General features: G+C 37.2%; 41 protein-coding genes, 1 tRNA gene and 1 pseudogene (2 of these 43 running past the window's edge). 21 read left to right on the top strand and 22 right to left on the bottom strand.

Annotation, left to right across the window (positions count from 1 at the left end):
- The 3 genes from ubiB to gyrB all read right to left on the bottom strand — a co-directional run.
- Positions 1 to 1,538, bottom strand: the 5' portion of a protein-coding gene (gene ubiB, locus ACFIMC_RS00910) for a 2-polyprenylphenol 6-hydroxylase (protein WP_375680935.1). It extends 49 nt beyond the left edge of the window; only the first 1,538 of its 1,587 coding nucleotides appear in the window; it begins with the start codon at positions 1,536 to 1,538; its stop codon lies off the left edge, out of view.
- Positions 1,539 to 1,540: 2 nt separating this feature from the next.
- Entirely contained in the window at positions 1,541 to 2,323 is a 783-nt protein-coding gene (ubiE, locus tag ACFIMC_RS00905; protein WP_375612796.1) for a bifunctional demethylmenaquinone methyltransferase/2-methoxy-6-polyprenyl-1,4-benzoquinol methylase UbiE, read from the bottom strand.
- 118 nt (positions 2,324 to 2,441) lie between these two features.
- A complete protein-coding gene (gene gyrB / locus ACFIMC_RS00900; RefSeq protein WP_375652386.1) occupies positions 2,442 to 4,874 on the bottom strand; it encodes a DNA topoisomerase (ATP-hydrolyzing) subunit B in 2,433 nt (810 codons plus the stop codon).
- 1,228 nt (positions 4,875 to 6,102) lie between these two features.
- Here gyrB and ACFIMC_RS00895 point away from each other — a divergent pair.
- Entirely contained in the window at positions 6,103 to 7,008 is a 906-nt protein-coding gene (locus ACFIMC_RS00895; RefSeq protein WP_375612797.1) for a transporter substrate-binding domain-containing protein, read from the top strand.
- Positions 7,009 to 7,019: 11 nt separating this feature from the next.
- Here ACFIMC_RS00895 and ACFIMC_RS00890 read toward each other — a convergent pair whose 3' ends face one another.
- Positions 7,020 to 8,552, bottom strand: a complete 1,533-nt coding sequence (locus ACFIMC_RS00890; protein WP_375612798.1) for a YifB family Mg chelatase-like AAA ATPase — start codon at positions 8,550 to 8,552, stop codon at positions 7,020 to 7,022.
- A 408-nt stretch (positions 8,553 to 8,960) separates the two neighbouring features.
- Between ACFIMC_RS00890 and ACFIMC_RS00885 the strand changes: the two genes are divergently transcribed.
- The 3 genes and pseudogenes from ACFIMC_RS00885 to ACFIMC_RS00875 all read left to right on the top strand — a co-directional run.
- Positions 8,961 to 10,925 carry an autotransporter assembly complex family protein gene (locus tag ACFIMC_RS00885; RefSeq protein WP_375680934.1) on the top strand — a complete coding sequence of 655 codons (1,965 nt, stop codon included), beginning with the start codon at positions 8,961 to 8,963 and terminating at the stop codon, positions 10,923 to 10,925.
- Positions 10,925 to 15,583, top strand: a complete 4,659-nt coding sequence (locus ACFIMC_RS00880) for a translocation/assembly module TamB domain-containing protein (protein ID WP_375680933.1) — start codon at positions 10,925 to 10,927, stop codon at positions 15,581 to 15,583. Before ACFIMC_RS00885 ends, ACFIMC_RS00880 begins: the two co-directional genes overlap by 1 nt.
- Positions 15,584 to 16,023: 440 nt before the next feature.
- Positions 16,024 to 16,301 (top strand): annotated as a pseudogene (locus ACFIMC_RS00875) (integrase arm-type DNA-binding domain-containing protein); the annotation flags it as partial.
- A 722-nt stretch (positions 16,302 to 17,023) separates the two neighbouring features.
- Here ACFIMC_RS00875 and ACFIMC_RS00870 read toward each other — a convergent pair.
- Both ACFIMC_RS00870 and infC read right to left on the bottom strand, forming a co-directional pair.
- A complete protein-coding gene (locus ACFIMC_RS00870) occupies positions 17,024 to 18,790 on the bottom strand; it encodes an ABC transporter ATP-binding protein (protein ID WP_375671724.1) in 1,767 nt (588 codons plus the stop codon).
- Between the two features lie 597 nt (positions 18,791 to 19,387).
- On the bottom strand, positions 19,388 to 19,906 hold the full coding sequence (infC, locus tag ACFIMC_RS00865) for a translation initiation factor IF-3 (RefSeq protein WP_375617486.1): 519 nt from the start codon (positions 19,904 to 19,906) through the stop codon (positions 19,388 to 19,390).
- A 196-nt stretch (positions 19,907 to 20,102) separates the two neighbouring features.
- On the opposite strand from infC, the gene ACFIMC_RS00860 reads away from it, so the two are divergent.
- The 3 genes from ACFIMC_RS00860 (at position 20,103) to dapE (ending at position 23,055) form a co-directional block, all read left to right on the top strand.
- The gene (locus tag ACFIMC_RS00860; RefSeq protein WP_375633669.1) at positions 20,103 to 20,882 is read left to right on the top strand and encodes an alpha/beta hydrolase; all 780 of its coding nucleotides are present in this window, start codon (positions 20,103 to 20,105) and stop codon (positions 20,880 to 20,882) included.
- 31 nt (positions 20,883 to 20,913) lie between these two features.
- Positions 20,914 to 21,660 (top strand): M48 family metallopeptidase, encoded by a 747-nt coding sequence (locus tag ACFIMC_RS00855; RefSeq protein ID WP_375611379.1) that lies wholly within the window; start codon positions 20,914 to 20,916, stop codon positions 21,658 to 21,660.
- A 222-nt stretch (positions 21,661 to 21,882) separates the two neighbouring features.
- Positions 21,883 to 23,055: a succinyl-diaminopimelate desuccinylase gene (gene dapE / locus ACFIMC_RS00850; RefSeq protein ID WP_375676935.1), complete on the top strand. Its 1,173-nt coding sequence runs from the start codon at positions 21,883 to 21,885 to the stop codon at positions 23,053 to 23,055.
- A 1,602-nt stretch (positions 23,056 to 24,657) separates the two neighbouring features.
- Here dapE and hemW read toward each other — a convergent pair.
- Positions 24,658 to 25,857, bottom strand: coding sequence for a radical SAM family heme chaperone HemW (gene hemW, locus ACFIMC_RS00845; RefSeq protein WP_375671726.1), 1,200 nt, complete (start codon positions 25,855 to 25,857; stop codon positions 24,658 to 24,660).
- On the bottom strand, positions 25,854 to 26,501 hold the full coding sequence (gene rdgB / locus ACFIMC_RS00840; RefSeq protein ID WP_375629186.1) for an RdgB/HAM1 family non-canonical purine NTP pyrophosphatase: 648 nt from the start codon (positions 26,499 to 26,501) through the stop codon (positions 25,854 to 25,856). The genes hemW and rdgB overlap by 4 nt, the downstream gene beginning before the upstream one ends.
- 514 nt (positions 26,502 to 27,015) lie before the next feature.
- On the opposite strand from rdgB, the gene hrcA reads away from it, so the two are divergent.
- Both hrcA and grpE read left to right on the top strand, forming a co-directional pair.
- A complete protein-coding gene (gene hrcA, locus ACFIMC_RS00835; protein ID WP_273790224.1) occupies positions 27,016 to 28,086 on the top strand; it encodes a heat-inducible transcriptional repressor HrcA in 1,071 nt (356 codons plus the stop codon).
- A 124-nt stretch (positions 28,087 to 28,210) separates the two neighbouring features.
- Positions 28,211 to 28,873, top strand: coding sequence for a nucleotide exchange factor GrpE (gene grpE / locus ACFIMC_RS00830; RefSeq protein WP_375611384.1), 663 nt, complete (start codon positions 28,211 to 28,213; stop codon positions 28,871 to 28,873).
- Positions 28,874 to 28,979: 106 nt separating this feature from the next.
- Here the strand turns inward: grpE and thpR are convergent, their stop codons facing one another.
- From thpR to ACFIMC_RS00800, 6 genes are all read right to left on the bottom strand, one after another.
- Positions 28,980 to 29,519 (bottom strand): RNA 2',3'-cyclic phosphodiesterase, encoded by a 540-nt coding sequence (gene thpR, locus ACFIMC_RS00825; RefSeq protein WP_375611385.1) that lies wholly within the window; start codon positions 29,517 to 29,519, stop codon positions 28,980 to 28,982.
- 626 nt (positions 29,520 to 30,145) lie between these two features.
- Complete coding sequence (locus tag ACFIMC_RS00820) at positions 30,146 to 30,439, bottom strand: HPr family phosphocarrier protein (protein ID WP_012754483.1); 294 nt, start codon at positions 30,437 to 30,439, stop codon at positions 30,146 to 30,148.
- 17 nt (positions 30,440 to 30,456) lie between these two features.
- Positions 30,457 to 30,855, bottom strand: a complete 399-nt coding sequence (locus ACFIMC_RS00815; protein ID WP_375611386.1) for a PTS sugar transporter subunit IIA — start codon at positions 30,853 to 30,855, stop codon at positions 30,457 to 30,459.
- 136 nt (positions 30,856 to 30,991) lie between these two features.
- A complete protein-coding gene (locus ACFIMC_RS00810) occupies positions 30,992 to 31,456 on the bottom strand; it encodes an HPr kinase/phosphatase C-terminal domain-containing protein (protein ID WP_375612806.1) in 465 nt (154 codons plus the stop codon).
- Between the two features lie 23 nt (positions 31,457 to 31,479).
- Positions 31,480 to 33,264 (bottom strand): stimulus-sensing domain-containing protein, encoded by a 1,785-nt coding sequence (locus ACFIMC_RS00805; protein ID WP_375611388.1) that lies wholly within the window; start codon positions 33,262 to 33,264, stop codon positions 31,480 to 31,482.
- 39 nt (positions 33,265 to 33,303) lie between these two features.
- Entirely contained in the window at positions 33,304 to 34,026 is a 723-nt protein-coding gene (locus ACFIMC_RS00800; protein ID WP_005774392.1) for a response regulator transcription factor, read from the bottom strand.
- Positions 34,027 to 34,412: 386 nt separating this feature from the next.
- Here ACFIMC_RS00800 and lysM point away from each other — a divergent pair, with 386 nt between their 5' ends.
- Entirely contained in the window at positions 34,413 to 34,868 is a 456-nt protein-coding gene (gene lysM / locus ACFIMC_RS00795; RefSeq protein ID WP_375680932.1) for a peptidoglycan-binding protein LysM, read from the top strand.
- A gap of 110 nt (positions 34,869 to 34,978) precedes the next feature.
- Here the strand turns inward: lysM and ACFIMC_RS00790 are convergent, their stop codons facing one another.
- Entirely contained in the window at positions 34,979 to 35,533 is a 555-nt protein-coding gene (locus ACFIMC_RS00790; RefSeq protein WP_375611390.1) for a copper chaperone PCu(A)C, read from the bottom strand.
- A gap of 959 nt (positions 35,534 to 36,492) precedes the next feature.
- Between ACFIMC_RS00790 and dnaK the strand changes: the two genes are divergently transcribed.
- The 5 genes from dnaK (at position 36,493) to lepA (ending at position 46,494) form a co-directional block, all read left to right on the top strand.
- Entirely contained in the window at positions 36,493 to 38,385 is a 1,893-nt protein-coding gene (dnaK, locus tag ACFIMC_RS00785) for a molecular chaperone DnaK (protein ID WP_273790233.1), read from the top strand.
- Between the two features lie 158 nt (positions 38,386 to 38,543).
- Entirely contained in the window at positions 38,544 to 39,686 is a 1,143-nt protein-coding gene (dnaJ, locus tag ACFIMC_RS00780; RefSeq protein ID WP_375611466.1) for a molecular chaperone DnaJ, read from the top strand.
- A gap of 1,708 nt (positions 39,687 to 41,394) precedes the next feature.
- Positions 41,395 to 42,300, top strand: coding sequence for an acetylglutamate kinase (gene argB / locus ACFIMC_RS00775; protein ID WP_273790235.1), 906 nt, complete (start codon positions 41,395 to 41,397; stop codon positions 42,298 to 42,300).
- Positions 42,301 to 42,332: 32 nt separating this feature from the next.
- Positions 42,333 to 43,247, top strand: a complete 915-nt coding sequence (locus ACFIMC_RS00770; protein ID WP_375611392.1) for a DMT family transporter — start codon at positions 42,333 to 42,335, stop codon at positions 43,245 to 43,247.
- 1,441 nt (positions 43,248 to 44,688) lie between these two features.
- Positions 44,689 to 46,494, top strand: coding sequence for a translation elongation factor 4 (gene lepA / locus ACFIMC_RS00765; RefSeq protein WP_375633739.1), 1,806 nt, complete (start codon positions 44,689 to 44,691; stop codon positions 46,492 to 46,494).
- A 165-nt stretch (positions 46,495 to 46,659) separates the two neighbouring features.
- Here lepA and ACFIMC_RS00760 read toward each other — a convergent pair whose 3' ends face one another.
- Positions 46,660 to 46,827, bottom strand: coding sequence for a hypothetical protein (locus ACFIMC_RS00760; protein ID WP_375685619.1), 168 nt, complete (start codon positions 46,825 to 46,827; stop codon positions 46,660 to 46,662).
- A gap of 239 nt (positions 46,828 to 47,066) precedes the next feature.
- Positions 47,067 to 47,915 (bottom strand): 2,3,4,5-tetrahydropyridine-2,6-dicarboxylate N-succinyltransferase, encoded by an 849-nt coding sequence (dapD, locus tag ACFIMC_RS00755; protein ID WP_375633678.1) that lies wholly within the window; start codon positions 47,913 to 47,915, stop codon positions 47,067 to 47,069.
- 106 nt (positions 47,916 to 48,021) lie between these two features.
- Here dapD and ACFIMC_RS00750 point away from each other — a divergent pair, with 106 nt between their 5' ends.
- Positions 48,022 to 48,885 carry an LOG family protein gene (locus ACFIMC_RS00750; RefSeq protein ID WP_375671728.1) on the top strand — a complete coding sequence of 288 codons (864 nt, stop codon included), beginning with the start codon at positions 48,022 to 48,024 and terminating at the stop codon, positions 48,883 to 48,885.
- A 32-nt stretch (positions 48,886 to 48,917) separates the two neighbouring features.
- Here ACFIMC_RS00750 and truA read toward each other — a convergent pair whose 3' ends face one another.
- From truA to def, 3 genes are read right to left on the bottom strand one after another with little or no spacing between them, the layout of a single operon-like run.
- Positions 48,918 to 49,661 carry a tRNA pseudouridine(38-40) synthase TruA gene (truA, locus tag ACFIMC_RS00745; RefSeq protein ID WP_375633680.1) on the bottom strand — a complete coding sequence of 248 codons (744 nt, stop codon included), beginning with the start codon at positions 49,659 to 49,661 and terminating at the stop codon, positions 48,918 to 48,920.
- Between the two features lies 1 nt (position 49,662).
- Positions 49,663 to 50,592 carry a methionyl-tRNA formyltransferase gene (gene fmt, locus ACFIMC_RS00740; RefSeq protein WP_375633681.1) on the bottom strand — a complete coding sequence of 310 codons (930 nt, stop codon included), beginning with the start codon at positions 50,590 to 50,592 and terminating at the stop codon, positions 49,663 to 49,665.
- Positions 50,592 to 51,128 (bottom strand): peptide deformylase, encoded by a 537-nt coding sequence (gene def / locus ACFIMC_RS00735; RefSeq protein ID WP_375620854.1) that lies wholly within the window; start codon positions 51,126 to 51,128, stop codon positions 50,592 to 50,594. The genes fmt and def overlap by 1 nt, the downstream gene beginning before the upstream one ends.
- Before the next feature lie 90 nt (positions 51,129 to 51,218).
- On the opposite strand from def, the gene ACFIMC_RS00730 reads away from it, so the two are divergent.
- Positions 51,219 to 52,400, top strand: coding sequence for a DNA recombination protein RmuC (locus ACFIMC_RS00730; protein ID WP_375612812.1), 1,182 nt, complete (start codon positions 51,219 to 51,221; stop codon positions 52,398 to 52,400).
- Positions 52,401 to 52,511: 111 nt separating this feature from the next.
- On the top strand, positions 52,512 to 53,099 hold the full coding sequence (locus ACFIMC_RS00725; RefSeq protein WP_375612813.1) for a hypothetical protein: 588 nt from the start codon (positions 52,512 to 52,514) through the stop codon (positions 53,097 to 53,099).
- A 1,599-nt stretch (positions 53,100 to 54,698) separates the two neighbouring features.
- Here the strand turns inward: ACFIMC_RS00725 and ACFIMC_RS00720 are convergent.
- Both ACFIMC_RS00720 and ACFIMC_RS00715 read right to left on the bottom strand, forming a co-directional pair.
- Positions 54,699 to 54,774 (bottom strand) — tRNA-Ala (locus ACFIMC_RS00720).
- A 117-nt stretch (positions 54,775 to 54,891) separates the two neighbouring features.
- Entirely contained in the window at positions 54,892 to 55,272 is a 381-nt protein-coding gene (locus ACFIMC_RS00715; RefSeq protein ID WP_375611400.1) for a TIGR02300 family protein, read from the bottom strand.
- Between the two features lie 187 nt (positions 55,273 to 55,459).
- Between ACFIMC_RS00715 and aroA the strand changes: the two genes are divergently transcribed.
- The 3 genes from aroA to rpsA all read left to right on the top strand — a co-directional run.
- On the top strand, positions 55,460 to 56,788 hold the full coding sequence (aroA, locus tag ACFIMC_RS00710; RefSeq protein WP_375636359.1) for a 3-phosphoshikimate 1-carboxyvinyltransferase: 1,329 nt from the start codon (positions 55,460 to 55,462) through the stop codon (positions 56,786 to 56,788).
- A complete protein-coding gene (gene cmk / locus ACFIMC_RS00705) occupies positions 56,785 to 57,432 on the top strand; it encodes a (d)CMP kinase (RefSeq protein WP_375611402.1) in 648 nt (215 codons plus the stop codon). The genes aroA and cmk overlap by 4 nt, the downstream gene beginning before the upstream one ends.
- 131 nt (positions 57,433 to 57,563) lie before the next feature.
- On the top strand, positions 57,564 to 57,671 hold the beginning of the coding sequence (gene rpsA, locus ACFIMC_RS00700) for a 30S ribosomal protein S1 (RefSeq protein WP_026500132.1). The gene runs 1,593 nt beyond the window's last position; the window shows 108 of its 1,701 coding nt (coding positions 1-108); the start codon lies at positions 57,564 to 57,566; the stop codon falls past the right edge of the window.

The raw sequence follows: 57,671 nt of genomic DNA, 5'->3' as shown, positions 1-57,671 counted from the left end.
ATGATAAAAAGACTATAACGACCATAACGGTTTCTATGACTTTGTTCCACAGCAAGTTGTTTGAGGGTAGCAGGAGAAAGATTAAAACCTGTTTTTCTCATTTGATTGAAATCTTCTTCTATCCGTTGGAAATTTTGAACCAATTGTGGTGTTTTGCGTGCCAGCGAAAGGAGAGCTTGTGCTCCTTCACTAAAGTCTTTTACAACGCCTACGGGTCCTAAATTTTTACTAATCCATTCTTTGACAATGGGTTCAGAAGCTTTCCACATATTAAAAGTGGGGTCTAATGTGCGGGCAACACCTTCCACGACAACCATCGTTTTTTGCAGCAATAAAAGTTCAGGTCGCGTTTGCATGTCAAATAATTCAGTGACTTCAAACAATAAAGTGAGCAATTTAGCCATGGAAATGCTTTGTGCTGATTGTCCGTGAATTGGTTCGCCAATAGCGCGGTTGGCTTGCGCAAAGCTTTCGATATTATGGTGTGAAGGAACATAGCCTGCCTCAAAATGGGCACGTGCAACTCGATGGTAATCGCGGGTAATAAAGCCGTAAAGAATTTCAGCAAGGAAATGCTTTTCTTTTTTGCCAAGCCTTCCTGTAATGCCTAGATCAACAGCAACAATACATCCTTTTTCATCTACAAATAAATTACCAGGATGCATATCGGCGTGAAAAAAACCATCACGCAGTGTATGACGAAGAAAAGATTGAATAAGCGTAATAGCAAGCGCCTTCAAATCAAATCCTGCTTCTTTGAGTTTGGAAGTTTCGGATATTCTTATACCATCAATCCATTCCATTGTAAGGACATTACGTCCTGTCCGTTCCCAGTCAATACGTGGAACCCGAAAGCCTGTATCATGTTGAATATTTTCAGCCATTTCAGATATAGCTGCTGCTTCTAGGCGTAAATCCATTTCAAGCCGTGTTGTTTGTGCTAAAGTATCCACCACACAAACAGGACGAAGCCTTCGAGAGGCAGGGATATAGCGCTCTTGTAAATGAGCAATGAGATAGAATCCTCTAAGATCTTTAGAAAAACGTGCTCTGATATTGGGACGAATAACTTTTACAGCACATTTTGTCGTATGGCCAGTTTCATCACTGTATTCAGCTGGATGAACTTGAGCAATAGAAGCGGCGGCAATGGGGGGATAAAAATTTACGAATAAATCATCAATAGAGCGACCAAGAGAACTTTCAATTTGAGCAATAGCGGCAGTGCAAGAAAATGTTTGGACACGATCTTGTAGCTGTGACAAATCTTCCGCAATATCACGCCCAACAATATCAGGTCTTGTGGCAAGAAATTGACCAAGTTTTATGTAAGAGGGTCCAAGCTTATTAATGGCATATGAAATATTTTCAGATCGCTGTTTCTTTTTTGTTTTGCGTCGTGCTAATGCACTCGCTATACGATGACATAGCGCTGGAAATCCTTGAAGATCATCATGAGGAAGAGCACTTAAAACACCTTCACGTGTTAAAACCCATCCTGCACGCATCAATTGAAAGTAAGGGGAAATTTGCACCATTTTTAAATTTTCCAACCTGAATGCAGCGCTGCAATCGCACCGGTGAGATTGCGGTACGATACCCGCGAAAACCCCGCATGCTTGATCATATGGGAAAAATCATCTTGCTTAGGAAATTTGCGGATAGATTCAACCAAATAACGATAAGCATCGCCATCATTTGCGATAAATTGACCCAGCTTAGGGATAGCATGGAAAGACCAAAGATCATAAATTTTATCGAGCCAAGGCATCTCGACATTTGAAAATTCTAAACATAAGAAACGTCCACCGAGCTTTAAAACACGAAAAGCTTCTCTAAGAGCTTGATCAATATGAGGAACATTGCGAATTCCAAAAGCAATCGTGTAAGCGTCAAAGCTTTGATCTTCAAAAGGTAGATTTTCTGCATTGGCTTCAACAAAATCAATCAGAGGGGCAAGACCATTTTTTTGTGCGCGTTTTTTGCCAACGCTGAGCATTGAGCCATTAATATCAAGCACTGTAGCATGGGCTTTTTGGCGTGAAGCATTAAGAATACGAAAAGCAATATCACCTGTACCGCCAGCGACATCAAGAACTTTCCAATGAGAAAGTGCTGGTGGGGAAAGCCAAGCAATCATGGAATTTTTCCACACACGGTGTAGCCCTAAGGATAAGATATCATTCATCTTGTCATAATTTTCAGCAACAGAATGAAACACACCATCCACCATGGATTGTTTTTGTGTTTCATCTACTATTGTAAAACCAAAAGAGTGCTCCATGCCACCCTTGGTTCCTACACGTTCTGTTTCAATTGCCATGTATATGATCTTCCTTATTTTTCTTTTATCGTAAATGAAATAGAGAGGGAATGTTCAACTACGAAAAAACAACGTATAAAACTACGACGTTTACACAGCCAAAAACAGAAGAGTACCTTTAGATATCAAGATTGGCAACGCTTAAGGCATTGTCTTGAATAAAAATACGTCTAGGTTCAACTTCATCACCCATGAGACGAGAAAAGAGTGAATCTGCATCGGTTGCATCATTAATTTTTACTTGTAAAAGAGAACGTGCATTGGGATCAAGCGTTGTTTCCCAAAGTTGTTCAGCATTCATTTCCCCAAGACCTTTATAACGTTGAAGAGTAACACCTTTTTTACCGTTTGTAAAAATGCTCTCTAAAAGGCTCATAGGACCAAAAATACGCTCTGTTTTATCTTTGCGACGTAAAAGAACAGGAGGATGATATATGTCGATAAAATTTTGAGAAATGCGATCAATTTGGCGTGCGTCAGTTGAATTTATAAGTCCCACATCAAGCGTAACAACATCTTTAACACCACGCAAAATACGCTCAAAACATAAACTTCCATCTTCTGTATATCGTCCACTCCAACCTTGTTCCATATCATCAGCAATCAGATTAAGGCGGTGTGCTGTAGTATCTGCTATTTTTTGCGCTTTTTCTTGTGTTGCAAAGACTTCAAGATTAAAAGCGCCAGCAATTGCTGCTTGTTCAACAATATTACGGTCATAACGGGTATGAAGACCATTTAAAAGTTGACGTAATATACGAGCATCTTTAGCGAGTTGATACAAATCAGCCCCTGCACGAACTTCTCCCGTTGAAAGCTCAAGCGTTGTTTCTTCTAATCCAGTATCGATCAAGAATTCTTCAAACGCTGCTTCATTTTTAATATATTGGGAAGATTTTCCACGCGATACTTTATAAAGAGGAGGCTGAGCAATATAAAGATGTCCACGTTCAATTAACTCGGGCATTTGTCTAAAAAAGAAAGTGAGCAGCAGAGTACGAATATGGGCTCCATCAACGTCCGCATCCGTCATGATAATAATCTTATGATAACGTAATTTATCTGGTGAAAATTCATCCTTACCGATAGACGTTCCAAGAGCTGTAATAAGTGTTCCAATCATATCAGATGAGAGCATGCGGTCGAAACGTGCTCGTTCAACATTGAGGATTTTACCACGAAGGGGTAAAATTGCTTGATTTTGACGTGAGCGCCCACTTTTTGCTGAACCGCCAGCCGAATCCCCCTCGACAATAAAGATTTCTGATTTTGCGGGATCTCGTTCTTGGCAATCGGCAAGCTTTCCTGGTAGAGAAGTGATATCAAGTGCCCCTTTTCGTCTTGTGAGTTCACGTGCTTTGCGTGCTGCTTCACGTGCTGTTGCAGCTTCTACCACTTTACTAATGAGAAGTTTTGCTTCATGAGGATGTTCTTCCAGCCATATTGAAAGACCTTCATTGACCAAACTTTCAACAATAGGGCGCACTTCAGAAGAGACTAACTTATCCTTTGTTTGTGAAGAAAATTTTGGATCAGGAACTTTGACAGAAAGAATAGCTGTTAATCCTTCACGGCAGTCATCACCGGTTAAGTTCACTTTTTCTTTTTTAGCAATACCTGAAGATTCAGCATAGCCATTAATTTGGCGTGTAAGGGCACTTCTGAAACCTATCAAATGCGTTCCACCGTCACGCTGAGGGATATTATTGGTAAAACACAAGACCTTCTCATGATAGGAATCATTCCACCACAGGGCAACATCAACGCTCATACCATCCTTTTCACTTGCAATATAAATAGGAGTATCAAGCAGAGCTTTTTTTGATTGATCAATATATTTCACAAACTCTATTAATCCACCTTCATAATGCAATTCAACGGATTTAATATCAGCATGACGCTCGTCAACAAGAAGAATATAAACCCCAGAATTTAGAAAAGCTAATTCCCGTAAACGACGCTCTAAAGTTTCAAAATCAAACTCAACCATAGTAAAGGTTTCAGAGCTTGGTAAAAATCTAATTTCTGTTCCACTTTCTTGATCGCAATCGCCAACAACTTTTAATGGAGCATCAGCTACCCCGTGGGTAAATGATATTTCATGAATTTTACCATTGCGTTTGATTTGCAATTTAAGCCAAACGGATAATGCATTCACAACAGAGACGCCAACACCGTGTAATCCGCCTGAAACTTTATAAGAGTTTTGATCAAACTTTCCACCGGCATGAAGCTGTGTCATAATAACTTCAGCGGCAGAAATACCTTCTGTTGGATGGATATCTGTCGGAATTCCACGTCCATTATCACGAACAGAACAAGAACCATCAGCATGGAGTGTGACGTTTACAAGAGTTGCATGACCGGCTAAAGCTTCATCGATAGCATTGTCTACAACTTCATAGACCATATGGTGTAACCCCGATCCATCATCAGTGTCACCGATATACATACCAGGACGTTTGCGTACAGCATCAAGACCTTTGAGAACTTTGATAGAAGCGGCATCATAGTTATTGCTTTGTGCTGGTGAGGTTATTTCATCACTCATAAGTTAGTCCATTCCTGTGTTCAATTTACAATATTTTATCCGCTTTTTTTAAAGCTCAATGTTCTGATCAGTTATTTATGGAATAACCACATTAAATATTTACCGTATATCAGATCTAGATTCAATATCTGTCGATATATAATGGAGAGAATGATAAAATGATAGTGTACTGCTATGCTGTAAAACACTAGGGCGGTGATATAAGGCGAATAAACACTTATGACTTATACAAAAAGCTGTTTCATAAACGATGCTATTTACTTTGTTTATTTTTGCATATGCGTAATGTTTCAGAATTAGTTATGCATTTTTGTGTTACACTAATAAAGGTCTCACTTGTTTTATCCATAAATCAATTTTTCAATCCTAATTCTACCATATATTTAAAACAAAGGTTGCGAGCTCTCTAAGCAGTTCAAACTTTTGTATGTTAGATTGAGGCGAAAATATTGTGTATATTGGTTTGTGTCATCTTTAAAATGTGAAAAAAGCTTCATTTGAGGAAAATATAAATGCGTAAATGTAAAAACACGTTTCCACGATCATCTTTTATATTCAACTTTACAATTTAAAAAAACGTCTACGGTGATGTTTTTGAATAATGAGGGTAATGACGAATTATCTTACGCTTTTGTTTCTTGCATTCTCGTGAGGTTGCATCGCTTATTCAAAACAAAACGCCATTGTACTGTTTATTCACGCGCTTTTTTAAGGAGCATCTCTCAATGTTCCCAAACTCATTTTACAACGATGTTTGAATAGTATAACGCAAAATACCCTGTGAATACTACAAGATTTATGTCCCCCATCTTTCCCATCGTGACAATAAAGTGCAAATCAGAATCATCATTTTATTTTTCAGCTCTTAAATGTTGATGCAACCTTAATGTTGAGAAAACCCTCGGCATTTGAGGGGTATTTTTACTCTTTTCTTCAATATATCTATATACTTCCTAGGTTGTGATACGCAAGGAAATGGTCTTAATATTTTAAGATACGCAATAAAGTATATACAGCTTATTTCTTATATTAAAAAATTAAATCGCTTTTCTCTAAAATTACTTTTTATATATTCATTTTGGAAAATTAACATCAGAAATCTAAGCATTTTCAATGGTTTCAAAAATAGCAAGAATTTTATTTATTAAACGCCAGATATTTTGGTGAAGTGCGTTAGATAATAGTTAAGAAGTGTTGCATCTTAGTTTTGAAAAATGGGGGAGAGATTTTGAAAATAAAAAAATCTATATATGTGAAACATCTTCAATTGCGTTTACAGTACTTTTTATTCAATAATCCATACAATATTTTTATTCGTATTTTATTTGTAGCGGGGGGGGTTCTATTTTCCTCTTACGCAGAAGCTGAAAGGTTGCCTTCTTTTTTTGATTCGCATGAACATTTGGTACAACCTGATACAACGGATATCTTTCGTTTGCGTTTTGTAACAACTTTTGATTTTCCTCCTTTTAATTTTATTGATCAATCGGGGTATCTTGCAGGTTATAATATCGATTTATTGCGCGCTATTTGCTCAAAATTAAAATTAGAGAAGCTTTGTGAAATAGAAGTGATTCCTTGGAAAGAGCTTGTAGAACATGTTAAAAATGGTGGTGCAGAAGTCATTATTGCGGGTTTAAAAGAAACAAGTAAAACCCAGCAAGATCTTGTTTTTACAAAGTCATATTTGCGCTTTCCAGCGCGATTTGTTGCTTCTCGACGTTTAAATCTCGATGAGCCAATAAGCGATCAATTGATACATTTAACCAGTGGTGTTTTGTCTAAAAGTGTTCACGAAAAACTCTTTCAATATTATTTTCCTAAAGCCAAATGGCAAAGGTTTAAAAAGAGAGAAGAGCTCTATAAAGCATTACAAGAGCGTAAAATTGACCTTATTTTTGATGATGGATTTGCTTTATCATTATGGTTCAAAAAACAAAAATCTGTTGATTGCTGCCATTTTGTTGGGGGGGCATATATGGCGCCACAGTTATTGGGGCAAGGAATGCAGCTTGCTGTTGCAAAAAAGAATGAAAAATTGGTTGATGTACTCAATTATGCGCTGAAATCTCTAGAAGAGGATGGTAAACTTACAGAACTTTATTTGCGTTATTTTCCAATAAGTTTTTATTGATGAGTAGTTTTTTAATTAAGGGCTGTTAATCTTTCTGCGCCTAGTCGATAGGAAATAGCTTCTGCGAGATGATAGCGTGAAAGAGTATCTGATCCGTCAAGATCAGCAATTGTGCGTGCAACTTTGAGAATGCGATGATAAGCGCGTGCGGAGAGGTGCATTTTTTCACTCACATCTCGTAAGAGTATGGTCGCACTTTTATCAGGAATGGCAATCTGTTCTATAATTTTGGCAGGGCAATCGCCATTGGTACGAATATGATCAAACCCCATTGTTGAAAAACGTTTAGCTTGAATGGTACGGCACCGTGCGACGCGTTTGGCAACGTCGCAGCTTTTTTCTGATTGTTCTGGTTGCATAAGGTCCATAGCCGTCAAAGCAGGGACATCAATCCGTAAATCAATTCGGTCAAGCAGAGGACCAGAAATACGGGACTGATAATCGATTTGACAGCGTATCCCTTTAGGGCAAACATGGTCTTTTTCGCCTGCCATACCACAACGGCAAGGATTCATTGCGGCAATAAGTTGGAAGCGAGCAGGATAGCTAATATGGTGATTAGCGCGGGCGATAACTGACTCCCCACTTTCTAAAGGTTGACGAAGAGAATCAAGAACCCGTGGAGAAAATTCAGGCAATTCATCAAGGAATAACACACCATTATGAGCAAGGGAGACCTCTCCCGGTCGTCCTTTAAGCCCTCCACCAATCATTGCGGCCATGGAAGCAGAATGATGTGGGGAACGAAAGGGGCAATGAAGTGAAATGGTATTATGAACCGTTTCTCCTGTAATAGAAGCAATCAGAGAGACATCTAAAAGCTCACGGCTATCAAGAGGTGGCAAAATGGAAGGTAAGCGTTGCGCTAGCATAGATTTTCCAGCACCAGGGGGACCTACAAACAAAAGGTTATGGCGTCCAGCAGCACAAACTTCTAAGGCACGTTTGGCTGTTTTTTGTCCTTTGATTTCGCAAAGATCTGGAAGTTCAGTTTCGATAGTATATTGGCGCGGTTGTGGACGTTTTTGAATTTGGGTTCCTTTGAAATGGTTGACTATAGTGAGCAGAGTCTCTGGGGCAAGAATATTTATTTCTGCATTTGCCCATGCTGCTTCAGGTCCACATTGGAAGGGACAAATCAGTCCTTTATCGAGTGATAAAGCTGTCATGGCAGCTGGTAAAACACCATTAACGGCGGTAAGTGAACCATCCAGTGATAATTCTCCTAAAATGACATAGTCTTGAGCTACTTCGGGAGGGAGGATTCCCATAGCAAGCATTAAGCCTACGGCGATTGGCAAATCATAATGCGATCCCTCTTTAGGCAAATCAGCTGGTGCAAGATTAATCGTAATTCGTTTAGTAGGCATAGAAAGTCCACAAGCGTGGAGGGCTGCTTGTACACGTTCACGGCTTTCTGCAACTGCTTTATCAGCTAATCCAACAATAGCCATTCCTATTTTACCAGACGAAATCATAACCTGTACATCGACAGGGACTGCTTCTAGACCGCGAAAAGCAACAGTTGTAATACGTGCGATCATTTATTTATTTTCCCCCTTTAGACTTGGTAGAGACAATCATATCTATTTATAAAAATCAAGAAGCATCTCTATAGCTTTTTTTATAGAGAGAACTATATACGTGGGCAGTTTTTTAGCATTCCCATGGAAAGTCATTTGTACAAATTTAACCATGATGATATGGGACGCAATAAAACATTTATAATAAGCTAAATAAATATGTTAAGAAAAAAAGAATGAGGCTGTTCGTGTTATACAACAGTGCAAAATTTTATGAAAATATAAGGGGAGGATAACGTTATGTATCGCAGAGTGTTATTTGATGTGATAAAACGTGTAAAATGTGCAAAGTAATTATATTTACCTTTCTTATTTTTATATTATTTAAAGCGTAGTAGATGCAAAGTGTATTATAAGGTATCTGATTTTATGGTATACCAGACAAGAATTTTGTTAAAATCAGGGACTGTGCGCTGTGTATTTATAGGCTTGTGTTTTACTTTTTCTTTTCCACAGCCACTTGCTGCATTTGATTTTTTCGGCATCCCTTTTTTTGGTCAAAAGAAAACAAATTCTTCTTCACATTATACCAAAAGTACAGAGAAATTTTATAAAGTTGATGTTGTTGCACCGCCAGGTGCACCATTAGAAGGTATAAAAATAGTTAAATCTGTTTCTTCTCTTGTTGCTGATAAAGAGAAAGCATCCGCCAGTTCTTCTGGTTTGCTCGCCAAGGCGCGTTCAGATTATCGAGCAATTCTTTCTGCTCTTTATGCTGATGGACGCTATGGTGGTGTTATTAGTATTAAAATTAATGGCTTAGAAGTCGCTGATTTAAGTCCGGTAACTCAACTTCCAGCACAATCGAATATCGTTATTACAATTAATGCTGGTCCACAATATGTTTTTAGTATTGCCAATATTGATAAAGTAGCTCCGTTTGAAAAACGTAAAGCGCATAAAATGCCCACAATTGAAGAATTGGGCTATAAAGTTGGGGCTATTGCTAAATCTGAAACCATTTTGAAAGCAGAAAAATGGGCGATAGAAGGATGGCGGCAACAAGGTTATGCTAAAGCTAAAATTATGAAGAGTGAAGTCGTGGCTGATCATGCTACATTGCGTGTTGAAGGACGGATTGTTGTTGGTCCTGGACAAAAGGCTCATTATGGTCCTTTAAGTGTGCGTAATATAAGTAAGAAACCACGTGTAGATTCAGCTTATATCGCGTGGATGACCGGATTGAAACCAGGGCAGATATACGATTCTGATGCGTTAGCTAAGGCAAATGAACGTCTTGCGCGCCTTGGTGTTTTTCGTGCTATCAATATACGTGAGGCTGATACTAGTAATCTAGATGGTAGTTTACCGCTTGCACTTGTTGTACAAGAACGTAAACCGCGTCGTTTTGGTGTAGGCGGTAGCTATTCAACTTTAGATGGTGCTGGTTTTGAGACTTATTGGATGCATAACAATCTTTTTGGTCATGCAGAGACTCTTAAAATTGAAACAAAAATAAGTGGTGTTGGTAGCAATAAAAAGCAATCATATAATTTTAAAAATTTTGATTATCTTTTCGGTGGTACATTTGTAAAGCCTGGTGTACTCACGCCAGATACAGATTTCAGATCAGAATTAAAAATACAACAAGATGTTTTAGAAAATTATACGACAAAAGCCATCAAAGGAAAATTAGGTATTACGCATATTTTTAATGGTAATCTATCGGGACAGGCTGCTGTAGAAGTTTCAAATGGTTATTCACGTGATATCTATTTTGGGAGCCGTAATTTTACAACAATCGGTTTCCCTAGCGGCTTGATTTACGATAGTCGTAATAATAAGTTTAATGCAACAAAAGGTTTATATGGTGAAGTTTTCATTGAGCCTTTTTATGAGATGCGTTTTAGCAACTTTGTTGCAAAAGTAACAGCAGAAGGTCGTTCTTATTGGGCGTTGGATGAAGGGGATCGTTTTGTTGTTGCTGCGCGGGCAAAGCTTGGTACAATTCTTGGGAATGATACAGCACAAGTACCCGCAAATACGCTTTTTTTTGCTGGTGGTGGGGGCTCTGTTCGTGGTTATGCTTACCGTAATATTGGTATCAAAACAGAAAATGATGGGGTTGTTGGTGGACGGGCGCTTATTGAGGGGTCAGCAGAATTGCGTGTTTCTTTAAATGATAAAATAGGGTTTGTCAGTTTTCTTGATGGAGGTTTAGTAGGGAAAAAGGCGAATTTTGATTTTTCTCAAAAAATTAAATGGGGAGCCGGTATAGGAGGTCGTTATATGACGGGTCTTGGTCCTTTACGCGTTGATTTAGCCTTTCCTTTAAAGAGAGAGAAGGGTGACCCTCGCATTGGTTTTTATGTGGGTATAGGGCAAGCATTTTAATGAAAAAAGGTGTATGTTTATCAGCGTTCTTCTTTGTATTTTTGTTTTTTGGGGTGGGTAGTTTTGTTTTTGCGCAAAGAGGAGACATTCTTCCCTCTAGCGAAATGAAAACAGATGATCGCTCATGGTTTGTTTCTTTAATTGAACGAAAGCTTTCAGCGCCTAATCGTCAAGTTCGTTTACACAATATGCAAGGGACACTGTCTTCTCAAACATCAATTGACACTATTACTGTCAGTGATAAAAAAGGGGTTTGGCTTAAAATTACCAATGCTAAAATGGATTGGAATCGTCTAGCGTTGCTGAGAGGGCGGATGGATATTAACCAGCTTTCGGCAGAACAGGTTACATTTTTACGCAAACCGCAAGGCAATTCTTCTTTTGTTTCTTCCCTTGAGACGGGTAAATTCTCTTTACCAAAATTACCGCTTGCTCTTTCTATCAATACGCTTACAGCTCAACATGTGACATTTGAACAGAATCTTTTTGGTTTTTCTGCTGATATGTCCTTAAAAGGCAATTTCACCTTGGCTGGTGGTAATTTTGATGTCGATATAGCGGCGCATCGTTTAGATGCACCGGGTTCTTTTTCTGTTCTCACTAAGATATCTGATAGTAATCGTACAGCTCAAATTGATATTTCTGCTAACGAACCACAAAATGGTATTTTGGCGAATATTTTTAACATTGAACAACGTCCAGCATTAAGTCTCGTCGTGAAAGGTGATGGTACTTTTGATGATTTGGTTATCAAACTTTCTTTAGAGTCCGATCATCATTCTATTTTAGATGGTAATGTTATTCTTGCAGGTGTTCCAGAAGGACAGAGTTTTTCTACGAAATTAGAGGGAACACTGAGCCCTTTAATACCTGTTCAATATCGTAGTCTCTTCGAATCTGATATAACATTAAAAGCAAAGGCAAGAAGAACAAAAGAAGGTGTGACACACCTTGATCAGATGGTTATTCAGAACAAAGCAATGAATGTTATAGCCAATGCTGAAATAACCGCCGATGGATTCTTGCGACGGCTTTTTGTTGATGGCAAAATGGCTCTTGGTAACGAAAAAGAGTCTGTTCATTTACCTATATCAGAAGTGCCAAAACCTGCGAATACTCTTGCTTTGAACATTGACTATGGTCGCGAAGGTCAACAATCTTGGAATGGGCGGTTGGTTGTAAATCATTTAAGCAATAAAAATATTTATATTCGCGATGCAATTTTTGATATGGGAGGAGTAAGCGAAAATCTTGATAATGCAGCTTCTCGTCATGTTGGTGTTCAGGTTAAAGGGACGCTTCAAGGGGTTAAAAAGATTAAGGGAGCGTTAGTAGAAAATTTAAGCCAAGCGGTTCATGTGCATTTAGATACGGATATTGTTTCGAACAAACCAATTTTGATTCATGATCTGAGTGTTACGGCTCAGGGTTTTTCTTCTTGGTTAAAAGGGACAATGGAGAATTTTGTTTTTAAAGGCGATCTCGGTTTAAAAGCTCAAACATTAACTCCTTTGGAAGTGTTCAGTAAACAATCACTTTCTGGTAGTGCAGATATTAAAGCCAAAGGAACGATCAGTTTATTGAGTGGTATTTTTGATCTACAATTATCAGGAATGGCTGACGATATGAAAATAGGCATGCAGTCTTTTGATCGTTTATTCAAAGGAAATACTACTCTTTCAGGTGGCGCTGCTCGAAATACAATGGGCTTCACTTTACGTCATTTTAATTTGAAAAATCAATATACAAACATAGAGGCTAATGGTTATTTTTCAGATGAAAGCGCTAAAATGGATCTATCTGCTCAAATATCTGATTTGTCCAAATTAGATCCAAAGATAAGCGGTGCGCTTACAATTCAAAGTACGGCGAGAGGGCGCAATAGCCATATAAAACTAAATACACGTGCCCATATTGATGAAGCATTAATTGTAGGGAAGAAACTTCAAAACACAACACTTAATATAGATGCATTTGTAGATAATACAGCACCAGTTACTTCTTTAACGGGGGCGGTAAAAGGTGAAGGGGTTTTTGCTAAAAAAACTTTGCATTTATCGGCCTCTTTTGAAGATTCTCATAAAATTCGAAAACTTGAAAATATCGATATTAGAGGGGGAAGTGCAAAAATAACGGGTGATCTTTCTCAACAACTTGGCGGTTTTTTGAAAGGAGCGCTGCATATTGATGCCGATGATATTTCCGTACTTTCAGCGTTATTTTTGCAGGATGGTAGTGGAAAAGTAAAAGGAGATTTTATTTTTGATGAACAAAATGGCAGACAAAAAACCAATGTGAAGGCGCATGTTAACCATTTGAATTTTTCCAAGAATAAAATAAAAAAATTGGCAATAGATGCTGACATATTCGATCCTTTTGGCATGACTCAGTTTGAAGGAGTTATCAATGCAGAACATATTCAAACACCTTTGGTAATGGTCAATCGTTTAAATGCTCACGCTGATAGGAATAATGGACAAACGGTTTTTACTGTCCAGGCGATGTTGCATGATACTCTCAATGCAAGGCTTTCTGGTCGTTTAATGGTTGAGGAACTTCCAGAAAGTATAAAACGAGAAGTGCAAATTGAAGCTGTGGACTTAAAACAACATACTTTTCATGCAACATTGCCGAAGCCATCTATAATTTCTTTTGATAAAGATGGAATGACAATCAATGAATTAGGAATTGCAATAAATGGAGGCAACATCATTTTAGCAGGAAATATTCAAGATACCCTGAATTTACAACTTACAATGAATGCGCTTCCTGCTGCTTTAGTCAATCTGTGGAAATCCGATCTTGGAGCAGCAGGGAGTGTAACAGGGCAGGTTATGATTCGTGGTCATTTAAAAAAACCTGATATAACTTACGATATAAAAGGTGAGGGACTGACAACCGTTGCTTTTCAAGATAAAAAAATTATGCCTTTTTCTCTTTCTGCTACGGGAAATACTGTAGATCAAAATCTTACTTTGAATGCAAATTTAACAGGAGAAGGAGTACAAGCACAAGCTCAGGGGCGTGTATCTCTAGAGAAAAATGCGCTTGATCTTCATATTAATTTGCAAAATTTATCTGCACGTTTGGCGAATGGTTTTATTGCAGGACAAGCGCTTGATGGGACAGTGATAGGTAAAGTTGATATTGGTGGAACAATGAAGGATCCATCTGCTCATTTTGAGCTTTCTAGTCAAAATTTAACCGCTATGACGCATAAAGGACCGATGTCAATCAATATAAATGCTCGTGGTTCTTATAAAAAATCGACATTTCATATTGAAAATATGATAGCTACTGGAGATAAAGGATTAGATCTTTCCATCCATGGGCCTGTATCTCTTAATGGTTCAGAGGCAAAATTAAACGTTAAAGGGATAATGCCTCTTGATTTTGTTAATCTCTTATTAGCTAAGCGTGGTGCACATATAACGGGTACAGCAAGAATTGATACAGCTCTTAATGGGTCATTATCAAAGCCACAATTGATAGGAAATATTTCTATAGGCGACGGTAGCTTTTTTGATTCACAAACAAATGTAGGATTAAATAATATAACAATTGAAGGCAAATTGAAAGGTGATCATATCCTTATAGAAAAAGCTTCAGCTTCTTCGTTTGAGGGGGGAGGAATTTCTGCTTCAGGTCGTATCTCTAATGGTCTAGAGACAGATTTGATATTTCATCTTGATAATGCCAATTATAATGATGGTTCTATGATTCTGGCAACATTATCAGGTGAGATGACAATGACAGGTCATTTTTTAAATAGTCTTGTTCTTGGTGGTGATATCATCGTTGAAAAAGCTGAAGTTTTTGTTCCTGATCATTTTAAAAGTGCCAAGTTTCTTGATGTTAGAAATAAGAATTTAACTAAATCGATTCAAACAACACTTGAACGTGCTGATGTTAAGAACACGAACAAAAGCAAAAGCCGTATAGTTACACAAGAATCTTCATCTGTCGTGCTATCAAACATGCGTATTACAGCACGCAATCAATTTTTTGTACGCGGAAAAGGCTTAGATGCTGAACTGGGAGGACGCATTAATCTAGCAGGTCCATTGAATGATGTGCATCCAGTTGGTGAATTTAGAATGATTCGTGGACGTTTTGATATCCTGTCGCAACGTCTTAATTTTGATCAAGGACAAGCGAGTTTTAGTGGTAATCTTAATCCTACGGTTTATTTTGTAACCAACAATAACAGTGGTGATATTCGTGTCACTGTAACTGTAAGTGGGACGGTTGATAATCTTGATATTAATTTTTCATCACAACCAAATTTGCCTCAGGATGAGATTTTGGCGCGTTTGATTTTTAATCGCTCTCTTAATGAATTATCACCATTTCAGATTGCTCAACTTGCAGCAGCAGCGGCTGATCTTGCAGGTAGTTCTAATACATCTTTGTTGAATACTTTACGAACTAAAATTGGACTTGATGATCTTGATGTTATCGTTAATGAGAAGGGGAATACAGGCTTACGTATTGGACGCTACATACACAATAATATTTATTTGGGTTTTGAAGCAGGGTCTGATGGAACGACGAAAGGGACAATTAATTTAGATATTTCGCGTCATCTCAAAGCTAAAGGTGCCATAGGAAATGAACAAAATTCTAGTATAGGTCTCTTTTATGAAAGAGATTATTAAAGATTGAATTTTAAAAAAACAATTTCTTTGTTTTTTGTCTCTCATTTCTAAATCTGAGGAAGGAGGCATAGACTAGAAATCCTATAAAAGAAGAAGCTTTTTGTTGAGGCGTGAAGAGATATATCTGAAATATTTGATTTTTGTTATGCTATTCTCTAAAGGGACAAAATCTTCACGAAAGATAGTATGTTATTTTGCTGCTATATATTTATTTTAGAGAAGTACCTTACCTTGTTTTCAAGCCCATATCGTGCTGTTGCCTAAAGAATGGAGTCTGTGCAATATATTGATTTATAAAGATAATTTATTGTTATTCAACTTGAATTAGAACTTTGCATATCGTACGAATCTCTTTCGTATTGAATCAATCAAAACCATTCGGTTTGTATACTACAAGCGGAGAATCCTGTGTGGATAAAACTATTAAGAAATGACTAAAAATGCCTCTTATGAATCATCTCGAGAGCTAAGAGCTGTCGCAACATTAGGAGTTGGCAGAATAGTGTGAATGGTGCCAGCTTGTTACTCCATAAGCGTAAAGATAGGGCAGCTTAATGGATTTATCATTATACAATTCACGGACGTTATCGCGAAATGGGCTTGGGGAAGACTTTGAGAGAGGTTTCTTTAAAACAAGCAGGTGAATTTGCAACACAATGGCATTCTGTTTTTATGTGAAGGACATGATTCCATTAAAGAACGTGATAAACAAAAGCGTTAAGCGGAGAATTCATAAGATATCGATTTTATTGTCAAACGCATTTAAAGCAATATTTTTTAATAATAAAAATTACCTATTATTTTAGATTTTTGTTTATTGTGTCTTGAATGAGATCACTTTTCTTATAACGAATAGCTCCGCGAACAGAGTACTCCAAAATATAACATTATTGTATTGCAAGTTTATGTACTTGTTTTAAAGCAACATTTCTCAGTGTGCGCTTGAGTCTATTTCATAAGATTGCTTGTGAAATGGTATAAAGTACCTCTTATGAATGGTATAAAATCCACACTACCATTATTAATAAAGGTATAAGTATTTACTAAAGCTATAAGCCGGCATTATCATTCTATTTTCCAGCTTCTCATGTTGCTGACAATCTTTTCATTTGAAAGTGTAGAGGTATTTTTATTGCTTATCTTAAGAGTTTTTATGCATATACCAATATCTCTTATAACGTACAACAAGCGCTTTTGATTGATTCATCATAAATATAAAGAAAATTTGCAATAAGCAAATTACATCTTATCTTTTGCATTCAACAAAACAACGAGTAAAGTTTTCATCTAAATCCAAGAATTTTATTTTCAATAAACCATAAATTCTTTACCACTTCTTGATTGAAGTAATGCTTTTTCTTGATAACAAGTCTTTTTTTATAAATGGAGCATTACCTTCTATCCATTTTTTATTTCAAATCTTATTTAAGGATCTAGAAATTAGGGGGTATGTTTTTTGAACTGGATATTATGAAGTTTTTTATAAAACCCATGTTCTTTTGCTAGCAATTCTTTTTGAGTACCTTGTTCAATCAGTTGTCCATTTTGTATGACCACAATTTTATGAGCACGAGCAATCGTTGAAAGGCGATGAGCAATAATGATCGTTGTGCGTCCTTTAGTAAGGTGATGAATAGCTTCATTAATTTGTGCTTCGGTGTGTGAATCGAGCGCACTTGTTGCTTCATCAAGAATCAGAATTTCACTATCGTGAATCATTGCTCTAGCGATAGCGAGTCGTTGTTTTTGCCCCCCTGAAAGATTACAGCCATTATCACCTATCTGTGTATCATAACCATTTGGCAAACTCATAATAAAGTCATGAGCATTTGCTGCTTTTGCTGCTTCGATAATTTCGTCATCACTAGCCCCTTCTTTTCCAAGCCCGATATTATATTTAACAGTTCCTTGAAAGAGAAAAGTATCCTGTCCTACATAGGCCATCAGGTTTCTCAGAGAGCGAAATGTTGTGTAGCGAATGTCTTGATCATTAATCAATATGCGTCCTTTTGTGGGGTCATAGAGGCGCATAATAAGGTTGATAAGGGTTGATTTTCCCGAACCGGATGGTCCCACCAATGCTGTCATTTTTCCGGCTTCTATTTCTAGGTTGATGTCTTTCAATATCATTTTGTTATTAGTGTATGCAAAAGAAACATGTTCGAAACGAATAGTTCCTTGCGTTTTATTCAGATCTTTAGCTTCTTTATGTTCTACAACTGTAAGGGGACAATCGAGTATTTCAAACATCGTACGGATATTGACCAAGCCAGATTCAATTTTAACACGTACATTTGCTAGTCTTTTTGCGGGTTCATAAGCTAAAAGTAAAGCAACAATAAAGGACATAAATTCACCTTGAACACCTGCGCGTTGGGTTGCAAGATAACCGGAAAAACAAATAATACCTGCAATGGCAACACCCGTGAGTGTTTCCATAATTGGATTGGTAATAGCTTCGAGTGTTGCAATACTGTTTGTTTGTTTTTCAACATCACAAATGGCTTTGTCCATCCGTTTTTTCATGACGTCTTCTAGTGAAAAGGCCTTGATGATTCGAATACCAACAGCCGTTTCCTGTACGATTTTGATAATTTCACCAAGTGAAAGGAGCTCTTTTTCCATCAAGCTGCGAACGCGTTTTAAAGCCATTCGAACGCCTAAAAAAGCTAGTGGTCCTACAATTAAAGTAATGGAGATTAACACAAAGTTTTGAATGAACATGACAAGCAACAGACCACTAACGGAAAGCAAATCACGTACAAAAGTTGTGATAATAGTATCAATTATATTACGTACGGCTGTCGCGTTATGAGTTACACGAACAAGAAGATCAGATGAAGTGTTATTATGATAAAAAGAGACTCCTTGTTCCATAAGTCGTGCAAAAATTTTACGCTGTTGTTCAGCAATGATACTATTGCCTGCTTTGTTTAGAAAGTAAGTTTGGAAAAAAGTTGCAACTCCTTTGAGAATAAAGATAAAAGCAATGAAGCTAGAAATCAAAACAATCATAGGAAAATTTTGTGCATCAATAATCTGATTAACAACATCCCGCATAATCCATGCACTGGTTGCTGTGGTACAAGAAATGATGATCATTGAGAAGATAGCCGCACTGTACCAACGCATATGTTTACGAAAATTTTCTCGCAAAAGGCGGATAATAAGATGTTTGTCAAAAGAGGAAATTTGTTTTTTAGCCATGAAGAGCTTCTATATTCTCTCATTATTTTATGCAAGATTGAAACACTCTTAATTAAAAAGCCCCTTAATCTTTTTTACAAAAATAGCTTTTTCTTTCAAGGTTCATCACATCAATTTCACGACGGTGAGAGTGAAGAATGTAGTGCAAAGTTTCTGTGAAAGGTATAACGAAAATTCGTTGTTCATCATTATTTTTAGTTTTCAATAAAAGGTACCGGCAAGTTTCACTATTGTATTTACCAATTTCCATATTGTGATAGTCTTTGGCACTTGAAATAGTTCACAAAAAACATTTCTGCTTTTTTGATAATTTTTATGTATCATCTCCATTTGTGATGTGTAAGCAAACAATTTTGCCGCATTGCATGATACAGAGAGCTTGAAATAAGAAGACCTTACGATGTTTGAGTTTTCTCATTTAATATGCAAAATAATGAATTCTTCTTAAAAATCGATCAAGCATTATTAAACTCTTAAAAGGATTTATACACATTTATAAAACCTTAAAAGCACCACAAAAACTCTATGTGGTGCTTCTAAATAATACTATACACATCATTTTGATGAATTGCATGCGAATATTATTCCAATGCAAAACTATTTAGGTGCTATCACCATCATCATTTGCCGGCCTTCAAGCTTTGGCTCCAATTCGATTTTGGCAATTTCACTTGTATCTTCTTTCACACGCTGAAGAAGCTTTAATCCAAGATCTTGGTGAGCCATCTCACGACCACGAAAACGCAAAGTAATCTTTACTTTATCACCATGATCAATAAAGCGATGAACAGCCTTGAGTTTGACTCCATAATCATGGACATCAACATTTGGGCGCATCTTAATCTCTTTGATTTCGATGACTTTTTGCTTCTTACGTGTTTCAGCAGCTTTTTTTTGGGTTTGATATTTTAATTTTCCCAAATCGATGATTTTACATACAGGTGGCTCCGCATTTGGTACAATTTCAACCAAATCAAGTCCCGCATCTGCAGCCATAGCAAGAGCTTCTTGTATCGAAACAACTCCCTGATGTTGTCCCTCATCATTGATAAGCTGAACATGAGGTACCCGAATATCCTGATTTGAACGTGGTCCGTCTTTTTGGGTAGGTGTCATTTTAAACGGTTTACGAATGGTTTATGCTCCTTAAATTTTGATTCAACTACAGTTAATTTAATATACAATTATGTACCTAAAAACAACTATAATTCGTGTTATTTTCATTATTTGATTTATTACTTTTTGGGATGATTTAGATTATAAAAGTTTTTCTCTTAATTTAAAGAAATTATTTTATGGAGGATAAAGAATCATGGATCAAAATATTCCTTGTCAGTTTTTTTCATTTGAGAACACCGCACTTGCAGTACGCTATCGCAAGGGGCGCCAATCTCCAGGTTTGGTTTGGCTTCCTGGCTATCAATCCGATATGTTAGGAAGTAAGGCAACGTTAGTTGATCAGTTTGCTCAGAAGAATGATTTGTCTTGTTTACGTTTTGATTATTCTGGACATGGAGAATCTGAAGGTGATTTTTTTCAAGGAACAATTTCGCGTTGGGTTAAGGAAAGTTTAGCGACTTTTGAAACCTATTGTGAGGGTCCACAAATTTTGATTGGTTCCTCTATGGGTGGGTGGATTGCGCTAAGGCTTGCTATGATGCTAGCACAGAAAAATAAGAAGCTTGCTGGCATGGTATTGATTGCTCCAGCACCTGATTTTACACAAACATTGGTGGAACCAAAATTAGGCCCAGAAGAATGGAAGATTTTGGAGGAGAAAGGCTATATTGAACGACCTGCAGTTGATGATACAGAGCCAATGCCCTTTACAAAAACATTGATTGAAGATGGGCGCGAAAATTGTGTTATGAAAGGATGCATTGATGTTGGGTGTCCAGTCCATATTCTACAAGGGATGGAAGATGAAGATATTCCCTATCAGCATACATTGACTTTACTTGATCATTTACCTCTCCATGATGTAACATTGACACTTGTTCGTGATGCAGATCATCGCTTTTCTCGTCCACAAGATTTAGATTGCCTTGAAACAGTATTGAGATCTTTTATTAATCAGATTAATGCAAAGTAAGGGGTACATTTATTGATGAAGATAAAAATATATGAGCATTTCTAAACAGCATTTTATTTTTTCTGAGCGCTCTGTACCTGTACGGGTGCGGGAAAATAAGTATGCGCGCCGTCTTACCTTACGTATTGATGCCAGAAGTCAGGAGATTTGTGTAACAACACCACCAGCAATAAATCTCTATGCGGTTGAAAATTTTATTGAAAAGCATCGATCTTGGATTGAGGCACGTCTTGCTCATGTACAAATCTCTCATAAAAATGCTTATCTCAAAGAGGGGGCGACAATTCCCTTATTGGGTGTTTCTCATACCATAAAACATAGAGAGGGACGTGGAGTAACAGAAATCATTACAGCAGATGCGGAGCAAGGGCCTGAAATTATTGTTTATGGTCAATTAGAATATCTTCCAAGACGCATTGCTGACGTTTTAAAAAAACAAGCGGCGCTTATTATAACGCCTTTGGTGGCACATTATGCTCATCAGGTAGAGCGTAAAGTCAAATCCATTTGTTATAAAGATACGAGAAGTCGTTGGGGCTCTTGTTCAATAGATAAGCGTCTTTCTTTTTCTTGGCGCCTTATTATGGCGCCAAAAGAAGTTGTGGAATATGTTGTTGCCCATGAAGTTGCTCATCTTGTTGAAATGAATCATGGGCCAAGATTTTGGGCTCTTTGTGAAGAGCTATGTCCTGATAGTAAAACATATCGTGCTTGGTTGAAAGAAAATGCTCCTAGACTGCATGCAATTAATTTTGATTCATATAATTTAGAGGCGTAAAAAACTTTCAAATGAAGGCAATATTTAACGGAACTTTTTGTTGAGTGTTTTGTTGTGTGTGTGCTTGCTCATGTATAATGAGGAAGCCATTGAAGCTCTCAGCACGATTGTTCTCCCCTGCTTGGTTTGCTGAGTGTCTTCAATGTTTTTACTTTATCTTTTTTGTAATTCAGCGTAATAACCCTAAGTTCCGATGACTTATAAAAAATGGGAAGGTTTTTTATGTCTGTTCTTACAGATCCACTTCAGCTATTACAGGCACTTATTCGTTGTCCTTCTGTTACACCTCATGAAGCAGGGGCGTTATCAACTTTGGAACAATTTTTGAAAAAAATGGGATTTCATGTCGAGCGCCCTATTTTTACGGATAAAAATACAGACAATGTTGAAAATCTTTATGCAAAAATGGGAAGTGAAGGACCCCATCTTATGTTTGCGGGTCATACGGATGTCGTACCGCCAGGTGCATTGGAAGATTGGACTTATCCACCTTTTGAAGCTGTCATAGATCAAGGAAAATTATATGGGCGGGGTGCTGTTGATATGAAGGGTGGAATCGCTTGTTTTATTGCGGCTCTAGCGCGAGTTTTTGAGAAACGACCCATTAAAGGAAGGGTAAGCCTTTTAATTACTGGTGATGAAGAGGGGCCTGCTGTTAATGGTACGGTAAAACTTCTCAAATGGGCAGAAAAAAAAGGTGAAAAATGGACTGCGGCTCTTGTGGGGGAACCAACAAGCGTAAAGACTGTTGGTGATATTATCAAAATTGGTCGCCGCGGATCGATTTCTGGTATTATTACCGTGAAGGGTCGCCAAGGTCATGTTGCTTTTCCAGAGCGGGCTGCTAATCCCTTGCCTTTGGCAAGTAAGCTTATTCAAGCATTGACACAAACTGCTTTAGATAAAGGGACAGAGAATTTTCAACCTAGTAATCTAGAGCTAACAAGCATCGATACCGGTAATTTAACAGTCAATATTATCCCAGCGCAGACAACAGTTCGTTTTAATATACGCTACAATGATCTTTGGACAAAAGAAACACTGGTGGAGGAAATTGAAAAGCGTCTTGCTTTGGTGCAATCAAAAAACAATGGTAACCAATATCCCTCTTATCAGCTTGAATGGATTCCAAGTTTAGGGGATGTTTTTTTAACCAAAAATGATAAACTTATTCAAACTTTATCCAATGCTATTAAAAGTGTAACAGGGAATATACCAGAATGTTCCACTTCAGGTGGTAGTTCGGATGCGCGATTTATTAAGGATTATTGCCCAGTGGTTGAATTCGGCTTACCAGGGCAAACGATGCATATGGTAGATGAGTGTGTGTCCCTTGATGCAGTGGAAACGCTTACTACTATTTATGAGCGTTTTATTATTGATTTTTTTTCATAAAGAAAAGATTGCTGGTTCAAAAATACTTTTATCTTGTTGTGCCATAAGATATTACCATTTAAGGTATGGTGATACGAGTTCCGTAAAACTTAATATATTAAGTGGTTTTAGAGTAAGTGATGAATATTCTTAAGTTGGGATTCTTGTCTGTAGAATCTTTAGTTAATTGAATTACATAATTGGAAAGCCAAAAGAGGACTGCTTGAAGAAGCAGAACTATTTAGACCATATTAGATTGAAAATATTCGTTCTTTAAGGTGTAGAAAGGCAGTGCAATCATATATGGAAAACAATGAATATTATATCATCATTGTGTGATGACAGGTTGATGCCATAAAGACACACAAAAACATGCTGCTATTGTAAAAAGTTCGTACAACATAAATGCGCTCATTCACAGCTCATGTTTTTATATGTTTTCTGCACTCGCATAAAAGGTACTTCTTGTTCCAATTAGACTCTCTTAGAATAAAGCCTATAGGAAAAGCGCTTTAAGTTTGTTTTATTTCATATATTTTGCTCTGCTTTTTTGTCCCCAAGAACTTCCGTTGCAAATCATTACGAGATAGAAGGTGAGCTTATTTAATCAGCTTTAATATTGGTTATGATAAAGGTACACAAAAATTCTTTTGTAGCATCACGTTGACTTCTTTAGCCGAGGATTGTCCTAGTATTATTCTCAATTTTTTAATTAAATAACTTTAAAGGACGCGTATAGACACTTATAAGCATATACGCATACAAGTAAGATCATATGAGATTAACATCGTTTCACTCGCTAACAAAGCAATACCGATTCATATTTAGTATATTTGTCATTTGAGTGCATTATTTGTTTAGTAAAGCTCATGATGTTGCTGTTACCTATAAATTAATACCGATCATACGGCCGCGTATCTCAAATAAATATTGGTTCAGTATTTTTTGCGATAACAGCTTTTACATGCCAGAATAGGATAAAAGCATTGTGTATATCTATTTTTTATAATCTCTGAAACAGACATACAAACATAACCTCATTGAGGGAAAATATAAAAGGTATAAAGGTGAAAATCAGCGTGCTTTTTTTACTTTCTTTTTTATTCGGCTTTACGGTTTTCAAAAGTAACTAGAGTAATATCTTTTTAAATAATCAGAGACTGATGCATGGCTTCATGCTTATTTCTCTGGTTCTTTAAATGGTGCCACGATTTCATAAAGAACAATACATTATCGTATTATGCATTCACATACTTGTTTTAAAGAAATTTTCTCAATGTTTGTCACATTTGTGCTACTACGGTGCTTATGAATATTGTAATATAAAATCTATAATGCCTCCCCATCTTTATGTTTATGAAAAATAAAGTTAGAGCACCATACACTTTCTAGCTCAAAATATTGCAATAGCTTTTAGCACTTAAGAGTGTTCATAAGAGGCCTTTTTACTCCTTTTTTATAGTTTTTATCCACATGCTTCTCCCTTTTTAAGGTGTAAGCAAATGGCGGTAACTAGCTTGCTATAAATAGTTTTGAAATGAGAGAATCTCACGATATTCTAATCTCACCTTTGCTGTGAAAAATGATAATTATGATTAAAATAAGTATGTTGTTATAAAAACTTTAGTTTGCGAGTTGGCTGATGATGTGATCAAGAACAATACGTCCTTTGGTTGTTGCTTTTAAGCGTTGGTTATCCACCATTTCTATCAATTCTTGGTGTTGTAAATCGATCAGTTTTTCCATTGGAATGCGTTTAGGGCTTAAGGTTTCATAGCGTATAAGTTCTAAGCCTTCGCAAAGGCGTAATCCCATAAGGAGCATTTCATTTGCCTGTTGTTCAGTGGTTAAATGTTCCGTTTCAATACAGCCATGTCCTGTTGTTTCTACCAAATTAAGCCACTGTTCGGGATGCTTTTCATTTATTGTGACATAACGTTCGCGGTTTTCAAGGTGTGATGACAATGTTTTTGAACAGAAAGAGGAATGATTCGGTGTATGCTCAATGAAACGTCCATGTGCTCCTGGACCAAAGCCTGCATATTGGTGATAACGCCAATAAAGAAGATTGTGTGCTGATTCGGCACCGGGCATTGCATGGTTTGAGATTTCATAGGCAGGAAGTCCATGTAGTGCCGTTATTTCTTGAGTAAGATGATACAGATCTGCTGCTAGCTCTGATGGGGGAAGGATAAGTCTTCCTGCATCATGAAGCCGTTTAAAGGCGGTTCCTTCTTCGATCGTCAATTGATAAAGAGAAAGATGGTCCGCTGCTAAATCAATTGCTTGTACAAGTTCAGATTTCCATTGTTCAAGGGTTTGTTCGGGACGGGCATAAATGAGATCAAAGGATAAACGTGGAAAAATTTTCCTTGCTAAAGTAATAGCGCAAAGAGCTTGTTCCACATTATGGAGTCGGCCAAGTTTGCGCAATGCTTTATCATTGAGCGCTTGTATCCCTAGAGATAAGCGATTAACACCTGCCGCACGGTATCCACGAAAGCGCTCTGCTTCCACACTGGATGGATTAGCTTCTAATGTAATTTCAACTTTATCATCGACTACCCATTTTTTTGCAAGTGCTTGCAATAGGGCATCGACAGTTTGCGGCTCCATAAGGGAAGGGGTTCCTCCACCAATAAAAATACTTGTAATATGGCGTGGGCCTATTTTGTGGTATTGCGTTTCTATTTCGCGCTTAAAGGCGGTGACAAAACGTGGTTGATCAACACCATGGATGCGAACATGCGAATTAAAGTCACAATAAGGACATTTAGCTACACAAAAGGGCCAATGAATGTAAATGCCAAAAGGTTCATTCATGAGAATGCTAAAAGGTTTTCTGCCAAAAGTTTGAAAGCACGTGCGCGATGTGAAAGAGGGGGAAGATCATTACGTTTCCAGTTGTGTTTTTGTTCTGTTGACATTTCTCCAAAGGTATTTTCACATCCATCTGGTAAAAAAATAGGATCAAAACCAAAGCCTTTGTCTCCTCGTGGAGGCCAAATGAACGTTCCTTCAACGCATCCGCGGAAGTAATCTGCATGAGCATCAGGCCATGCAATGCAAATGACGGATATAAAACGGCATTTCCGTTGACTTTTTTCTCGTGCTCCGACTTTTTGGAGTTCATTTTCTATTTTTTTCATAGCTTTTGGAAAATTACGTGTACCATCGGCTTGAATTGCCCAATCAGCGGTATAAACGCCTGGCGCACCCTCCAATGCATCTACCTCTAAGCCTGAATCATCAGAGAGCGCAGGAAGTCCTGTTTTTTTTGCTGCTGAAAAAGCTTTAATATAAGCATTTTCTTCAAATGTTTTTCCCGTTTCTTTTGGTTCTGGCAAGCCTAGTTCTTTTGCCGATTGTATTATTAAACCGAAAGGCGTAATTAAAGTAGTGATTTCATGCAATTTTCCGGTGTTATGTGTAGCAATGACAAGTTTTTTATCTGCTATGCTTCTCATATAGATTTCTCCAAAAATGAAAGGGGAATTATTTTTGTGCTAAAAACGGTTTAAATGCTCATACACACACACATTCTGCTTAATTTCACATAATATGATTATTTTACACGTTTTATGATATTTTATTCCAATAAAATTTTTTATCTTGCACGAAGATAACCTTGCAAAGATAGGAAAGACATGTCTTTTTTATGATAGCATTTTATGGTAAACTTCCAATTTTCTGCTTGCTCTAAAGGGTGAAATTTTCTATTTACAGCGGTTTTTAATCAATCTAGATTCTCTTGACAAGTCCCTACAGCAGACCACTTTACAGATCAATTCTTAATCTTAAATATTTCTCACACACTCTAACAAAAATATTTCCTGCGTAATTTATCAAGCATCACTCTGAAAGGTAGCATTTTACAGCTCAATAGGATAATATGTTTTTATACTACTTTAGACTATTTGACCAAACCTTGGCAAAACTTATATAAGAGATGAGGATTTTAAAAGTAGTGAAACAATTGTGATGAAGCACAAAACTATTGATAATGAACTAAAATATCTTGATGAACGTTCGCGTGATATTTTTCGCCATATTGTTGAAGCTTATCTTAATGATGGTGAACCTGTAGGATCACGGAATCTTTCGCGGCTTTTACAACAGACATTATCGCCTGCGACGATTCGCAATGTGATGAGTGATCTTGAACATCTCGGTTTGATTTATGCACCACATGTTTCTGCGGGTCGAATGCCGACACAATCAGGTTTACGCTTTTTTGTTGATGCATTTATGGAAGCGGGTGATTTGCCAAACGAAGAGCGAGAAAATATTGAAATGCAAGTCAAAGAGGCTGGTCATGCACAATCGGTTGAACATTTTCTTGTTCAAGCAAGCCGAGTTCTTTCAGATCTTTCACGTGGGGCAGGGCTTGTTTTAGCAACAAAACAAGAAGGAACATTGAAACATATTGAATTTGTGCGCCTTGATAGGGAGCACGCTCTTGCCGTTTTGGTGACTCAACAAGGTGAAGTTGAAAATCGTATTGTTCATTTACCAGAAGGGGTTACCCATGCACAATTGACGGAAGCAACGAATTTTCTCAATGCCCATATTCAAGGGCGTACATTGAGTGAAGCTAAAGGGGAAATTGCCCGCTTATGCGCAGAAACAAGGGCCGCACTTGATGATTTATCACATCATCTTGTTGAAACGGGATTAGCTCTTTGGGGAGGAGAAGATGCTGATCATAAAATACACCTCATTGTTCGCGGGCGTAGCAATTTACTTGAAGATGTGAAAGCAGAAGAAGATTTAGAACGGTTACGCCATTTGTTTGATGATCTTGAAACGCGCGAGAGTATGGCACAGCTTCTCGATTTAACGGATGAAGGTTCTGGGGTTAGAATTTTTATTGGTTCAGAAAATAAGTTATTTTCTCTTTCTGGTTCTTCTTTAGTTGTAGCACCTTATCGTGATTCACAACAAAGAGTCATTGGTGCTTTAGGTGTTATTGGTCCTACACGGCTTAATTATGCAAGGATCGTGCCCATGGTTGATTATACAGCTCAACTTGTGTCACAGTTATTGCGTTAAAACGATGCAAGTAAGTATTTGTACTATAAAAGCTCATTGTATTATATACATTGCTACCCCTTGATTTTTGTCTGTAGAATTTCGATATCGAGAATAACGAATCTTATGAAGGAATAAAATTTTTATGTCTGATGAAAAAAACAAATTTACTGACGCTTCATTTGAAAATTGTGATTTAAAAAATCCAGCTGATCGTAATACACTTAAACAGGCAGCCGATGAATTTTTAAAAACACATAAAACAGAGGAACACGAAGTCGTTGAAACAGAAAGCAATGAGGTTAGTGATCTTTTAGCGTCTTTGCAGGATGAAAATAAAGAACTGAAAGATCAGCTTTTACGTCTTGTTGCAGATATGGAAAATCTTCGACGCCGTACTATGCGAGATGTGGCGGATGCAAGAGCTTATTCCATTGCTAATTTTGCACGGGATATGTTATCGGTTTCTGACAATCTCAATCGTGCTTTGGAAGCTATTCCAGAAGGTGCACGGGAGAGTGATGCTGGTTTGAAATCATTGGCAGAAGGCGTTGAAATGACTGAACGTGCCATGATGGCAGCATTAGAACGTCATGGGGTGCAAAAAATTCATCCAGAGGGGCAAAAATTTGATCCTCACTTTCATCAAGCGATGTTTGAAATTCCCAATGCTGATGTTCCAGATAATACTGTTCAACAAGTGGTTCAGGCAGGTTATATTATCGGGGAAAGGGTACTACGTCCAGCTATAGTGGGTGTAGCTAAAGGAGGAGCAAAAGAAGCTTCTGTTGAAGCTGATTCGGCTTAAAACACATCAATAATAAATCTCCAACATAAAATGCAGTATTCCCTGCAATTACACATATATGAAGTCTTTTCTTAAAGGGTTTTTAAAGGGTGTTATAAACACCCTTTTATCTTTGAAGCGCCCAACTTCCTTTTACAATATAGGGAGCCTTATTTAAGGGAGAGGCCGATAACAATAAAACAAAATGATCAACTTCAAAAGGAGGGACAAAAAAATCATCTTGAAAAGATAGATAAGAAGAAAGATCTTTAAGATTAATATCAAATATTCGTGCAAGAGTGATATGCGGAATAAACAGTCTTTCATCAGGCTTTAACTCTAATTTATTCCGAATATATTGCATCTTTTCATGTAAAAGAGTAAGCTTTTCACAAGGTTCAATGCGAACCACAAGAGAATGAGGAGCATTTTCTGAACCAAAAACTTCAAAACCTTTTATCTGTAGCGTAAAAGAAGGAAGTTCTATAGTGTTAAAGGTATGCATAATTTCATCTGCTAAGGAGCTTTCAACTTCGCCAAAAAAAGATAAGGTGACATGAAAATTTTGCGGGTTGATCCATTGCGCTTTTGGTAAGCCATTTTGCAATGATACGAGGGCTTTTGTTGTTTGTTGAGGAATCTGAAGAGCACTAAATAGACGACCCATGATATTATCTCCTTATAATGAAAGATGCTATCCCAAGCGCAATATAGATAATAAGGGCGGGGCACGTACCACAGAAAACAAGGCAATAGTATAGAAAAAGAATGTCTAAAAAATGCTTACTATAATTATGGTCGTACAAAGCTTATTCGTTTTAAGAAAATGGTTATGATATTGATAAGAATTGCGTTTTCAGGATCTGTATCACAATGATGTGCAATGGAAGATTACTTGTGTATTATAAAGGCTACAAAGTTAGCAGAAAATAAGAAAAGTTGATAGATTTTTGATGTGCGAAATTATTTTGACATTTATCTTTAGCCTAAAATAAAGCATACTTTAATACAAGGTGAAGAGTTCTCTTTTCTGTAAAAATTTAATTATATGATTAAGTCGGGGAATAGCCATAATACGCAAAACTATTCAAATTGGTCAAATAATGTTAGGAAAGGAAGAAAAAAATCGAGCATAACAAAATTACTATAAGCTTTTACATTTATGATAATTATGCCAATCTATAATGGATATGAATATTGGTATAAAAGCGGGAAGAGAAATTAAAATTCAAAATAATGATCGAAAGTTCCTATTTTCTAAGAATTATCATCTTTGTTTATGATGAAAAAGCACTAGTTTTCCTCTCCAAAGTTGTTATTGATGAGCTTTTCAAGAGCATTAAGAGCATCTGTTGCTTCTGGTCCTGAAACACGAATGGTGAGGTTGCAACCGGATGAAGCCGCTAGCATCATAAGTCCCATAATTGATGATCCGCCAACAATTTTCCCGTCCTTTTCAACTTCAACAGTAACATTAAAATTGTCAACAGTTTGTACAAATTTTGCAGAAGCACGTGCATGCAACCCACGTTTATTACAGATATTGAAATGACGACTTATACATGGGAGGGTATCTTTGGAAAACATTGGTATTTTATTATCCGCTATAAAATCATACTTGGTACATTAATATATTTACGCCCTGCTTCTTGTGCTATTCTTAACGCGTCTGATAATGAAATATCAGGACATTTGCGAATAGAAATTAGTTTAATAAGCATGGGCAAATTAACACCCGCAATCATTTCAACGCGTCCTTTTTCAATAGCAGGAATAGCTATATTTGATGGTGTTCCACCGAACACATCTGTTAATATGATGACGCCATGATCCGTATCTGTATCGGTTACTGCGGCTATAATATCACCTCGGCGCTGATCTATATCGTCATCGGGATAAACGCATATTGTTGCGAACTTTTCTTGTACTCCAACAACATGTTCCACGGCATGTAAAAATTCGACAGCCAGCTCACCGTGCGTTACAAGCACGAGTCCAATCATTTACGCAAACTCCTGTTAACTAATAAGACCCAACCATAGTTGGTGGGAAAGACATTGTACAAGGCTTTATCTTGCTGCCAAGAAAAATTTGCAAAAAAAAGGCAAAAATTGTGATTTTTTTATCTTTAGAAAAAAATTAGACAGATTTTTGCCATATTTTTCTAAACAAAAATGCTTCAATAGCTTGACAAATGGCTGTACAATCGGCTTCACGAAGAGAGGGAAGTTTTAAAAGAGGAATGTGCAAATTTTCAAATTGAAAAGTTTTATTTGTGGAAAAACGTTCATATTCCGGACCGAGAAAAATAACACAATCGATAGTTGTGTGCTTTTTGAATTCTATCATATAAAGACCAACGCCACGAATCTCGATGCCGCCCTCTAAATTATCGGGAGTGTATCCGTGAAGCTTTCCATTTTCCGCACGCAACATTGTATAATCATCACTGATAAGCTTCGCTTCACGTTTTGACCACTCAGCGCGGTCAAGCAAAGAAAGGGTGATGGTTGATTTTCCTGATCCCGATGGACCTATAATTAACAGCCCCTTGCCGCCCAGTTGAAGGCAATTTGCGTGGAGTATTTCACATTTTGTTTTCATGCCTTTTACTTTGGATAAAAGATTTATTTAGCAAGCGGAAGCATAATAGTAAAACGTGCACCAGTTTTACACTTCCCAAGTGTAGGATCGATAATATTTTCGGCTGTAATTGTCCCATTATGAGCCTCGATGATTTGCCGACTAATAGAAAGGCCAAGTCCAGAGTTTTGTCCAAAAGCATCTTCATTTGGTCGATCTGTATAAAAACGTTCAAAAATGCGTTCAATATTTTCTGAACGAATACCTGGGCCATTATCTTCAATGGTTAAAATAAGGGTTGAAGCATGACTTTTCATAGTAATGCAAATTTTGCCACGATTCCGAGGAATAAAAGAACGCGCATTTTCAAGAAGATTTGAAATCACTTGTCCTAAACGAAGTTCATGTCCCAATACAAGATAAGCTTTTCCATGAGGACGTGGGACAATATTAAGGCTTATATCAATAGTTTGCGTATTACGATACACTTCCTGAACAGCATGAACAAGACTTTCCAAAAGCGGTGTCATATCAACAATCTCTGCGGTTTCTCGTGCAAGCTCTGCATCGAGTCGCGATGCATCAGAAATATCTGTAATCAACCGATCAAGGCGGCGCACATCATGTTGAATAATTTCCAGCAATTTTTCTTGTGCTTCTTCATTTTTAGCCAGAGGGAGCGTTTCAACAGCACTGCGTAGAGAGGTGAGAGGATTTTTTAATTCGTGGCTTACATCAGCAGCAAAGCGTTCAATGGCTTCAATACGCATATAAAGGGCATTGGTCATATCACGAATAGAAGTTGAAAGGTGACCAATTTCATCTTCACGCATTGAAAAATCAGGAATTTCTACACGCTGATTATTACCATTACGCACTCGATTAGCCGAGGCAGATAATTTACTTAATGGATGGGCAATCGTATGGGCCAAAAAGAGAGAAAGAACCAAAAGTACGCTACCTACAACGGCAAAAACTTTAAAGATAACCAGTCTTTCGCCTTTTACAATGTTATCAATATCGGAACCAGTGGTTGAAAGAAGAAGAGCTCCAACCACTGCGCGATAGCGTTGAACAGGAACGGCAACAGAAACAATTAATTGCCCTTGTCTGTTGCGTCTTTTAGCCGTAGCAAGAGATCCGTTTAATGCGCGGTACACTTCTGGATAAGCAATACCACTGGTTTTTGTTTGTTCTCTGTCAAGAGCAATACCTTTGCCATAAAATGCGCTTGAATACCATGAAGTAAGGCGATCCCACATGTTTTGTTCTGTTTTAAGTGGGGGTAAATCATAACTAAAAACTTCTCCACTAGAATAAAGAACGCGCGAATCAAGAAGGAGAGTAGCATCACGATCATAGATACGTGCTCTTGTCGTTTTAGGTGTAATAAGACGCCGTAAAAGAGGGGCAACTTGCTCAGGGTTAATAGGAAAATCCCAAGAATCGGTTGATTGAGGAGCGGGTGTAACGCTTTCACCAGTCTGTAACTCTAAGAGTTTTTGAGGGTCAATGAGGATAGAATTTGTATCTACTGTTGCAGAAGCAGCAATAGCCCCAGCAATAATTTTTCCTTGGGTACATAAACTTTTGATTTTTGCTTCAATTAAACCATCGCGAAATTGGTTAAGGTATAAAATGCCTGTAACTAAAACGGCAAGAGCAGCAATGTTTAATATAACAATGCGACGTGTGAGGCTGGAAAAAAGCAATTGTCTAAAGAGACGTTGTGTTCGAAGATGCAAACGAGCGAACATAAGAAATGGCGTTGAGGATGTACCATTAACGGTTGTTTTTTGTAAAGTTTCCAGTTGAGAATTGTCTGTCATCGATTTGATTGCCATTCAAATTTTTGCGACAAAGTAGTTTTATACCTCGTGGAAACGATAACCTACACCATAAAGTGTTTCAATCATTGCAAAATCATCATCCACTTGTTTAAACTTTTTACGCAGACGTTTAATGTGACTATCAATGGTGCGATCATCTACGTAGACTTGATCACTATAAGCAGCATCCATTAAAGCATCACGACTTTTTACAACTCCTGGTCTTTGTGCTAAGGTTTGCAGAATCAAAAATTCCGTAACGGTTAAAATAACAGGTTTATCTTTCCATGTACAGGTGTGGCGTTCTTGATCCATCACAAGATCTCCGCGTTTGAGAGAAGAGGTGGAAGAAGTTCCTGTAGAAAGCGGTTGGTTACGTGCATTAGAACGGCGTAAAATAGCTTTCACGCGTTCAATAAGAAGACGTTGGGAGAAAGGTTTAGTAATAAAATCATCAGCTCCCATTTTGAGACCAAATAATTCATCAATTTCATCATCTTTAGAGGTAAGAAAAATAACTGGAAGATCAGATTTTTGACGCAAACGACGCAAAAGTTCCATCCCATCCATTCGGGGCATTTTAATATCAAAAATAGCTAAGTGTGGAGGGTGAAGTGTGAGACCCTTGAGTGCAGATGCTCCATCTGTATAGCTTTCAACCCGATATCCTTCTGTCTCAAGCGCAAAAGATAAAGATGTCAAAATATTGCGATCATCATCAACAAGTACAATCGTTTGCGTGATTGTTGGTGTATCTTTCATGGTTTCTTAGACCTTTCTATTGCTGTGGTAGCAAATTACCCACACTTATTTATATGGGAGTTCATATTTTTTTTGCAAAACAAATATGATACAAATTGTAGCAAAGTAAAAAACCTTTTGTCATTACTGTAAAATCTTGTTTTGCTTTCATAATTTATAATGTTTCTACGTCTATTAAGATCCCTTCATTTGAGAGAAAATTTTCATAAAGGCTTTTTTTATCAAGGTTTATTACAAAGTTTATTATTGTATTTGTCTCATAATTGAACAGATGTAGTTTTGATTGTTGAAGTTTAGAAAATCTGCCTATGTGTTTTAAGAGCAAAGAAAAGAATGTGGCAATATATGCACAAAAATTTGTTTCTGCTACACGAAAGGAGGTCGTAATGGGATTTTTTAATTTTATTAAAACCGTAGGGGAAAAGTTAGGTATTGGGGACCATGAACCAAAAGAAAAGGATTTTAAGAGAGCATTTGATCATTTTCAACTCGGTACAGAAAAAGTCAATATTCAAGTTGAAGACGGTAAAGCTATTTTAAGCGGTGAAGTTCCAGATAGGGAAACACTTGAAAAAGCACTGCTGGTTGTTGGCAATTCACAAGGTATCTCTTCTGTAGATGTTAATCAATTAAAGGTTATAGATACAACGCCTAGAAAAACTTCTCGCTTTTATGAGGTTAAATCTGGTGATAATCTTTGGAAAATTGCTGAAGAGGTTTATGGAAAAGGGCAAGGTAATAAAAACACATTTATTTTTGAAGCCAATAAGCCAATGCTAAAATCTCCCGATAAAATTTATCCTAGACAAGTTTTACGTATTCCTGAAATTGACCATAGTTAATTCATCAAAGGGGATAATTTTTTACTGATGGCATTAAACAAAAAATAAAGAAGCGTAAAAAATTTCACGCTTCTTCATTTTATAAAGTGTGTATTTATAATAAAAGGAGCTTAGTGAACAGGAGAGGATTTAGAAGGTGATGGTACTTTCATAGCGTTTACAGAGAAATCAACATCAATGGTTCCTGCTTTCTCAAATGTTAATTTTGCGCTAATTTTATCACCTAACTTAAATGGTTGTGAAAGCCCCATGAACATAATATGATCACCGCCAGGCTTAAGCGTGATTTCGCCATTTCCCGGAATTTCAATGCCATTGTGCATTTTTTCCATTTTCATAATATCATTAACGACAGCCATAGAGTGTATCTCTGTTGTTTTTACTCCGTTTGTGGAAATAGAAACCAAACGGTCTGGGGTATTACTGTGATTAATAATGTAGAGATAACCGCTACCAACTCTTATGCCTCTAGGTGTTTCGCGTGTCCAAGGATTGAGAATTTCTATGTCGCCAAGTTTATATTGCTGAGCACCTGCTGGCAAGGTTATACCAGCAAAGAGAAGAGCACACACGATATTTATGATAACCTTTTTGTATGGATATTGTGTATGTATTATATTCTTAAAGATGAGATTTGTTATTTTTTTAATAATAGATGTCATCATTGATTTACCCTCCTTCATAAGATTCACACTTTGAATATTTTTATTTTAGCAGAGCTTTTATTTAAAATAAAAGAAAGAAATGCTAAAATGAAATTGATTTGAATATAAAAATCATAGAATTCTTGAAATTTAAAAGAAGACAGTAAGATTTACAATGACAACACACCTCTTAACGCTTCCGTGTTCATCTCATAAATAGTATTTGCAAATGGTATAAAATCTATGATGCACTACTATTTTACTTAATGAAGATATAATACAGAACAATCATCAACTACTTTACCAATTTTAATATTATGACAGCTCTTGGCATTTTAAAGCGTTTATACAGAGGTATTTTTATATATTTTCAAAGTTCAAAATTATACAGTTAAGAAAAAACGCTTTAGATGAATTTAAAGCACAGATTTCAAATAGCCGCAAACAATGAGACCGTTAGAAGGAGAATTTTTGAAACGAGATCGATAGATAATACCTTTACTGATATGAGCATTAGATATGATGACTATTTTAGTCCAAGGAAAATTTATAATATTTGTGATATAAATTATTCGCCTTTTAAAAAGCTTTTACGTGAGTATGATTTTATCAATGATGAGAAGATCAAGAGCGAGAGTGCAATCATTCTTTTATTTTTTAATTTTTATAGAAAGATATATTTTTTGAGAATTGCAAGAAAAATATATTATGCTCTCAAGTCTCTCATAAATATGGTATTTATGGGTCATTAGAGTGTCTATTTTAAAATAAATTTTTTATTTTGGAGATGTTTCTCTCATTATTCTCTTGTAGCAATAAAAGCCTGTTCTTATATACGAGGCAGCAAGGCTTGTTGCGACTTGCAGTTTATTATTATTTATATTGCTTGAAGCAATATACGGGCTTTAGGTGTTATGAGGAGCTATCTTAAAAAGATGCTTTATGAAGGTTGAGGTAGCTTGCTGAATGGAGATTATAATATGGCAAAAGTAATTGGTATTGATTTGGGGACAACGAACTCTTGTGTGGCTGTTATGGATGGCAAAAACGCAAAAGTTATTGAAAACTCAGAAGGAGCGCGAACAACACCTTCCGTTGTTGCCTTTACTGATGGGGGGGAGCGGCTTGTTGGGCAGCCTGCTAAACGGCAGGCGGTGACAAATCCTGAAGGGACAGTTTTTGCAGTTAAACGTTTGATAGGGCGCCGTTTTGATGACCCTATGGTTGAAAAAGATAAAGCGCTTGTTCCTTATAAAATTGTTAAAGGTGACAATGGTGATGCATGGGTTGAAGAGGCGGGAAAGAAATATTCTCCGTCACAAATTTCAGCTATGATTTTGCAAAAGATGAAGGAAACAGCAGAATCTTATCTTGGTGAAAAAGTTGAACAAGCCGTTATTACGGTTCCTGCTTATTTTAATGATGCGCAACGTCAAGCCACGAAAGACGCAGGTAAAATTGCTGGACTTGAAGTTTTACGGATTATTAATGAGCCAACTGCTGCTGCTTTAGCTTATGGTTTGGACAAAAAGGACGGAAAAACAATTGCTGTTTACGACCTTGGTGGTGGTACATTTGATATTTCAGTCCTTGAAATTGGAGATGGCGTTTTTGAAGTTAAGTCAACCAATGGGGATACGTTTTTAGGGGGTGAAGACTTTGACATGCGCTTGGTCGGTTATTTTGCCGATGAATTCAAAAAAGAACAAGGAATTGATCTGAAAAATGATAAACTCGCTTTACAGCGCTTAAAAGAAGCGGCAGAAAAAGCAAAAATTGAGCTTTCTTCGTCACAGCAAACAGAAATCAATTTACCATTTATCACGGCAGATCAATCAGGTCCCAAGCACTTAACAATGAAATTGACTCGGGCAAAATTTGAATCTCTCGTTGACGATTTAGTGCAGCGTACCATTGAACCTTGTAAAGCTGCGTTGAAAGATGCTGGATTAAAGGCCGGTGAGATTGACGAAGTTGTTTTAGTGGGTGGAATGACACGTATGCCCAAGATTCAGCAAGTTGTGCAGAGCTTCTTTGGTAAGGATCCACACAAAGGCGTTAATCCTGATGAAGTGGTCGCAATGGGTGCTGCCATCCAAGGAGGTGTATTGCAAGGCGATGTCAAAGATGTGTTGTTGCTAGATGTAACACCTTTATCTTTGGGTATTGAAACCTTGGGTGGGGTTTTCACACGCCTTATTGAGCGCAATACCACTATCCCGACGAAAAAATCGCAAGTTTTTTCGACAGCTGATGATAACCAGAGTGCTGTGACGATTCGTGTTTTCCAAGGTGAACGGGAAATGGCAAGTGATAATAAGTTATTGGCTCAATTTGATCTTGTTGGTATTCCTCCAGCCCCACGTGGTATACCTCAAATTGAAGTTACTTTTGATATTGATGCGAATGGTATTGTTAATGTTTCGGCCAAAGATAAGGGAACAGGTAAAGAGCATCAAATTCGTATTCAGGCATCAGGTGGTTTAAGTGATGCTGATATTGAAAAAATGGTAAAGGATGCAGAAGAGCACGCGGCTGAGGATAAAAAACGCCGTGAAGGTGTTGAAGCTAGAAATCAAGCGGAGGCTCTTATTCATTCAACTGAAAAGTCGCTCAATGAATATGGCGATAAAGTATCAGCTGAAGAAAAGGGACAGATTGAAACAGCAATATCTGATTTGAAATCTGCGCTTGAAGGCAGTGATACGGAAGAAGTAACAACAAAGATGCAAAAATTAGCAGAAGTCAGTATGAAACTTGGACAGGCTATGTACGAAGCCTCACAAGCAGCGAGCGCTGACACTGAAACAGAGGCAAAGAATGATGATGTTGTTGATGCTGATTTTGAAGAAGTTAATGATAAGAAGAAATAGTGTCAGCATATGTGTTGATTAATTGATAAACCCGGCCTTTGAAATATAAGGCTGGGCTTTATTATTTGAGATAAGTTGCAACTTTGTTGCTAAAAATATAAATTAAAAGCAATATTATCCATAAAGATGGATGACAGAAAAATTATCAGGAATACATGATGAAGGTTGACTATTATGAAATTCTTGGCGTGACTCGCGAATGTGATGATAAAAAGTTGAAATCTGCTTTTCGTAAGTTGGCAATGCAATATCATCCTGATCGCAACGCGGGGGATAAAGAGGCAGAGCGAAAATTCAAAGAAATTGGCGAAGCCTATGAAGTTCTTAAAGATCCCCAGAAGCGTGCTGCTTATGATCGATTTGGCCATGCGGCCTTTGAAAATAGCGGTGGTCAAGGGGGAGCAAATCCCTTTGGTGGTTTTGCTGCTGGTGGTGGATTTGCGGATATTTTCGAAGACTTTTTTGGTGAGATTATGGGAGGGACACACCGTAAGCGTGGTGATAGTCGCGAACGTGGCGCAGATTTGAGTTATAATATGGAAGTGACTTTAGAAGAGGCATTTTCAGGAAAAACTGCAGAAATTAATATTCCCAGTTCCGTTACGTGTGATGTTTGTGAAGGATCAGGAGCGAGAAAAGGCTCTAAGCCGCAAGTTTGTGGAACATGTCATGGATCTGGTCGTGTGCGTGCTGCACAGGGTTTCTTTTCTATTGAGCGGACATGTCCTACATGTCATGGACGTGGTGAAACTATTACGGATCCATGCCCCAAATGTCAGGGGACACGGCGTATAGAGAAAAAACGTTCATTAAGCGTAAATGTTCCAGCTGGTATTGAAGATGGAACGCGTATTCGCCTTTCTGGTGAGGGTGATGCTGGTATTCGTGGTGGCCCCAATGGTGATCTTTATATTTTCCTTTCCATTAAACCGCATGAGTTTTTTCAGCGAGAAGGAGCAGATCTTCACTGTCGCGTTCCTATTTCAATGGTAACAGCTGCTTTAGGAGGAGAGTTTGAAGTTTCCGACCTTGATGGTGTTAAAGCACGCGTTAAGATTCCAGAAGGGACACAAAATGGACGTCAATTCCGCCTTAGAGGCAAAGGTATGCCCATGTTGCGCCGTCAGCAAGCAAGGGGTGATCTTTACATCCATATCACGATTGAGACACCGCAGAAATTAACGCAAGAACAACGTGAATTGTTGCAAAAATTTGAAAAGCTTTCAAATCATGAAAATTCACCGCAATCACATGGTTTTTTTTCACGTATGAAAGAATTTTTTGAAAATATTTCTGGTTAAAATTATGTGAATGTTCTCAGAATAATTAGAGAGAACTGTGGGAAAGTTATTTTCATTAAGTTTTCTATTGTCTCATTGTCTTTGAAAAGCATTTTTTCTTGAAAAGAAAAGAGAGAGACAGCTAATTTAGGATAAACTCCTGCTGCTGATAGTTTTACATTTCATGAGTTTTATGGATAAGTTTTATTTTTGAGTGTCTATGACATTTTAAAAAGGGCTTATCCATATAAGAACGCAATTGAGTGATTGATAATAAATATTGCCAGTGTCATGATAACTGCCTTTATGCATTCAGTATTTTTTGTATTTCTTTTTAAAGGCTCTATAATAAAGCTGTAAAATAGGTAGCAGCTTGCCAAGAAACGCTAAATAAGCTGTTAGGCAATCCATCTTATTTCAAATAAAGTATCAACTTCTTATAACCGATTTTATTTTTGGCATTTTTCATAGTTTTAATCACTGCTTCCTTTAAAATAAGGGTTATTTTGTTCGGAATAGCTTTTACATGCCTCATCTTAGCTTTTAGCAGTAATCATGTCTTTTTAGATGCGGATTTAGTTTTGTATTTCTGATGTCATAAATAGTTCTTCCAGATAATAAAAAACGCTATAATCAAGTTTATTTTGTTCCAAAGAAATTGTGGAATGAGATAATGTGTGTTGAATGCTAAAGAAGACATAACAAAACACTTTTTGAGGTATTCGATGTATCTCTCTTGTGGGGAAACAGATTCGATGGAATTCACTTAATTGAATTTATTGGCATAATAAAAAGTTGGTGGGAAGATAGAGGAAGTTACCTTTAAAAAGAAAAAACAAATACAATAAAAAAATAGCACAATATGCTTAGAAAACAGCACGACATATTATTGAAATTGTTAGTGATATGGAAAGAGAAGTATACGAAATGAATCTTTTTTCATAAAATAACATAATTAAAATAATACATTAAAAGAATTAACAATTCTAAAAAACATTGAATAATTCAAGCATGTATTGCTATGCAAAAAGAAAAACTTAATGACAGATCATGAAAATGAGAAATTTTATCAAATCTTACGAAGAGAGTAATCTAAACAATTAAATGCTTTTACGAAGATGCTTTTGAAGAGCTATCACAATATATGGATAATGTTGCAAAGCCTTTTTTCGATTTTACGATATAAAAAGATAAATTATTATTATAAATCAACTTATTATAATTCTCCATGAGGAGCGTTCAGTTGACATTTCCTCATGTTTTATGATTGAGAAAAAGTCAAATTTTTAAAACCAAAGTTATAGTTTATTGAGATAAGCTATAAAGCGGTTGAGTGATTTCTTAATCTTGGGAATATGTTAATTTTATTATTATAAGAAACTTATTTTTATCTTATAAAATCAATGGTTGTATATATTCCTATTCATTGTTAAGTATCCGTAGGGATAAACTAATGAGTTGAATGTGCAGCGTAGCTTCAAAATTTTGCTTTTCAATTTTATATATAAGATCATAAAATAATGACGTTTTTTTACGCCTATTTTGTTTAATTTTTCGCTGTCAATTTTTAAAGGAAGTTTTTGTATTTCATTTCGCTATTCCTTTTTCGTAATTTAGAGGAAAATTGACGATTTTCAGGGGGGTGGATAGAGTAAAGTTTGGTTTTATTGTTTTCACTTTTCCTAAATTTCATTAAGAGATGGTAAAAAGTGATGAGGAGGCTCTATTGATGGATGATGCTAAAAACGGTGATGTAGATGTTTTGGAAAAACAAGCAGCATTTTTATCGTCTGCTTTACCCTATATGCAAAAATATGAAAATGAAACGGTCGTGGTAAAATATGGCGGCCATGCTATGGGTGATCCTGCTTTGGGGCGAGCATTTGCGCGTGATATTGCTCTATTAAAGCAATCGGGGATTAATCCTGTTGTTGTTCATGGTGGTGGGCCTCAAATTGCTGAAATTTTAATGAAAATGGGGATTGAATCGCGATTTGAAAACGGATTACGGGTAACCGATGAGCGGATCGTTGAAGTGGTTGAAATGGTTTTAGCGGGTTCCATAAATAAAGAAATTGTTGCTCTCATCAATGCTGAGGGAGAATGGGCAATAGGATTATGCGGCAAGGATGGCAATATGGTTTTTGCCGAAAAGGCTTATAAAACTGTCATTGATCCTGATTCGCATATTGAACGTGTTTTAGATTTGGGATTTGTTGGTGAGCCTGTTGAAGTTGACCGCACATTGCTAGATCTTTTAGCATGTTCTGAAATGATACCGGTTCTTGCTCCTGTGGCTCCAGGACGCGATGGTAAAACTTATAATATTAATGCTGATATTTTTGCTGGAGCTATTGCTGGTGCATTAGAGGCTAAACGCCTTTTATTTCTCACTGATGTTCCTGGTGTTTTGGATAACCAGGGTAAACTTTTAAAAGAATTGACAGTTTCTGAAGCTGAGAAATTTATTAAGAATGGGACAATTTCAGGAGGCATGATTCCAAAAGTAGAGACTTGTATAAAAGCCCTTCAAAATGGCGTGGAAGGTGTTGTCATTTTAAATGGTAAAACTCCTCATTCTGTTTTACTAGAGCTGTTTACAGAACAGGGAGTTGGAACGCTTATTGTTTCATAAATTGTGGGGAAAATTGGAAGAGAAAGTTTTTCATGGTGAATCTAAAACAGTTTAAATATCCTTTATTAAGTAAGCCAGAATTGGCAATATTTACTGCGACAATATTGTGGGGCATTACATTTTTAGTCATTCACATTGCGGTACGCTATAGTGGTCCTCTGTTTTTTGTTGGATTTCGTTTTATTGTTGCATCTCTTATATGTGGGGTAATTTTTTGGCGCTCTATAAAAGGTATAACTGTTTATGAAGTTTTCGCTGGGATGGCGATAGGTTTAGCCATGTTTTTTGGTTATGCTTTTCAAGCAGCTGGACTTCAAACAATTATTAGTAGTCAGTCAGCTTTTATTACAGCGCTTTATGTACCGATGGTTCCCATCTTGCAATGGATTGTTTTTAAAAAACCTCCCCGTTTAGCTTGTTGGATTGGTATTATTTTCGCTTTTATTGGGCTTGTATTTATTTCAGGACAAAAGCCGGGAAATTTTGATTTTTCAAAAGGCGAAATTTTAACTTTGTTAGGCGCTTTAGCGATTGCTGGAGAAGTCATACTCATCGGAATTTTTGCGAACAAGGTTGATAGTCGGCGTGTAACCATTATTCAGTTATTTTTTAGTGGTTTTTTTTCATTTGCTTGTATGCCTTTGATGGGTGAAAGCATCCCTGAATTTTCGTGGGTGTGGTTTAATATTGGTATAGGATTGGCATTAATGAGTGCCATCATTCAATTAGCTATGAATTGGGCACAAAAGTCTATTTCCCCTACGCGTGCGACACTCATTTACGCAGGTGAACCGGTATGGGCTGGTATTGTTGGGCGTTTGGCTGGCGAACATTTATCTCCCTTAGCTTTATTGGGCGGTTTGCTTATTCTGATTGGGATAATTGTGGCTGAATTACAACCTTCACAATGGCGTAAAAAAAATAAAGCAATTAAAAAAATTGATTAGCTATACATTTTTTTATTATGATTTTATTACATGAGATTTTTGCTTGTAGAGTTTTCATTTTTGGAGCTTTTTTAATACTAAGATGATTAAGAAGTTCTATAAATTATTCCAGCTTTTGCATGCCAAAGTGGAGAAATAGTATGCTTCTATCTGTTTGTCAGATTTCTGAACCGGGCAGACAACCTTCATTGAGCCAAAGCATGAGGTGATATAAAGGTAAAAATTAACGCTCATCTTTAAATTCGGCTTTAACAACTTTCAAAAACATCTACGGTAATGTTTTTGAATAATGAAAATTACGCACTGTCGCACGTTATTTCTTTTGTCCTTTAATAGAGTTACGCTTCTCACGCAAAATAGAACGCCCAAAGTATCCCCATAACGTTGTACATTAAAGCGTTTTTTAAAAGATAATTTTCTCAATATACATCATATTCATTGACGGTTTGCATGAAGTATAGAAAAACCACAGAGCATCATCATTTTACTTAAAATAAAAGGCACGAGCATTTTCTTTATCTGTTCTCAATATTACGATAGCTTTTGGCATTTGAAAGAAGAGGTATTTTTACTCATTTCTTAAACGTTTTTATCCATACACTAGCTCTGTTTTATAATGGGGAGCAAAAAATTTATTGATTCATTATGAGAAGATTTAAAATGAGAGAAGCTCGCGATATTCAGAGTTTTAATTTAAATCGCAAAACAATAAACGATCATTATAAATCAATGCGTTATCCAATGAATCGAAGAGGATTGGTGTGTTTTATGCTTAATGGAGGAAGGAAGGAGTTGTATAAAAAGTACATAAAAACATCATTCAATAGAGCATATTTCTAAATTTTTAAAAATTGAGAAGGAACTCCCTCGATATTCATGTTATTTTATATAAGATTACTAAAAAAGAAGATTATTGCGTACAAATAAAAAGCATTTCTTGCGAATTTTATTGCAAGCCTAAGTGATATACACGCCCATCATATAAATATGATAATACATTGATTTATAATTATAATATAGCATTATTCACAATTGAATTAGAACCCTGAATACCGTAAAATTTTCTCACGTCAAATCATTTTCATGTTAAATCAATCCAAATCACTTGCTTACACATCACAAGTGGGTGGGGGGCATGTGGGTAAAGACTGTACAAGAAAAGCATATCTCTTATAAAATTTTTCAAGTGTAAAGGATCGTCGTAATATTGGAGGCTGGCAAAGTGTGTGATGGTGCCGGCTTACTACAGATATGAGTTATCAAATAAGATGTGAAAGGATCATTTTATCACCCTTGGATTTAATTTAGCAAACAAAAGCCTCATTTTTTAGGCTATAAAAAGTTGTGTTTTGAGAAGATTTTTAGGTTTATATTCTTTTGATAGAAGCCGGAACATAATTGGTCTTTGCGTTTTGTATTATTCTTTGCTAAATCGCCTTATATGACAATAGATCGTAATTATATTCGTAATTTTTCCATCGTGGCGCATATTGATCACGGCAAATCCACTTTAGCTGATCGTTTGATTCAAATAACAGGTGGGCTTGATACACGTGAGATGAAAGAACAAGTACTCGATTCCATGGATATTGAGCGTGAACGTGGAATTACTATTAAAGCACAGACGGTACGTTTACACTATAAAGCAAAGAATGGTGAAACCTATATTTTAAATCTTATGGATACACCTGGTCATGTGGATTTTGCTTATGAGGTTTCGCGTTCATTGGCAGCTTGTGAAGGTTCTCTGTTGGTGGTGGATGCAAGCCAAGGCGTAGAGGCGCAGACGTTAGCAAATGTTTATCAAGCCATTGATAATTCCCATGAGTTGGTTGTTGTTCTCAATAAAGTTGATCTTCCAGCAGCAGAACCTGAGCGTGTTAAAGAACAAATTGAAGATGTGATAGGCATTGATACATCTCAAGCAGTAGAAATATCAGCAAAAACAGGTTTGGGTGTTCCTGATGTTCTAGAGGCAATTGTTGCACAATTACCACCTCCACATACAGGCGATGTTGCAAATCCCTTGAAAGCAATGTTGGTTGATAGCTGGTATGACGCCTATCTTGGTGTCATTGTTTTGGTACGGGTGATAGATGGTATTTTAAAAAAAGGACAAACCATTCGTATGATGGGTACAGGAGCAAAATATCCAGTTGAGCGCGTTGGGGTTTTTACACCTAAAATGGTACAGGTTGATGAATTAGGACCAGGCGAGATTGGTTTTATCACTGCTTCTATCAAAGAGGTAGCAGATACACGGGTTGGGGATACGATTACTGAAGAGCGTCGTCCTTGTGAAAATGCTTTGCCTGGTTTTAAGCCGGCGCAACCTGTTGTCTTTTGTGGACTTTTTCCAATTGATGCTGCCGATTTTGATGATTTGCGTGCAGCCATGGGCAAATTACGCTTAAATGATGCGAGTTTTTCTTTTGAAATGGAAACGTCTGCGGCTTTGGGGTTTGGTTTTCGCTGTGGTTTTTTGGGACTTCTGCATCTTGAAATTATTCAAGAGCGATTAGAGCGTGAGTTTAATTTGGATTTAATTGCGACAGCACCTTCAGTTGTTTATCGCATGAATATGAATGATGGTTCTGTTAAAGAGTTGCACAATCCAGCGGATATGCCTGATGTGGTTAAAATTTCTTCCATAGAAGAACCATGGATTCGAGCGACAATCATGACTCCTGATAATTATCTTGGGTCAATTTTAGAGCTATGCCAAGAGCGGCGTGGGGTACAGGTTGGTTTGTCCTATGTTGGAACCCGTGCTATGGTAACGTATGATTTACCACTGAATGAAGTTGTTTTTGATTTTTATGATCGGCTAAAATCGATTTCAAAGGGTTATGCTTCTTTTGATTATCAAATGACAGATTATGCAGAAGGTGATTTAGTTAAAATGTCTATTTTGGTGAATGGAGAGCCTATTGATGCATTATCGATGCTTGTTCACCGCACGATTGCAGAAAAGCGCGGGCGTTCAATGTGTGAAAAACTGAAAGATCTTATTCCTCAGCATATGTTTCAGATTCCAGTTCAAGCGGCTATTGGTGGTAAAGTTATAGCGCGCGAAACGATTCGTGCTTTGCGTAAAGATGTAACAGCGAAATGTTACGGGGGTGATGTTACGCGTAAGCGCAAACTTTTGGAAAAGCAAAAAGAAGGCAAAAAGCGGCTGCGCCAATTTGGAAAAGTAGAAATTCCACAATCGGCATTTATTCAAGCGCTCAAAATGAACAAATAATGAAAAAAGGGTATTTTCTCTCATTGATTGCGCTTTTGCTTTTGTCGATTGGTTCAGGTGTTTAAAGGATACTTTAAATAGAATTGCGCCGTGCTTCATGTTTTTGTGTATTGCGTAATGGTGTCACTTTCTCACGTAAAACAGAATGCTTTAAACAAAATACATTTATGTTGCATATTGGCGTGCTCGTTTTCGTAAATCATCACTCAATACATCAAACTCCATTTCACAACGGGGGCTATGAAAAATATAACGTAAAATACACTGTGAATGATATAAAATCCATTTGGCATTACCGCTTTTACGCGTCAGAAAGGTGCAAAGCGTACCCATCATACTCTTTTTCAGCTCAAAATATTATGACAGTCCTTATCATTTGAGAGAATTCATTAAAAGTATTTCACTCTTTTCTTAAAGTGTTTCTTACCCACACACCAACTGCGTTTGTAATGTGTAAGGAAATGATAGTGATTGATTCACTATGAAAGGATTTGAAATGAGAGAATCCTTGTATTCGAGGTTATTATTCAAGTTAAAAAACGATGAAATATTATTATGCATTAATCTTGTGTCTAAGAACGTAAAAGATCATTAATGGATGTTTTTTCTCGTGTTTTTTGATCAACGCGTTTTACAATAACAGCACAATAAAGGCTAGGTCCTGCTTCACCATTTGGTAAAGGTTTTCCAGGGAGAGAACCTGGTACAACCACTGAATAGGCTGGTACTTCACCAATAAAAATTTCACCTGTTGTACGATCAATAATCTTTGTTGATTTTCCAATAAAGACTCCCATTCCCAAAACAGCACCTTCACGGATAATACAGCCTTCAACAATTTCAGAGCGAGCACCGATAAAGCTATGATCTTCAATGATTGTTGGATTTGCTTGCAGTGGTTCTAAAACACCTCCAATACCAACACCGCCAGAAAGATGGACATGTTTACCAATTTGTGCACAAGAACCAACGGTGGTCCATGTATCAACCATTGTGCCCTCATCGATAAAAGCACCAAGATTGACAAAGGATGGCATCAATATAACATTGGGTGCAATGTAAGCAGAATGACGTACAATGGCTCCAGGAACGGAACGGAAATCAGCACTTTTAAAATCTGCCTCTTGCCAACCAGAGAATTTTGAAGGAACTTTATCCCACCAATGTGTCCCATTGATTCCACCAGTAATAATTTGCATAGGATTAAGCCGAAAAGAGAGCAAAACCGCTTTTTTCAACCATTGATGAACATGCCATTGTCCATTTTTTTGTCGTTCTGCAACACGGATTTCACCTTTATCAAGAAGGTTCAATGCATGTTCAACACTCTCACGTATTTCGCCTTTTGTGGTAGTATCGATGGAATCGCGATCGTCAAAAGCTTGTTCGATAATAATTTCAAGTTGTGTGATATGGGTCATGACGAGAGTTCCGTTAAACAAGTTGAAAGCTTCAAGATTTATTCTCTATGAACTACGCGAAGAAATGTGTTCAGTCAATAAAACGATGAGGAAGTAGGACAGGTGCATGAAAAAAGGCTGTAAAGAAAAAAGAAAAAGGGAGCAAGAAAACTGGACACCACTTCTCCATACGAAGGATGCTCTACAACAGATCCATAAAGTCTCTAATTCAGCACAAGTGCGTTCGTCTACTTATCGTTTAGCCTATATCGATCAAGATTTTATGATGCGTCCAGAGCTGCGCTCACAACGTATTAGTCTTGAATTTTTAAAGCCGGAAATAACCCTTAAAGAATATGATATTCAATCAACAGTTGTTTTGTTTGGTGGTGCGCGTATTCCTGAACCTAGGCAAGCAGCGTGGGCTGCAAAGAATGAAATACAAAAGAAAAATTTGCATGCTATGTCACATTATTACGATGAAGCAAGAGAGTTTTCACGTTTGTGCTCACTTTATTCTGCTACGACACAATATCGTGAATTTGTGGTTGTTACGGGGGGCGGACCAGGAATCATGGAGGCGGGAAATCGTGGTGCTTGTGATGTTGGTGCTCCAACGATTGGCTTGAATATTATTTTACCACATGAGCAAGAGCCTAATTCGTATGTGTCGCCGCATTTATGTTTCAATTTTCATTATTTAGGGATGCGCAAAATGCATTTTTTAGTACGAGCGAAAGCCCTAGCCATTTTCCCTGGAGGATTTGGGACTCTGGATGAACTGTTTGAGACATTAACTTTAGTACAGACGGGGCGTATGAAACAGGTACCAATTTTATTGTTTGGCAAAGAATTTTGGAGCAATACTGTCAATTTTGAGTATCTGTCTGCACAAGGTACAATTTCTCCTACTGATATTAATTTTGTAAAATTTGTTAATACAGCAGCAGAAGCTTTTGAAGAAATTCGTTCTTTTTATAAACTGCTTTAACGACTTTTGAGATGTTCACTCTTGAAGGATCATTAATACTCTACTTTGGTTAAATAAAGTCCTGCGGGGGGGGCAACAACACCACAACGTTTACGATCTTTAGCATGAAGAGCTGTTTCGAGATCTTGAGCTGTCCAACGTCCAATACCCACTTCCATGAGGCTTCCTGCGAATGAACGGATTTGATGATGAAGAAAAGAACGAGCTTGTGCATAAAGGAAAATTTCTTCACCTTCTCTTTGAATATCGAGGCGTTCAAGGGTGCGAATAGGGCTTTTGGCTTGGCAGTGTGCTGAACGGAAAGTTGTAAAATCATGTTGTCCTACAAGCTTTTGCGCTGCTTCATGCATGGCGTCAGCATTAAGAGGCTTTGGCAACCACCACACGCGTTTGGCATTTAAGGCTGGTGGAGAGCGACGATTAAGTATTTTAAAAAGATAATGGCGTTTTATAGCGGAAAATCGTGCATCAAAGTCATCAGGGACATTTTCTACGTTTAGGATTGAAATTGCTTCTCCCTGTTTTCGTAAAAGAGCATTGAGCGCATCACGTACAGTATGGGGATGCCAGTTTTTTTCAAAATCAACATGCGCAACTTGTCCCGTAGCATGTACTCCTGCATCCGTTCGTCCTGCTGTTGTTATGGTCAATTGTTGTCCACTAAAGGAAAAGAGTGCTTGTTCAAGAGCTCCTTGTATAGTGTGAAGTTTTGCTTGACGCTGCCAACCAGCATAATTTGAACCATCATATTCAAGAGTGAGTTTAAAACGTGGCATCTTAAAAAACAGCAGAAATATGAGCACCTCGCAAAAATGTTGCGCACTCAAGAATTTTACCGCCAGATCTTTGGAGAGAGGTTATTTCTATCCGTCCTTGCCCACAATGGATAATCAAAGAATCTGGTTCTATCCGTCCAATTTCAAGAGAAGGACCTGTTGTTAAGCGACTATCAAGAATTTTTACACGTTCTTCTCGTCCACCGATATTCATGTTGCACCAGCAACTAGGAGAGGGAGAGAGCGCGCGAATATGCCTATGAATAAACTCTGCAGGTTTTGTCCAATCAATGCGGGTCTCTTCTTTTCTAATTTTGGCCGCATAGGTAATGCCTTCCTCTGATTGTGGGGTCAGTTTAAGTTGTCCTTTTTCAAGAGTTGATAAAGTCTCTACCATAAGTTCTGCGCCAATATGTGAAAGTCTGTTTGAAAGCTCAGCAGTGGTGGTGTTATCAGTAATGGGGATGGAGCGAGAAAGAGCGATAGGCCCCGTATCAAGTCCTTCATCCATTTTCATGATCATGATACCTGTTTCTTTATCACCAGCCATAATTGCTCGTTGAATAGGCGCAGCACCACGCCAACGTGGTAAGAGTGAAGCGTGGGCATTAAAACAACCAAAACGCGGCGTTTCGAGAATAGCTTTAGGTAAAAGGAGTCCATAAGCCACGACAATAGCAGCATCAACAGAAAGTGCTGCAAATTGCTCCTGTTGTTCGGCTGTTTTAAGTGTTTGAGGCGTGAAGACAGGAATGGATTTCTTTTTTGCTACATTGTGAACAGGTGAGGGGATTAATTTAAGCCCTCGACGTCCTGCTGGGCGAGGGGGTTGACTATAAACAGCAACAACATCATGACCTGCATCCAGTAAAGCATGTAAAATAGGAACAGAAAAATCTGGTGTTCCCATAAAACTTAATCGTAAAGCCATTACAAAACTGCTTCCTGCATGTTTTTTTCTTTTGCGCGTTTTTTAAATTTTCGTATCACCATATCGCGTTTGATCTTTGAAATGTAATCAATAAAAAGGCGCCCATCTAAATGATCAATTTCATGCTGCAAGCAAGTTGCTAAGAGATCGTCTGCTTCAATTTCTGTTTGTTTTCCTTCACGGTTCTGATAGCGAACACGAAGGCGTTTAGGACGTTCAACCTCTGCAAAATAATCAGGAATAGAAAGACAACCTTCTTTGTAAATATTACGCTCATCTGAAAGCCATAAAATTTCAGGGTTGATAATAACAAGTGGTTTTTTCTGCTCATCTTCAGAATTTCCAGAGACATCTATAACCAACATACGTAGCGGTATACCAATTTGAATAGCAGCAAGACCAACGCCCTTAGCATTATACATGGTTTCCAACATGTCATCCGCAAGTTTTTGGAGAGCTGAATCGACCTGCTCAACAGGTTTGGACACTTCCCGTAAAATCGGATCAGGTAAAGTAACTAAAGATCTCATTGGCATAAGTAGAGATTAATCAATGGTTTGTTATTGGTCAATATTGAATAACGGATTCTTGCGTTTTTTTACAATAAGAGCGTTATATTACAATTTATGTTTGATTCGTTTTTTTCCATACTCGCTGGTGATTTTTTTTCTAAACTAATGCTTTTGCTTTTATTTATACTTGTCTGTTTGGCATTTTTTATGTTGATACATTCTCATCGAAAAAAAGCATTTTTGGAAAATGAAATTGCTGAACGCGCACGTGAGGCACAAATGCAGATGGCTACTTTGCTGAAAACACAAGCTGAAATGCAAGGACGAATGCAAACGATGGCGGAAATTTTTGGTCAACGGCAAGCTGAATTGAATAAATCACTCAGTGAGCAACTCAATGGGATGACAACAAGCTTAGGCCAAACACTTCAGGTACAGACCAAATCCACTTATGAAAATTTGAATCGTTTGCAAGAACGTTTAGCAGTGATTGATGCAGCACAAAATAATATTCAATCGCTTACGGGACAAGTTGTTCAGTTGCAGTCCATTTTAAGCAATAAGCAGACGCGTGGTACTTTCGGTCAAGGGCGGATGGAAGCAATTATTGCCGATGCCTTACCAACAAACGCTTATGCTTTTCAGGCTGTTCTTTCCAATGGAAAGCGCCCAGATTGTCTCATTCATATGCCCAATAAAGCTCCTTCTCTTGTTGTTGATGCTAAATTTCCTCTGGAAGCTTGGAATGCTATGCGTAAGGCAGAATCAGCGCAAGAGCGTCAAGAGGCAGAACGCCAATTTCGTACCGATATGGAAGTTCATATTCGTGATATTGCACAAAAATATTTGATTCCTGGAGAAACCCATGACACTGCTTTCCTTTTTGTGCCATCTGAATCGATTTTCGCAACAATTTATGAGGACTTTGAGGCATTGGTACAAAAATCCAATAGAGCCCATGTGATTATTGTTTCACCATCTTTGTTGATGCTCTCTGTCCAAGTGGTACAAACCATTATGAAAGATGCGCGGATGCGTGAACAAGCGCATTTAATTCAATCAGAAGTAGCAAAATTGATGGAAGATTTTGGACGAATGGATACGCGTGTTCGCGCACTACAGAAGCACTTTCATAAAGCAGGTGAAGATATAGAGGGAATTTTGATATCGTCCTCCAAAATCATGAAACGGGCAAATCGCATTGAAACTGTCGAATTAAAAGAAAATTACTCTGAACCAACAAAAATGACAACATTGGCTCAGTCGCAAACATTGCGTTTTGCTGATGAGGAATAAAGCAAAGCAAGCTTCTTAAATATTACAAGTTAGATCATGTTCTTTATTGATTGGTAATCATTTTTTAGTATCTCTATCTTGTTTTATTTCTTAAACGAGAGGAATAGGAATATGCGACACCTTTTGTTTTTAGGGGCACTGGTGTTTTTGCTAGAGGGATGTGCAACAACCACTCCCATCCACACAAATAATGCTTGTGCTATTTTAGCACAAAAAAATGGTTTTTTTGACAATTGGGGTAAGGTGTCTCAAAGAGCGGAAATGCGCTATGGAATTCCTATGCCTATTATTCTTGCAACCATTAAGATGGAATCGAGCTTTCGTCACAATGCACGTCCTCCACGCAAAAAACTACTTGGTTTTATTCCATGGAAGCGTCGGTCGACAGCTTATGGTTATGCTCAAGCGCTTGATAGTACATGGGCAATGTATCTTCGCTCTACAGGAAAGTCTTTTGCATGGCGTACGAATTTCGCAGATGCTGCTGATTTTGTTGCTTGGTATCATAGCCAAAGTGTTCAACGCAATGGGGTGAGGTTTGATGATGCATATAGCCTTTATTTAAATTATCATATGGGGCATGGTGCTTATGCACGTAGTGGTGGGCATGTCAGTGCTGCGCTTTCACAGACAGCACAGCGCATGGCAAGGATATCGAGGCTCTATGAACAGCAATTAAAAAGATGTGGATGGCATTAGGGAAGATTTTTGAAAATCTCAATCAGGGAATTGATGGGATAAAATTATTCAAAAGCAAAATTCCGCATAATATGATAAAATAGTGTCGTTTTTCCGATCGTTCAATGAAATAAATTGTTATTTTTTAGAATAAACTCAAGCGACAGAAAGCTTTTGCAATACACAATATATTTGAAGATACTCTCGACATTTTTACCTCCTTTGTTAAAAAAATTTATAATAGAAACCATCTTCTATTTAGTGTTGGCATTTCGCATTGGGCTAAGTACTAGAGGTTATTGAAGAAAAATTTTAAAATATAATATCATTTTTTATTTTCATTATGCGTATTACTGGCTGATTATTATATGAATATTTTCTTTGTTAAGCGTATAAAATAGCAATTAAAACAAATGCAATTCGGGCATCATAAAAAGGGTAAAATATTCAATATAAAAAAACGAGAAATGCATTAAACGAAAAAACGTTGTTTTGTATAAAGAGGGCGCTACAGTCTTCAAAAAAACTAAGTGTATTTAGTATTGTATGAAATAAAACATACTCGTCCATCCAGTTCATCTTAATTGAAAGAAGTTATCTTATTGTATTGTAAAAACACTCCCGTTTATAGGATGATAAGGTATATGCAACTTTACACACAATGAATACTCAGGGTAGGGAGTATTCAGAGAAAGATTTGTAACGCCTATGAAGTAACAAGTCAGTCTCCAATGTTGTGATAGCTTTTGCATTTGAGAATATTTATGAGAAGCATTTTTATTCTTTTTCTTAAATGGTTTAAGATGTTGATTTATAAAGATAATATATCGTTATTCATATTAAAGTAAGAATCTCGAATGGCGTAGGGTTTTATCGTTTCAGATTTCTTGAGGCTGAATCAATAAAACCATTGGCTTGCACATAACAAGCACAATGGGTATGTGGATAAAAACTGTGAAAGAAAAGACTAAAAATGTTTTTTTATGAACATACATTCTCAAATGTAAGAATTATCCGTAACATTGGGAATTAGCACATATAATGATGGCACCACTTTGCTCTTACACCTCGACCTTGTTTGTGACGTGCAAGGAAAAAATTAATTGATTCAATATATTATTTAAGTGTTAATATACCTTAGTATTGAGCAGGTATACGCTACTCAAGGTGGATAATTTTTAATTGGCAGAACATCTGATCAGGCTAAAAATACTCGAAAAAAGTTCTGATTCGCAATAATTGAGAAGTATATTTTAATATTTTATTCTCTACTCTTTGTTTAAGTACTTCATATCTTTTAAAAAGATACCGGTAACCAACATATTATGATATTTGTGGAAATATTGTGGTAAAGGAAATTCAAATTTTGTCCTTTAAGACAAGGCGCAGGTTAAACAGCTCATTTTCTATTTCTGTGCAAAGCATAAAAAAATTATCTACTTTCACGGTTGCGACAGTAAATTTTATAATCCAACAAATGATTAAAAATGTATTATAATATCATTAAAATGCAAGGAACAGGCGCTATTGGAATGATAATTAAATAGCACATAAACCTTTTAAATTGATGCACACATCTTTTATTATAATTGATTCCCTTGATAGAACAGTTGGTCTTTTTGGTGGAGCTAAGCGGGATCGAACCGCTGACCTCTTGCATGCCATGCAAGCGCTCTCCCAGCTGAGCTATAGCCCCTATAAAAACAAATTGTCCCAAAAAGACAGTATACAATTCCAGCTTTTCTAGAACGATCAAAATTGAAGATCAAGAAGAATTTACATTCAATGGAAAAGATGTCCTCTTTTACTTCTTTTAAGCATCGTCATCATTAGAAACACCGCCTCCGAGAATATCAGTAACGTCATCATCTTCATCGTCACCATCATGAGACAAAAATGTATCATCATCATCACCAAGATCTACATCACTATCTTCTAAATCAGGAAGATCGTCATCTTTAGAATCCACATCATCATCTTCAAGAAGCATAAAAGCAGATTTTTCAAGTGCTGTATCAAGCTCTTCAGTATCAACTTCTTCTTCATTATTTGCTTCAGCTGCTGCAACTTCAAAGTAAGAACGCGGATAAGAAATTCCTGTATAGGGCGACACAATAGGATCGCGATTTAGATCGTAAAATTTTTTTCCTGTTTCTGGATCAACACGTTTAGTTCCAAGTTCTTGTTTTGCCATAAACCGTGCCTCTTTGATTAACTATTATTCCATTAAAAGATAAATTTTATGGTGCTTAATCGAAAAATAATACCTTTGTCAAAGATAAATACACTGTTCCACAGTGATTTTTTCATGACGTCTTTTAAAGCATGTGCTAAAGGATGCACAATTTGATAAAAGTTAGATAGAATTAAATAGAATTTCCATGCAAAAAGCAATCCCTATAACCACCTATAAATCGAGTAGTCTCTCTGGAAAAATTCAAATACCAGGAGATAAATCAATCTCTCATCGCTCTCTTATATTGGGAGGATTAGCAAGTGGTGAGACATATATTCATGGATTACTTGAAAGCGCTGATGTACTCAATACAGCTGCTGCTATGCAAGCTATGGGTGCCTGTATTATTAAAAAAGAAGACTTCTGGATCATACGAGGAACAGGGAATGGTTGCCTTTTAGCTGCACAAAAACCTTTAGACTTTGGAAACGCTGGAACAGGTGCTCGTTTGGTTATGGGAATGGTTGGTCCGTATCATATGAAAACAACCTTTATTGGTGATGCTTCTCTCTCTAAACGTCCAATGGGACGTATCCTTGATCCACTGCGTCTCATGGGGGTTGAAATTGAGGCAACGCGTGACGATCACCTTCCTTTAACGCTTTATGGTCCGAAAATGGCTAATCCGATTCGTTACCGTGTTCCAATAGCTTCCTCCCAAATTAAATCAGCAATCCTGCTTGCTGGACTCAATACCGCCGGCACTACAACTGTTATTGAACCAGTTCTGACACGAGATCATACGGAAAAAATGTTAAAAGCATTCGGTGCGCAACTTGAAATAGAAAAAGATAACGAAGGTGCGCGTTTGATTCATCTTAATGGTCAATCCCATCTTACTGGACAAACGATTCATATTCCGGGTGATCCTTCTTCTGCTGCTTTTCCAATTATCGCAGCCCTTCTTATAGAAGACTCTGATATCACCATTGAAAATGTTTTGATAAATAACTCTCGAATAGGACTTATCGAAACATTGTGGGAAATGGGTGCTCAAATTGAATTTTTGAACCGACGTCAAACAGGTGGAGAGGATGTTGCTGATCTACGGATAAAATCATCGGTCCTTAGAGGCGTTACGGTGCCCAAAGAACGTGCTCCATCGATGATAGATGAATATCCTGCTTTGGCAGTAGCAGCTGCCTTTGCAGAAGGCAAAACAGTTATGCTAGGAATTGAAGAATTGCGTGTAAAAGAATCGGATCGATTGTCTGCTGTTGCTCAAGGATTAAAAATTAATTGCGTAGACTGTGAAGAAGGTCAAGATTTTCTTATTGTTTATGGAAAAGGTTCTGCCAAAGGTTTGGGGGGTGGGTATGTTGCCACACATCTTGATCATCGAATTGCTATGTGTTTTCTCATTTTTGGGCTTGTGTCAGAAAAACCTGTTACCATTGATGATAAACGAATGATCGCTACGAGCTTTCCAGAATTTATTCCTTTTATAAAACAACTTGGGGGAAAAATCGCTTGAAGCCTTTTGTTATCGCCATTGATGGACCTGCTGCCTCAGGCAAAGGAACCTTAGCACGCAAAATTGCTGCACATTATCGCCTTCGTCATCTCGATACTGGTCTTACTTATCGTAGTGTTGCTCATACGCTTTTACAACAAAATTTAGCTCTTAATGATGAAAAAAATGCTATTATTTATGCTAAAGAACTTGATTTTAATACCTTAAATCCTTCTCTTCTTTCTTCTCATGAACTTGGTGAAGCGGCTTCAAAAATAGCAATTAACCCTGCTGTACGCAAAATTCTTGTCGAAAAACAACGCAACTTTGCTAAAGTTTTGCCCGGCTGTGTGCTTGATGGGCGTGATATCGGAACGATTGTTTGTCCTGATGCCGATATCAAGTTTTATATTCTAGCCAATGTTCAAACACGCGCCAAACGCCGCTACCAAGAGATTTTAAAAAAAGGTGTTCAAGCAAATTATCATGAAATCCTAGCTCAACTTGAACAGCGCGACAGTCGCGATATAACGCGCAAACAAAGTCCACTAAAACCAGCAAAAAACGCCCACTTGCTTGATACGTCAGAATTGAGTATAGAAGCAACATTTGAAATTGCATGCAGTTTTGTTGATCCAATCATAAAAATGCATATAATTGGATAAATTCGTTAAGGTAACTTCCAGCCTAGCGCTAACTTTTTTCCTTTATTCAAGGAAAAGGCTAGGGAGTTACTCATGTTAACACTAACCTAGCGCTCATACCTTATAATACAAGGTATATATTAGGAGTTCTTATGTCACAATACAATCCCACAACAGCGGATTTTGAAGCCCTTTTAACAGAATCTTTTCAAACTAATGATCTTAATGAAGGATCTGTTGTTAAAGGTCGTGTTATTGCA

Origin of the sequence: Bartonella sp. AP21QHHD (genome assembly GCF_042196205.1) — a bacterium.
Lineage (GTDB): Bacteria > Pseudomonadota > Alphaproteobacteria > Rhizobiales > Rhizobiaceae > Bartonella.
Note: the sequence above shows the minus strand (reverse complement) of the source record. Positions and strands in the feature narration are given on the sequence as shown.

Excerpts from the sequence above, each read along its gene's own strand:
- ubiE (WP_375612796.1), bottom strand. The coding sequence starts at position 2,323 with ATGGCAATTGAAACAGAACGTGTAGGAACCAAGGGTGGCATGGAGCAC.
- gyrB (WP_375652386.1), bottom strand. The coding sequence starts at position 4,874 with ATGAGTGATGAAATAACCTCACCAGCACAAAGCAATAACTATGATGCC.
- ACFIMC_RS00890 (WP_375612798.1), bottom strand. The coding sequence starts at position 8,552 with ATGATCGCACGTATTACAACTGTTGCTTTTCGCGGTCTAGAAGCAGTC.
- ACFIMC_RS00885 (WP_375680934.1), top strand. The coding sequence starts at position 8,961 with ATGGTATACCAGACAAGAATTTTGTTAAAATCAGGGACTGTGCGCTGT.
- ACFIMC_RS00880 (WP_375680933.1), top strand. The coding sequence starts at position 10,925 with ATGAAAAAAGGTGTATGTTTATCAGCGTTCTTCTTTGTATTTTTGTTT.
- ACFIMC_RS00870 (WP_375671724.1), bottom strand. The coding sequence starts at position 18,790 with ATGGCTAAAAAACAAATTTCCTCTTTTGACAAACATCTTATTATCCGC.
- infC (WP_375617486.1), bottom strand. The coding sequence starts at position 19,906 with ATGACACCTACCCAAAAAGACGGACCACGTTCAAATCAGGATATTCGG.
- ACFIMC_RS00860 (WP_375633669.1), top strand. The coding sequence starts at position 20,103 with ATGGATCAAAATATTCCTTGTCAGTTTTTTTCATTTGAGAACACCGCA.
- ACFIMC_RS00855 (WP_375611379.1), top strand. The coding sequence starts at position 20,914 with ATGAGCATTTCTAAACAGCATTTTATTTTTTCTGAGCGCTCTGTACCT.
- dapE (WP_375676935.1), top strand. The coding sequence starts at position 21,883 with ATGTCTGTTCTTACAGATCCACTTCAGCTATTACAGGCACTTATTCGT.
- hemW (WP_375671726.1), bottom strand. The coding sequence starts at position 25,857 with ATGAATGAACCTTTTGGCATTTACATTCATTGGCCCTTTTGTGTAGCT.
- rdgB (WP_375629186.1), bottom strand. The coding sequence starts at position 26,501 with ATGAGAAGCATAGCAGATAAAAAACTTGTCATTGCTACACATAACACC.
- hrcA (WP_273790224.1), top strand. The coding sequence starts at position 27,016 with ATGAAGCACAAAACTATTGATAATGAACTAAAATATCTTGATGAACGT.
- grpE (WP_375611384.1), top strand. The coding sequence starts at position 28,211 with ATGTCTGATGAAAAAAACAAATTTACTGACGCTTCATTTGAAAATTGT.
- thpR (WP_375611385.1), bottom strand. The coding sequence starts at position 29,519 with ATGGGTCGTCTATTTAGTGCTCTTCAGATTCCTCAACAAACAACAAAA.
- ACFIMC_RS00820 (WP_012754483.1), bottom strand. The coding sequence starts at position 30,439 with ATGTTTTCCAAAGATACCCTCCCATGTATAAGTCGTCATTTCAATATC.
- ACFIMC_RS00815 (WP_375611386.1), bottom strand. The coding sequence starts at position 30,855 with ATGATTGGACTCGTGCTTGTAACGCACGGTGAGCTGGCTGTCGAATTT.
- ACFIMC_RS00810 (WP_375612806.1), bottom strand. The coding sequence starts at position 31,456 with ATGAAAACAAAATGTGAAATACTCCACGCAAATTGCCTTCAACTGGGC.
- ACFIMC_RS00805 (WP_375611388.1), bottom strand. The coding sequence starts at position 33,264 with ATGACAGACAATTCTCAACTGGAAACTTTACAAAAAACAACCGTTAAT.
- ACFIMC_RS00800 (WP_005774392.1), bottom strand. The coding sequence starts at position 34,026 with ATGAAAGATACACCAACAATCACGCAAACGATTGTACTTGTTGATGAT.
- lysM (WP_375680932.1), top strand. The coding sequence starts at position 34,413 with ATGGGATTTTTTAATTTTATTAAAACCGTAGGGGAAAAGTTAGGTATT.
- ACFIMC_RS00790 (WP_375611390.1), bottom strand. The coding sequence starts at position 35,533 with ATGATGACATCTATTATTAAAAAAATAACAAATCTCATCTTTAAGAAT.
- dnaK (WP_273790233.1), top strand. The coding sequence starts at position 36,493 with ATGGCAAAAGTAATTGGTATTGATTTGGGGACAACGAACTCTTGTGTG.
- dnaJ (WP_375611466.1), top strand. The coding sequence starts at position 38,544 with ATGAAGGTTGACTATTATGAAATTCTTGGCGTGACTCGCGAATGTGAT.
- argB (WP_273790235.1), top strand. The coding sequence starts at position 41,395 with ATGGATGATGCTAAAAACGGTGATGTAGATGTTTTGGAAAAACAAGCA.
- ACFIMC_RS00770 (WP_375611392.1), top strand. The coding sequence starts at position 42,333 with ATGGTGAATCTAAAACAGTTTAAATATCCTTTATTAAGTAAGCCAGAA.
- lepA (WP_375633739.1), top strand. The coding sequence starts at position 44,689 with ATGACAATAGATCGTAATTATATTCGTAATTTTTCCATCGTGGCGCAT.
- ACFIMC_RS00760 (WP_375685619.1), bottom strand. The coding sequence starts at position 46,827 with ATGGGTACGCTTTGCACCTTTCTGACGCGTAAAAGCGGTAATGCCAAA.
- dapD (WP_375633678.1), bottom strand. The coding sequence starts at position 47,915 with ATGACCCATATCACACAACTTGAAATTATTATCGAACAAGCTTTTGAC.
- ACFIMC_RS00750 (WP_375671728.1), top strand. The coding sequence starts at position 48,022 with ATGAAAAAAGGCTGTAAAGAAAAAAGAAAAAGGGAGCAAGAAAACTGG.
- truA (WP_375633680.1), bottom strand. The coding sequence starts at position 49,661 with ATGCCACGTTTTAAACTCACTCTTGAATATGATGGTTCAAATTATGCT.
- fmt (WP_375633681.1), bottom strand. The coding sequence starts at position 50,592 with ATGGCTTTACGATTAAGTTTTATGGGAACACCAGATTTTTCTGTTCCT.
- def (WP_375620854.1), bottom strand. The coding sequence starts at position 51,128 with ATGCCAATGAGATCTTTAGTTACTTTACCTGATCCGATTTTACGGGAA.
- ACFIMC_RS00730 (WP_375612812.1), top strand. The coding sequence starts at position 51,219 with ATGTTTGATTCGTTTTTTTCCATACTCGCTGGTGATTTTTTTTCTAAA.
- ACFIMC_RS00725 (WP_375612813.1), top strand. The coding sequence starts at position 52,512 with ATGCGACACCTTTTGTTTTTAGGGGCACTGGTGTTTTTGCTAGAGGGA.
- ACFIMC_RS00715 (WP_375611400.1), bottom strand. The coding sequence starts at position 55,272 with ATGGCAAAACAAGAACTTGGAACTAAACGTGTTGATCCAGAAACAGGA.
- aroA (WP_375636359.1), top strand. The coding sequence starts at position 55,460 with ATGCAAAAAGCAATCCCTATAACCACCTATAAATCGAGTAGTCTCTCT.